Annotated in this window: 52 protein-coding genes, 3 tRNA genes, 1 pseudogene and 1 riboswitch (2 of these 57 only partly in view); of the genes and pseudogenes, 23 read left to right on the forward strand and 33 right to left on the reverse strand. The window is 35.9% G+C overall.

What is annotated here, in order from left to right:
* The 4 genes from nudK to IC610_RS05585 all read left to right on the forward strand — a co-directional run.
* On the forward strand, positions 1-66 hold the 3' portion of the coding sequence (gene nudK, locus IC610_RS05570) for a GDP-mannose pyrophosphatase NudK (RefSeq protein WP_191735584.1). It extends 516 nt beyond the left edge of the window; 66 of the gene's 582 nt are visible here — the last part of the coding sequence; the start codon falls outside the window, past its left edge; the stop codon is at positions 64-66.
* Positions 67-87: 21 nt separating this feature from the next.
* Positions 88-657 carry a hypothetical protein gene (locus IC610_RS05575; protein ID WP_191735585.1) on the forward strand — a complete coding sequence of 190 codons (570 nt, stop codon included), beginning with the start codon at positions 88-90 and terminating at the stop codon, positions 655-657.
* A gap of 412 nt (positions 658-1,069) precedes the next feature.
* Complete coding sequence (locus IC610_RS05580) at positions 1,070-1,450, forward strand: VOC family protein (RefSeq protein ID WP_191735586.1); 381 nt, start codon at positions 1,070-1,072, stop codon at positions 1,448-1,450.
* Between the two features lie 208 nt (positions 1,451-1,658).
* Entirely contained in the window at positions 1,659-2,042 is a 384-nt protein-coding gene (locus IC610_RS05585) for a hypothetical protein (protein ID WP_191735587.1), read from the forward strand.
* A gap of 8 nt (positions 2,043-2,050) precedes the next feature.
* Here IC610_RS05585 and IC610_RS05590 read toward each other — a convergent pair.
* Positions 2,051-2,243: pseudogene (locus IC610_RS05590) on the reverse strand (Lrp/AsnC ligand binding domain-containing protein); the annotation flags it as partial.
* A 62-nt stretch (positions 2,244-2,305) separates the two neighbouring features.
* Here IC610_RS05590 and IC610_RS05595 point away from each other — a divergent pair.
* Positions 2,306-2,857, forward strand: a complete 552-nt coding sequence (locus IC610_RS05595; RefSeq protein WP_191735588.1) for a suppressor of fused domain protein — start codon at positions 2,306-2,308, stop codon at positions 2,855-2,857.
* A 52-nt stretch (positions 2,858-2,909) separates the two neighbouring features.
* Here IC610_RS05595 and IC610_RS05600 read toward each other — a convergent pair whose 3' ends face one another.
* On the reverse strand, positions 2,910-3,371 hold the full coding sequence (locus tag IC610_RS05600) for an Lrp/AsnC family transcriptional regulator (RefSeq protein ID WP_059123591.1): 462 nt from the start codon (positions 3,369-3,371) through the stop codon (positions 2,910-2,912).
* Positions 3,372-3,523: 152 nt separating this feature from the next.
* Positions 3,524-3,708, forward strand: a riboswitch (cobalamin riboswitch).
* Between the two features lie 364 nt (positions 3,709-4,072).
* On the opposite strand from IC610_RS05600, the gene metE reads away from it, so the two are divergent.
* Positions 4,073-6,397 carry a 5-methyltetrahydropteroyltriglutamate--homocysteine S-methyltransferase gene (metE, locus tag IC610_RS05605; RefSeq protein ID WP_191735589.1) on the forward strand — a complete coding sequence of 775 codons (2,325 nt, stop codon included), beginning with the start codon at positions 4,073-4,075 and terminating at the stop codon, positions 6,395-6,397.
* A gap of 124 nt (positions 6,398-6,521) precedes the next feature.
* On the opposite strand, the gene IC610_RS05610 is transcribed toward metE, so the two are convergent.
* From IC610_RS05610 to IC610_RS05635, 6 genes are all read right to left on the reverse strand, one after another.
* Entirely contained in the window at positions 6,522-7,013 is a 492-nt protein-coding gene (locus IC610_RS05610; RefSeq protein ID WP_191735590.1) for a hypothetical protein, read from the reverse strand.
* Positions 7,014-7,448: 435 nt separating this feature from the next.
* Positions 7,449-7,739 carry a hypothetical protein gene (locus tag IC610_RS05615; protein WP_191735591.1) on the reverse strand — a complete coding sequence of 97 codons (291 nt, stop codon included), beginning with the start codon at positions 7,737-7,739 and terminating at the stop codon, positions 7,449-7,451.
* A 688-nt stretch (positions 7,740-8,427) separates the two neighbouring features.
* Positions 8,428-9,429, reverse strand: a complete 1,002-nt coding sequence (locus IC610_RS05620; RefSeq protein ID WP_191735592.1) for an NADP-dependent oxidoreductase — start codon at positions 9,427-9,429, stop codon at positions 8,428-8,430.
* Positions 9,416-10,204, reverse strand: a complete 789-nt coding sequence (locus tag IC610_RS05625) for an SDR family oxidoreductase (protein WP_191735593.1) — start codon at positions 10,202-10,204, stop codon at positions 9,416-9,418. Before IC610_RS05625 ends, IC610_RS05620 begins: the two co-directional genes overlap by 14 nt.
* Before the next feature lie 136 nt (positions 10,205-10,340).
* Positions 10,341-11,045 carry an SDR family oxidoreductase gene (locus IC610_RS05630; protein ID WP_191735594.1) on the reverse strand — a complete coding sequence of 235 codons (705 nt, stop codon included), beginning with the start codon at positions 11,043-11,045 and terminating at the stop codon, positions 10,341-10,343.
* A gap of 123 nt (positions 11,046-11,168) precedes the next feature.
* A complete protein-coding gene (locus IC610_RS05635) occupies positions 11,169-12,260 on the reverse strand; it encodes an alkene reductase (protein WP_191735595.1) in 1,092 nt (363 codons plus the stop codon).
* 108 nt (positions 12,261-12,368) lie between these two features.
* Here IC610_RS05635 and IC610_RS05640 point away from each other — a divergent pair, with 108 nt between their 5' ends.
* From IC610_RS05640 to IC610_RS05650, 3 genes are all read left to right on the forward strand, one after another.
* Positions 12,369-12,785: a winged helix-turn-helix transcriptional regulator gene (locus IC610_RS05640; protein ID WP_191735596.1), complete on the forward strand. Its 417-nt coding sequence runs from the start codon at positions 12,369-12,371 to the stop codon at positions 12,783-12,785.
* Between the two features lie 35 nt (positions 12,786-12,820).
* The gene (locus tag IC610_RS05645; protein ID WP_191735597.1) at positions 12,821-13,243 is read left to right on the forward strand and encodes a hypothetical protein; all 423 of its coding nucleotides are present in this window, start codon (positions 12,821-12,823) and stop codon (positions 13,241-13,243) included.
* A gap of 282 nt (positions 13,244-13,525) precedes the next feature.
* Positions 13,526-13,972: a KTSC domain-containing protein gene (locus IC610_RS05650; protein WP_047444253.1), complete on the forward strand. Its 447-nt coding sequence runs from the start codon at positions 13,526-13,528 to the stop codon at positions 13,970-13,972.
* A gap of 328 nt (positions 13,973-14,300) precedes the next feature.
* Here the strand turns inward: IC610_RS05650 and IC610_RS05655 are convergent, their stop codons facing one another.
* The 4 genes from IC610_RS05655 to IC610_RS05670 form a co-directional block, all read right to left on the reverse strand.
* Positions 14,301-17,489: an efflux RND transporter permease subunit gene (locus tag IC610_RS05655; RefSeq protein ID WP_191735598.1), complete on the reverse strand. Its 3,189-nt coding sequence runs from the start codon at positions 17,487-17,489 to the stop codon at positions 14,301-14,303.
* A 7-nt stretch (positions 17,490-17,496) separates the two neighbouring features.
* Complete coding sequence (locus IC610_RS05660) at positions 17,497-18,558, reverse strand: efflux RND transporter periplasmic adaptor subunit (RefSeq protein WP_191735599.1); 1,062 nt, start codon at positions 18,556-18,558, stop codon at positions 17,497-17,499.
* 68 nt (positions 18,559-18,626) lie between these two features.
* Positions 18,627-19,979, reverse strand: coding sequence for a TolC family protein (locus IC610_RS05665; protein ID WP_191735600.1), 1,353 nt, complete (start codon positions 19,977-19,979; stop codon positions 18,627-18,629).
* 92 nt (positions 19,980-20,071) lie between these two features.
* The gene (locus IC610_RS05670; RefSeq protein WP_056080802.1) at positions 20,072-20,665 is read right to left on the reverse strand and encodes a TetR/AcrR family transcriptional regulator; all 594 of its coding nucleotides are present in this window, start codon (positions 20,663-20,665) and stop codon (positions 20,072-20,074) included.
* 168 nt (positions 20,666-20,833) lie between these two features.
* On the opposite strand from IC610_RS05670, the gene IC610_RS05675 reads away from it, so the two are divergent.
* The 3 genes from IC610_RS05675 to IC610_RS05685 are packed head-to-tail and all read left to right on the forward strand — an operon-like array spanning position 20,834 to position 25,816.
* Positions 20,834-21,886, forward strand: coding sequence for a tetratricopeptide repeat protein (locus IC610_RS05675; RefSeq protein ID WP_191735601.1), 1,053 nt, complete (start codon positions 20,834-20,836; stop codon positions 21,884-21,886).
* Positions 21,887-21,896: 10 nt separating this feature from the next.
* Entirely contained in the window at positions 21,897-22,934 is a 1,038-nt protein-coding gene (locus IC610_RS05680) for a DUF7948 domain-containing protein (protein ID WP_191735602.1), read from the forward strand.
* Between the two features lie 50 nt (positions 22,935-22,984).
* On the forward strand, positions 22,985-25,816 hold the full coding sequence (locus tag IC610_RS05685; RefSeq protein WP_191735603.1) for a T9SS type B sorting domain-containing protein: 2,832 nt from the start codon (positions 22,985-22,987) through the stop codon (positions 25,814-25,816).
* A gap of 68 nt (positions 25,817-25,884) precedes the next feature.
* Here the strand turns inward: IC610_RS05685 and IC610_RS05690 are convergent, their stop codons facing one another.
* The 9 genes from IC610_RS05690 to recQ form a co-directional block, all read right to left on the reverse strand.
* Positions 25,885-26,709 carry a CvfB family protein gene (locus IC610_RS05690; protein WP_191735604.1) on the reverse strand — a complete coding sequence of 275 codons (825 nt, stop codon included), beginning with the start codon at positions 26,707-26,709 and terminating at the stop codon, positions 25,885-25,887.
* Positions 26,710-26,849: 140 nt separating this feature from the next.
* Entirely contained in the window at positions 26,850-27,332 is a 483-nt protein-coding gene (locus IC610_RS05695; RefSeq protein WP_191735605.1) for a hypothetical protein, read from the reverse strand.
* Between the two features lie 97 nt (positions 27,333-27,429).
* Positions 27,430-28,833, reverse strand: coding sequence for a dihydrolipoyl dehydrogenase (lpdA, locus tag IC610_RS05700; RefSeq protein WP_191735606.1), 1,404 nt, complete (start codon positions 28,831-28,833; stop codon positions 27,430-27,432).
* 193 nt (positions 28,834-29,026) lie between these two features.
* The gene (locus tag IC610_RS05705; protein ID WP_191735607.1) at positions 29,027-29,383 is read right to left on the reverse strand and encodes a hypothetical protein; all 357 of its coding nucleotides are present in this window, start codon (positions 29,381-29,383) and stop codon (positions 29,027-29,029) included.
* Between the two features lie 56 nt (positions 29,384-29,439).
* Complete coding sequence (locus IC610_RS05710; RefSeq protein ID WP_191735608.1) at positions 29,440-29,898, reverse strand: hypothetical protein; 459 nt, start codon at positions 29,896-29,898, stop codon at positions 29,440-29,442.
* A gap of 4 nt (positions 29,899-29,902) precedes the next feature.
* Positions 29,903-30,991 carry a glycosyltransferase gene (locus IC610_RS05715; RefSeq protein WP_191735609.1) on the reverse strand — a complete coding sequence of 363 codons (1,089 nt, stop codon included), beginning with the start codon at positions 30,989-30,991 and terminating at the stop codon, positions 29,903-29,905.
* A gap of 78 nt (positions 30,992-31,069) precedes the next feature.
* On the reverse strand, positions 31,070-31,384 hold the full coding sequence (locus IC610_RS05720) for a hypothetical protein (RefSeq protein WP_191735610.1): 315 nt from the start codon (positions 31,382-31,384) through the stop codon (positions 31,070-31,072).
* Positions 31,381-31,629: a hypothetical protein gene (locus tag IC610_RS05725; RefSeq protein ID WP_191735611.1), complete on the reverse strand. Its 249-nt coding sequence runs from the start codon at positions 31,627-31,629 to the stop codon at positions 31,381-31,383. The genes IC610_RS05720 and IC610_RS05725 overlap by 4 nt, the downstream gene beginning before the upstream one ends.
* An 18-nt stretch (positions 31,630-31,647) precedes the next feature.
* Positions 31,648-33,852 carry a DNA helicase RecQ gene (gene recQ / locus IC610_RS05730; RefSeq protein ID WP_191735612.1) on the reverse strand — a complete coding sequence of 735 codons (2,205 nt, stop codon included), beginning with the start codon at positions 33,850-33,852 and terminating at the stop codon, positions 31,648-31,650.
* Positions 33,853-33,997: 145 nt separating this feature from the next.
* On the opposite strand from recQ, the gene IC610_RS05735 reads away from it, so the two are divergent.
* The 4 genes from IC610_RS05735 to IC610_RS05750 all read left to right on the forward strand — a co-directional run bounded on the left by IC610_RS05735 (position 33,998) and on the right by IC610_RS05750 (position 39,772).
* Positions 33,998-34,957 carry a KpsF/GutQ family sugar-phosphate isomerase gene (locus IC610_RS05735; RefSeq protein ID WP_191735613.1) on the forward strand — a complete coding sequence of 320 codons (960 nt, stop codon included), beginning with the start codon at positions 33,998-34,000 and terminating at the stop codon, positions 34,955-34,957.
* 160 nt (positions 34,958-35,117) lie between these two features.
* Entirely contained in the window at positions 35,118-35,942 is an 825-nt protein-coding gene (tatC, locus tag IC610_RS05740; protein ID WP_191735614.1) for a twin-arginine translocase subunit TatC, read from the forward strand.
* 142 nt (positions 35,943-36,084) lie between these two features.
* Positions 36,085-37,716: a M1 family metallopeptidase gene (locus IC610_RS05745; protein WP_191735615.1), complete on the forward strand. Its 1,632-nt coding sequence runs from the start codon at positions 36,085-36,087 to the stop codon at positions 37,714-37,716.
* 199 nt (positions 37,717-37,915) lie between these two features.
* Positions 37,916-39,772: a M61 family metallopeptidase gene (locus tag IC610_RS05750; RefSeq protein WP_191735616.1), complete on the forward strand. Its 1,857-nt coding sequence runs from the start codon at positions 37,916-37,918 to the stop codon at positions 39,770-39,772.
* Positions 39,773-39,894: 122 nt separating this feature from the next.
* Here the strand turns inward: IC610_RS05750 and IC610_RS05755 are convergent, their stop codons facing one another.
* From IC610_RS05755 to IC610_RS05765, 3 genes are read right to left on the reverse strand one after another with little or no spacing between them, the layout of a single operon-like run.
* Positions 39,895-40,797: a GLPGLI family protein gene (locus IC610_RS05755; protein ID WP_191735617.1), complete on the reverse strand. Its 903-nt coding sequence runs from the start codon at positions 40,795-40,797 to the stop codon at positions 39,895-39,897.
* Between the two features lie 12 nt (positions 40,798-40,809).
* Positions 40,810-42,777 carry a M56 family metallopeptidase gene (locus IC610_RS05760; RefSeq protein WP_191735618.1) on the reverse strand — a complete coding sequence of 656 codons (1,968 nt, stop codon included), beginning with the start codon at positions 42,775-42,777 and terminating at the stop codon, positions 40,810-40,812.
* Between the two features lies 1 nt (position 42,778).
* Positions 42,779-43,144: a BlaI/MecI/CopY family transcriptional regulator gene (locus tag IC610_RS05765; protein WP_191735619.1), complete on the reverse strand. Its 366-nt coding sequence runs from the start codon at positions 43,142-43,144 to the stop codon at positions 42,779-42,781.
* 309 nt (positions 43,145-43,453) lie between these two features.
* Here IC610_RS05765 and IC610_RS05770 point away from each other — a divergent pair, with 309 nt between their 5' ends.
* On the forward strand, positions 43,454-44,023 hold the full coding sequence (locus tag IC610_RS05770) for a hypothetical protein (protein ID WP_056080856.1): 570 nt from the start codon (positions 43,454-43,456) through the stop codon (positions 44,021-44,023).
* A 64-nt stretch (positions 44,024-44,087) separates the two neighbouring features.
* Here the strand turns inward: IC610_RS05770 and IC610_RS05775 are convergent, their stop codons facing one another.
* The 5 genes from IC610_RS05775 to IC610_RS05795 all read right to left on the reverse strand — a co-directional run bounded on the left by IC610_RS05775 (position 44,088) and on the right by IC610_RS05795 (position 45,574).
* On the reverse strand, positions 44,088-44,450 hold the full coding sequence (locus IC610_RS05775) for a DUF2200 domain-containing protein (protein ID WP_056080859.1): 363 nt from the start codon (positions 44,448-44,450) through the stop codon (positions 44,088-44,090).
* Between the two features lie 210 nt (positions 44,451-44,660).
* Positions 44,661-45,059, reverse strand: coding sequence for a hypothetical protein (locus IC610_RS05780; RefSeq protein WP_191735620.1), 399 nt, complete (start codon positions 45,057-45,059; stop codon positions 44,661-44,663).
* A 204-nt stretch (positions 45,060-45,263) separates the two neighbouring features.
* Positions 45,264-45,336: transfer RNA gene (locus IC610_RS05785), tRNA-Met, on the reverse strand.
* 47 nt (positions 45,337-45,383) lie between these two features.
* A tRNA-Met gene (locus tag IC610_RS05790) sits at positions 45,384-45,456 on the reverse strand.
* A 45-nt stretch (positions 45,457-45,501) separates the two neighbouring features.
* Positions 45,502-45,574: transfer RNA gene (locus tag IC610_RS05795), tRNA-Met, on the reverse strand.
* Positions 45,575-45,675: 101 nt separating this feature from the next.
* On the opposite strand from IC610_RS05795, the gene IC610_RS05800 reads away from it, so the two are divergent.
* From IC610_RS05800 to IC610_RS05825, 6 genes are all read left to right on the forward strand, one after another.
* Positions 45,676-46,287, forward strand: coding sequence for an L-threonylcarbamoyladenylate synthase (locus tag IC610_RS05800; RefSeq protein ID WP_056080866.1), 612 nt, complete (start codon positions 45,676-45,678; stop codon positions 46,285-46,287).
* 84 nt (positions 46,288-46,371) lie between these two features.
* A complete protein-coding gene (yaaA, locus tag IC610_RS05805; RefSeq protein ID WP_191735621.1) occupies positions 46,372-47,130 on the forward strand; it encodes a peroxide stress protein YaaA in 759 nt (252 codons plus the stop codon).
* Positions 47,131-47,134: 4 nt separating this feature from the next.
* Entirely contained in the window at positions 47,135-48,973 is a 1,839-nt protein-coding gene (locus tag IC610_RS05810) for an RHS repeat domain-containing protein (protein ID WP_191735622.1), read from the forward strand.
* A 5-nt stretch (positions 48,974-48,978) separates the two neighbouring features.
* Positions 48,979-49,932, forward strand: a complete 954-nt coding sequence (locus IC610_RS05815; protein WP_191735623.1) for a N5-glutamine methyltransferase family protein — start codon at positions 48,979-48,981, stop codon at positions 49,930-49,932.
* Positions 49,933-49,942: 10 nt separating this feature from the next.
* On the forward strand, positions 49,943-50,500 hold the full coding sequence (locus tag IC610_RS05820; protein ID WP_191735624.1) for a GNAT family N-acetyltransferase: 558 nt from the start codon (positions 49,943-49,945) through the stop codon (positions 50,498-50,500).
* Positions 50,501-51,204: 704 nt separating this feature from the next.
* Complete coding sequence (locus IC610_RS05825) at positions 51,205-53,703, forward strand: pectate lyase family protein (RefSeq protein WP_191735625.1); 2,499 nt, start codon at positions 51,205-51,207, stop codon at positions 53,701-53,703.
* A 73-nt stretch (positions 53,704-53,776) separates the two neighbouring features.
* Here IC610_RS05825 and IC610_RS05830 read toward each other — a convergent pair whose 3' ends face one another.
* The 4 genes from IC610_RS05830 to IC610_RS05845 all read right to left on the reverse strand — a co-directional run.
* Complete coding sequence (locus IC610_RS05830) at positions 53,777-54,439, reverse strand: rhomboid family intramembrane serine protease (RefSeq protein ID WP_191735626.1); 663 nt, start codon at positions 54,437-54,439, stop codon at positions 53,777-53,779.
* A gap of 84 nt (positions 54,440-54,523) precedes the next feature.
* A complete protein-coding gene (locus IC610_RS05835) occupies positions 54,524-57,103 on the reverse strand; it encodes a DNA gyrase/topoisomerase IV subunit A (protein ID WP_191735627.1) in 2,580 nt (859 codons plus the stop codon).
* Positions 57,093-57,572 (reverse strand): hypothetical protein, encoded by a 480-nt coding sequence (locus IC610_RS05840; RefSeq protein ID WP_191735628.1) that lies wholly within the window; start codon positions 57,570-57,572, stop codon positions 57,093-57,095. Before IC610_RS05840 ends, IC610_RS05835 begins: the two co-directional genes overlap by 11 nt.
* Before the next feature lie 26 nt (positions 57,573-57,598).
* Positions 57,599-57,671, reverse strand: partial view of a DNA topoisomerase IV subunit B gene (locus IC610_RS05845; RefSeq protein WP_056080892.1) — the final stretch only. The gene runs 1,826 nt beyond the window's last position; 73 of the gene's 1,899 nt are visible here — the last part of the coding sequence; its start codon lies off the right edge, out of view; its stop codon occupies positions 57,599-57,601.

A 57,671-nucleotide genomic window follows, 5' to 3' on the forward strand; every position in this document is an offset into this window, starting at 1 on the left:
GGTGAAATAAAAGATGCGAAAACCATTATGCTGCTTCAGCATGTCAGGCTTAAAAATTTAGTGTAGATTTATTTTAAAATTAAAATTATGAAATTGCAATTTTCATTAATACTTTGTCTTTTATTTTCTGCCGTTGCATTTGGTCAGAAGAAAGAAGCATTGAGTTCAAAGGATCAACATGCTGTAGAGCATTTTAAAACTGAATACAAAAAGAAAAATTATAAAAAATTCGAAGGAAAGATAGTCCCAACTGCCAACCAGATTCTTTTTGATGATAAGTTAGTTCTTATTGACAAATCTGATAAAATGACCGCTTCAATACTGCTACAAGGCTTGATCTACCCGCAATTACTTACAGATTATCAGATGCAGAAATTTCTGGATGAAACTACAGACAGAACTCAAAAAAGATTTTTAAAACTTCAGAAAGATCCCAAAGCTTCATTTGACGTGAATAATATTTTGGCGAAAATTACTGAGCTTCCTTTTTTAAATGTAAATGAAAAGGTAAGAAGATTTAGATTGAACACGAAAAACAAAAATCTTCCAAATTCAATTAATTATTTTATTGAGCTTACAAATTCTAAAGCTGTTAAAAATATGAGTGTTGAGGAGTTTGTGAAAGATGCAAAGCTGACGTATCTGGATCAGGAATAGAAAGATATTGTAACGATAAAGTCAATGAATTATTTGGAAAAGAAAGGTCAGAGAAGAACTCTTTCTATCTTTGCTGCGATCTTATTGGTGAATTTGAGTACTATTTATTTATATCATTCTCCCCGACCGGAAATTGATAATCAAAAATTAGTTTCACAAATCATCCGCTTGTTCCTGACCGCAGGACTTCTGTATTTAGTTTATATTGGTAAAAACTGGGCGAGGATTCTGTCAATAATCTTATTTGCGCTAGCTGTTATTTTGGCACTTTCCTTCATATTTTCATCAAATTTCACTCCTGTCCAGGAAATTCCGTTTTACGTAATGATTTTTATATACTCAAATGCAATTTATCATTTTGGGTTTTCCGAAAATTTTAAAGCATTTATCGGGTATCAAAAAAGAGTTAAAAATGAAAATAAATAGTATCGACCATCTTGTTTTAACCGTCGCTGATATTGATAAAACAATAGAATTTTACACGGACATTTTAGGTTTCGAAGTTGTAACATTTGGAGACAACAGAAAAGCTCTGACTTTCGGAAATCAAAAAATTAATCTTCATCAAAAAGGAAAAGAATTTGAACCGAAAGCTGAACATCCAACTTCTGGCTCAGCAGATTTATGTTTCATTGCAGAAACAAATATTAAGGAAATTGTAGAAGAACTAAAATTAAAAAACGTTGAAATCATCGAGGGAATTGTGGAAAGAACCGGGGCTTTGGGAAAAATCAAGTCGGTATATTTCAGAGATCCCGATTTCAATTTGATTGAGGTGAGTAATTATTTTTGAAATGAATTATCAATGCTTAATTCTGAATTAAAATTCTATTTTTGTAAAAAAAATACCATTGAAAGCGATTAATATTATTACAATATTGACTCTACTATTTTATTGTCATCCACAAAATGAAAACAATAAAATAGTCAATCTCGATTCCGATCAAATAAAACTTAGTGATACAATAAATAATCAAAAGCAAAAAAATCAATCGTATCAAATGAGAGAAAGTGAACTAATTGAAAATGTAAAATTAGCAATAAATCCTAAATTCCAGGATTGGGTACTTTTTAAAAACGGAACATACATTATTTTTGATGATATAAGTAAAGTAAAAAATACAAATGATGAAGCAATCGCCATAATGAAAGAATTTGGACCCGTATTCGCTGGCGGACCTGCAGGAGATTTTAATACGATTCATTTAACAAAAACTGAGGGCTGGATTGTTGCTGGACACGGGTATGGAATGTACACATTTGTTTCTCCTGATGAATTAGAAAACAAATCTCCAAATGACCTTGAAGTTGGATTATTTGGGAGATCAAAAAGAGATCTGGATGGTAAAAAACCGGAAATAATTTATGTAAATAAAAGTAAATAGTTCTTCTTCTAAATACTCAATCCATACGTATTCTTCACCTCTGCCATTACAAAAGTGCTGTGTGTGCTTCCGATAGAATTTTACTGATCCCAGTTTATTGAAAACAAAATCCTGATAATGCTTCATATCCCGCACCTGAACTTTCAGCAGGCAATCAAAATCACCTGAGATGTTGTAGCATTCGGCGACTTCATCAATTTTATATCTTGAATTGAGCGGTAAATGTTTAATTTTATTATTTTTACGGAAAGGATTCAAATCAAATGACTCCAATAGAAAAATATCTTGAACATTTGGACAACATATTCCAGCAAGAACCTGAATTTTATAATAATGAAAGTTTAACTGAAGGAATTAAAGGTGTAACATCAATTGTTTACAAAAATATTCCGGACGAAGGCTTCATAACAGCCATAACTTATGGCCTTTCATTGGTTACCCATCCTGATTGGAAATCTGGCAGACCTGAATTGTGCATCTCCGTGGAATCTGAAAATCTTGATTGGGGAATTGTTGCAGGTTTTATAGCCAATCAGCTGAGAGGACAATGTCCTTTTAGTTATGGAGAAGTAATTGATTTTGGAGAGCAAATAAGCGAAGATTCTGAAATGGATGCATTTTTAATATTTGCACCGAGCACTTTATCAAAAGAAGATTATTCGGATGTTGATATTGGGGCAGATTACAAAATTAATATTGCTGGACTTTATCCCATTTATTCATCAGAAATTGCTGTTTACAATGAAATAGGGCTTGAAGAATTTTGGTTTCATCCAGATTTTGACAATTATAGCATTACGAGAAAAAAAATATAAGGTTGAATAAATTAGTAATTCTTCCACATTTCTTCATAATCCTATCACTTTCCTAAATACTCAATCCATGCGTATTCTTCACCTCCGCCATCACAAAAGTGCTGTGCGTGCTTCCGATAGAATCTACTGATCCCAGTTTATTGAAAACAAAATCCTGATAATGTTTCATGTCCCGCACCTGAACTTTCAGCAGGAAATCAAAATCACCTGAGATGTTGTAGCATTCGGCGACTTCATCAATCTTTAAAATATCTTCCACAAACTGATTTCCTACCGAACGGTCATGAATTTTCAGTTTGATCTGACAGAAAACGGTAAAACCGCGGTTCAATTTTTCAGCTTCCAGAACAGCTGCGTAATGTTTGATAAATCCGTCTTGTTCGAGTCTTTTTACTCTCTCGAAAACTGGCGATGTCGACAGATTTACTTCGGCTGCAAGTTCTTTGACGGTCAGTTTTGCGTTTTTTTGAAGGATTCTCAGGAGCTGAATATCCTTTTCGTCTAATCTTTCCACGGAATAATATTCTTTTTAAAACTATAATTTTCAAATGTAAAGAATATTAATCTAATTTAAATAACTTAAACCAAACAATATCCTTTATTTTTTAATTTAAACCAATAAATCCACTTAAATAGTATCTTTACCAAAGAAATTGTTCTTTCACATACTTCATCAAACGGAAAGGTTTTATGTAAAATTAATTAAAAGGGAATCGTGTGAAAATCACGAGCTGTCGCGCAACTGTAAGTAATATCCCAAAAGTTTCTGTCTACGAATATCCACTGTGAAAACGGGAAGGATGACAGAAACTGTTACAAGTCAGGAGACCTGCCTTTACCGAATGATCAGTGCTCTCGCGGTTGGAGTTTTTGGATTGATAGATGATATTGAATATATTGAGTTTAAATTTAAACGCAAAGAGTTTTTATTGTAAACGTATAATTTTAGGGAGTAGAAAGTTGCAACATTGTCGCAGATGAAGCGCATTTATAAACACAAGCTTCATCAAATCATTTTATTGATTCGATCTTTGCTTACTTAAATATTTTAAGTTTAAGTTAAAACTTTGCCTTTAAAAAGCATCAGATTAAAAAACCAATTAAAGAAATCTCCTCTATTCAAAGTATCTAAATTCTCAAAACTCCTACTAACAAAGCATTTCGAAGCATCTGAAGAACTTTTAAAATCATTAATTATTAAAAGTTTAAAAGAAAATGCAAACACACATTCTTGGCTATCCGCGTATTGGTAGCAACAGAGAACTCAAAAAAGCCTGCGAGCAGTATTGGTCGGGCAAAATTGTTTTAGACGAATTACTGGAAGCCGGAAAAACCATTACTCAAAACAACTGGAAATTACTGCAGGATGCAGAAATAGACTGGATTCCCTGCAACGATTTTTCTTATTACGATCAGGTTTTGGACATGACTCTGACGGTGGGAGCGATTCCGGAGCGTTATCAGGAAATTGCTTTCAAAAAATCTGAAACTGATCTGTATTTTGCGATGGCAAGAGGCTTTCAGAAAGAAGGTTTGGATATTACGGCAATGGAAATGACCAAATGGTTTGACACCAATTACCACTACATCGTTCCCGAGTTTCAGAAAAATCAGGAGTTCAAATTATTCTCCAACAAAATCATTCAGGAATTCATCAGTGCCAAACAGGCTAGAATCAATGCGAAACCCGTAATCATCGGTTTACTGACTTATTTATTATTGGGTAAAGAAAAAGAGGAAGGTTTTGATAAATTAGATTTAGCACAGAATTTATTGCCGGTTTATATCCAGATTTTAAAAGAACTTGAAAATCACGGTTCGGAATATATTCAGTTTGATGAGCCGTTTTTAGCTTTAGATTTAAATGAAAAAGCCAAGGAAACCTATCAGATCATCTATGCTGAAATCAGAAAACAGTTCCCAAATCTGAAATTCATCGTGGCAACTTATTTTGAAGGTTTAAAAGACAATCTATCATTAGCGACTTCCCTGCCGATCGATGTTCTGCATATTGATTTGGTCCGTTCGCCTGAACAGTTGGATGAAGTTTTAAATTCAATTCCAAATACTTTAAGTCTTTCGCTGGGAATCGTTGACGGTAGAAATATCTGGAAAAATGATTTCACACAGTCTTTACATTTCATTAAAAAAGCAGTTGAGAAAATAGGCTCGGACAGAATTTTTATTGCACCTTCCTGCTCATTGCTCCACGCTCCTTTTGATTTGGATTCAGAGAAAAATGAAGATATTCTTTCTCCTGAGATTAAACAGTGGATGGCATTCGCAAAACAGAAAGTTTATGAAATTGTAAACTTGAAAAAATTAGCATCAGAAAATCCGGATTACAATACTTTACAGGAATTAGCCGAAAATAAAAAAGCACTTGAAAACCGTAAAACATCTTCATTAATTCATAATCAGGACGTGAAAAACCGCGTAGATGTGACGACAGAGGAAGATGCACAAAGAAATTCTCCCTTCAATGTAAGAAAAGAAAATCAGCAGAAAGTATTGAAGCTTCCATTATTTCCAACGACGACTATTGGTTCTTTTCCGCAGACAAAAGAAGTGAGAACCTGGCGTTCAAAATTTAAAAAAGGAGAATTAAATGCCGAACAGTACGATACTTTGCTGAAACAGGAAACCGAAAGAACCATCCGTTGGCAGGAAGAAATAGGGATCGATGTGTTGGTTCACGGTGAGTTTGAGCGAAATGATATGGTGGAATATTTCGGAGAACAGCTGGCCGGATTTGCCTTTACCCAATACGGCTGGGTTCAGAGTTACGGAAGCCGCTGCGTGAAACCACCGGTGATTTTCGGAGATGTTCACAGACCAAATCCGATGACGGTTTATTGGTCGGAATATGCTCAGTCCTTAACTCAAAAATGGGTAAAAGGAATGTTGACGGGACCAGTAACGATTCTTCAATGGTCATTTGTACGTGACGACCAGTCGCGTTCGGTAACCTGTAAACAGATTGCTTTGGCGATTCGTGATGAAGTGAATGATCTGGAAAAAGCAGGAATCAGAATTATTCAGATTGATGAACCTGCGATTCGCGAAGGTCTTCCGTTGAGAACGTCAGATTGGCAGAATTATCTGAAATGGGCGGTTGAAGCTTTCAGAATTTCGGCAAGCGGTGTGGAAGATGCCACGCAGATTCATACGCACATGTGTTATTCAGAATTCAATGATATCATCCAGAATATTGCTGACATGGATGCCGATGTCATTACAATTGAATGCTCCAGAAGTCAGATGGAACTGCTGAATGCTTTTGCAGATTTCAAATATCCGAATGAGATTGGACCGGGAGTTTACGATATTCACTCGCCGAGAGTTCCGTCAAAAGAGGAAATGATGGAATTGCTGAAAAAAGCACAAGCTGTGATTCCTGCACAGCAACTTTGGGTAAATCCTGACTGTGGTTTGAAAACCCGTCATTGGGATGAAACGGAAAAGGCGCTGATTGCGATGGTGGAGGCTTCAAGGGAAGCATCTGAAGCTTTTGGAAAAGAAAGAAATTTAGTTCAGTAAATTATTAAGGCGGGAGTTTTGAAGCTTCTGCCTTCAATTTTAAAATCTAATATAATTGTAAGCTTCAAGTTTTGTTACGAGATTTGTAATATCTACAATAAAATCCTGAACGCTGTGGTGTTGACTACTTCAAGTTTTTATCATATATCTTTTCTTCAATTATTTCTGATTTTTTGCCATCTATTTCATAAACCCTTTCTCTCGAAAGTTTTCCGTCTACATTAAAAAGAATTTCTTTACCAAACAATAATGACGAGCTAATAGTACTATCTATATCGCTATCTTTATCAAAACGTAAAGATGAAATTTTGGAATTTTTACCTGTAGAATATTTTGAAATATACGTTCCATAGAAATAGTTGTTATCAGAGCTATCTATTTTTATGATAAAATCCACTCCTTTATTAAAAACATATAAAGTATCAATTAATTGGTTATTTTTAAACTTTCCGTAGAACAATAAACTTCCTTCTTCATCAAATCTTTTAAATTCAATAACTCCTTTGTTGTAACTTTTAATAAATTTAATTTTTCCATTATCAAAAGAAATCTTTTCTTCTCTCTTGCAGGATGAGAATAAAAAAATTACTATGAGATAAATTATTACTTTTTTCATGATCTTTTTAACATTTGATTTAACAAAGAATCTCCTCTACTTTTAGCATCCATATTATATCTGATACTATCTGCAGCATTACGGCTTTTTACAGAATCTAATTGTTGTTTTGATAAATTATCAATAAATCTTGTTTCAGTCGTAGCTCCCGTACCAACACCTTTTCCTTCTGGATTATAAAGTAATTAGAATCTTGCTCCATAATCGTACATCCCCGAGTCCACCTGAGCTTTTTACCATTGTATTTGAATGGTAACTTTCACTGGTTGACCAGTAATTATAACCTGTATGCTTTAACCCAAAGGGATAGTAGTTATTTTCCTCGAGAATCGCTACACTGTTCCTGTTTTGAGAGTAACTTAATTTACATTTCCCAAATGGTCTGTTTAATTGTAAATATATGTATTATTTTCAAAATCATAATGTCCTTCGGCTTTAGGTGCAATTTGGAAGAATGATGTATTTACCTCCAGTGTCAATAACTTCGTATTGAAAAGCGTCAATACATTCGGTTGTAGTCGATGCTTCAACATTCATTTTTCCACTTCCATACGTATAAATCTTTCTCAGCTTTGTTCCGTCTGCCTTATACAAATAATTTGTTTTCACATTTGTGTTACCACCAGGATATCTTGGTGTAAAGGTTTTGTTAAACTCTAAATATTTCGGAAGATTCAGAAAATTATAATCGATCCTTGTAATTCCCTTGTCATTTTGTGATGTCATGTTACCGTTTTCATCATAATCAATGGTAATTCCGGAAACATCAGGTTAACCTCTGTAATCAGTGGAAGTATCTGTGACAGACAAAAGCCTGTTACTATTGTTATTATTATGATATACGAAGTCAAGTACGTCAGTACGGTTTGCAAAGGCGTTTCTGCTTTCGATAAGTGCCGACCGTTTCAGATCTGTAATATTTCTATTTAGGTCATACTCCACTTTTTCAAAATATTCCTTGCCTGAAGGATTATTTTCTCTCTGATAAAAACCAGCTTTTAATGCATTGTTGGCCTATTGTAATAGTCATCTGAGATAACAGTTCCTGAATAGCGGATCTAATGTCTTTCTGCACGAAAACTTGCTGTAGAGAAACACTGAACATCGCATAAAAGGAGGGGGCTGCGGTATCTTTTTTTTCATCTTCGTATATTTTAATAGCGCAGCGAACTTTGAAAAAATTTAATTCTAAAAACAACCGTATAAATATGATAATTCATTTGAAAAAAAAAGTTGTATGTAGAGAATAATGTATTTAAGGGTTCTGAAAATATATCTCAGAATATTTAACTACTAAAAAGGAAAAAAGGAAAGGTCGTAATAATGTGGTAGAGAAATAACAGAAGAAAAACAAAGGAAGTGTTGCAGATCAATTAACATAAGTTCAATATTGTCCTTTTTAATCTATAAAAGATTATTTCATCTTAATCACCACTTTTCCTTTTGCACGGCCACTTTCAACATATTTTACTGCTTCATTGGTATTTTCAAATGGAAAAACTTTGTCGATGACAGGTTTTATTTTTCCCGCTTCTATCAGTTTTGTAATCTCTGCCAACTGTTTTCCATCAGCTTTCATAAAGAGAAAAGAATAGTTGACATTTTTTTTCTCTGCAATTTTTCTGATTTTACTACTCATCAGTTTTATTGCAAATTTTACGTACCATGGAAGATTAAATTCTTTTGCAAACATAGGCGTTGGCGGACCGGAAATGGAAATTATTTTACCGCCGGGTTTTACAACATGAAAAGATTTCTCAAGCGTTTTGGGATCCTGACTGTTCAAGACCATATCGTAACCGCTCAACAGATCTTCGAAATTCTGTTTTTTATAATCAATCAGAACATCGGCACCAAGATCTTTTAAAAACTCAAAACTTTTTTCACTGGCTGTGGTTGCTACCGTCGCACCTAAATGTTTAGCCAACTGAATAGCGAAGGTTCCCACTCCACCGGATCCGGCCTGTATAAAAACTTTCTGACCTTTCTGAATATTGGCTCTGTCAACCAAAGCCTGCCAAGCCGTCAACCCAACCAAAGGAATGGAAGCCGCTTCCTCCATCGTCAGGTTTTTTGGTTTTAAGGCAACATCTTTTTCATCGATCGAAATAAATTCCGCAAAAGTTCCGATGTGAAAATCTGCAGGTCTGGCGTAAATCTCATCACCCACATTAAAGCTTTTCACTTTTGAGCCGACTTGTATGATGACGCCTGCAACATCGTGACCGAGGATCAACGGTAATTTGTACGGCACAATTAATTTGAACTCACCACTTTTCAATTTTGAGTCTAAAAGATTGACACTGGCAGCGTGAATCTCCACCAGAACTTCATTTTCTTTCAATACCGGTTCGGGAACATCTACCAATTGCAGGTCACTGTCTTTTTTGTAACGGCTGATACTAAATGCTTTCATGTTTTGAGTTTTGTTTTAAAATTTGTTCCTGATTTTTTGGATTGACCAACCCGAACGTTAATTTAGGGAAAAATCTGTTCAGATAATAGACTAACTTCGCGTCACCAATTCTGATGGTAAACTGATCTTTTTTTAATCCATTGATCAAACCTTTTACCAATTCTTCAGTTGTGATTTTTTTATCTGTTCTGGCAGCAGTCATTTCTGTATCAACCACCGGAGGAAGCAATTCAAATATTTTTACTTTGCTGTTGCTTATTCGCAGATGTTCTCTGAGTGATTTTGTGTAAAACGCCAAAGCCGTTTTGGATGCTGAATAGGTTGCTTCAACCAATGACGGAACATAACTTAGAATGGAAGTCGTGTTAATAATCGCTGCTTCTTTTCTGGACTGAAGCATGTTCAGGAAAATATTATTTAAACGGATGACACCCAAATAATTGATTTCCATTTCGTAAGCAGCGTTTTCCAGATGCTTTTCGTTGGGAACACTTAAATTGATCGGAGGAGAGCCCACACCAGCATTGTTATACAGAATATCAATACCGCCAAGCTGAGAAACTTTATCAAAAAGTTCCTGCGCGTCTTCTGCCACCGAAACATCACTTTTGATCACCGTAAGATTGGGATACTGTCTTTTAGCCAAATCTAATCTCTGCTGATTCCGGCCTGTGATGATGACTTTAGCTCCTATTTCTGAAAACTGCTTTGCTGCTTCCAGACCAATGCCGGAAGCTCCGCCAGTAATTAAAATTGTTTTTCCTTTTAATTCCATGATTGAATATTTTTGAAGTTCACGTAATCCGTCAGTAAATTTAAATTGTATCTAAAAATTTCATCAAAATTAATTTCCCCATCCCTAAAGGGTGTAATTTCGATGAAATTTTCAAAAGAGAATTTTTCTCAGTAGATTAAGCTAATTCTTTTGCGAAAAACTGTTTGGTATCACCTACCGGAACATCAAACTGATTTTTTTCCAGTGCCAAAAAGAACTCATCGGCAACTTCCGAGGCCGGAATTCCGTTGGCTCCACCGATTTCTGCTGAAAATTCTGTATTGACTAATGGTGGATAGACCTCGTAAATCTGAATATTTTCACGGTCTTCATAAGTCTGTCTCAGAGCCTGGGTGTATCTGTGCAGAGCTGCTTTCGTCGCGCCGTAAGTCGGCAACATTTTATGGCTTCCAAAAACTGCAATCGAAGAAATATTGACTACCGCTGAATCTGTTTTCTGAAGCAGATGAGGAAGTAAAAGTTCTGTAAAATGAATGACGCTGAAATAATTGGTGTTCATTTCGATCGCTGCTTTTTCGTGAGCATTTTGGGTTTCGTTCAGCAAATAGGTAAACGCTGCTCCTGCATTATTGATAATGATATTGACATCGGGATGATTGTTTTTTAAATCTTCTGCAATGCGTAATCTGTCTGCCTCAATTGAAAGATCGCCCTGAATAGCTACCGCATTATCCAATTGTTGTAACGCATTCTGAAGGCGTTCTTCATTTCTTCCGTTGATAATTATTCTGTTGCCTTCTGCATTCAGTTTTTTTGCGATGGCTAAACCGATTCCGGCACTTCCGCCGCTGATGAATACTGTATTTCCTGTTGTTTTCATTTTTTTGTTTTGTTTAAATGTTTTGTATTGTGGTTATGGGAAGGTTTGCGACAGGGATTGCAGCGGCATCCTTTTGTGAAACAAAAGATACAGCGGAAAGCCCGGCCGTTCGCCCAAATTATTTTAACTGTTCAGAGTTGGATAATCGGTGTAGCCTTTTTCACCCGGCGTGTAAAAAGTCGCCTGATCCGGTTGATTGAGAGGCGCATCGGTCTTGAAACACTCTACCAGATCGGGATTGGCTATAAATGGAGTTCCGAAAGATACCAAATCTGCATCGCCATCCTGTAACACTTTTGTTGCCGATTCTTTGTTGAAGGCTCTATTAATTATAATGGTTCCGTTGTAGACTTTACGGAAATGTTTTGCGACTTCCTGAATAGCATTTGAATTTTCTGAAACGTCTGTAAAAGGCTCTATCAAGTGTAAATATGCCAAATCGTAATCGTTAAGACGGTTGACGATGTAATTGTAAAGTTCAATGGTTTCGTCATCGACTAAGATTCCCATAATTCCGTTAAGCGAAGGATTTAAACGTAGTCCAACCTTTTTTAGATCTGCAACTTCTTTGATGGCATCAATAATTTCGAAAAGAATTCTCGCTCTGTTTTCTACCGAACCACCATATTCATCGGTGCGGAGATTGGAATTTTTGCTGAAAAACTGCTGTAGAAGATAACCATTCGCCCCGTGAAGCTCTACTCCATCAAAACCGGCTTCAAGAGCATTGAGTGCAGCCTGTTTGAAATCATTCACGGTCTGTTTGATATCTGCCGTAGTCATCGGTTGAGGCTCTTCGCTCGTCTGAAAACCTGTAGCCGTAAAAATCTGTTGCTGAGGATTGACGTCTGACGGAGCCAAAGGCTTTTTACCATTGTGCAAATCGGGATGAGAGTATGCTCCTGTGTGCCAAAGCTGTGCGAAAATTTTCCCTCCTTCCTGATGAACAGCTTCTGTGGTCAATTTCCAGCCTTGGATATGTGCTGAACTGTATATTGCGGGAACATTAATGACACCAACCGCTTCCGGACTGATAAACGTGCCTTCTGTAATAATCAAACCGGCGGAAGCTCTCTGTTGGTAGTACTTTGCTGTAAGTTCGGTCGCTTTATTTTCTGGATTATCTGAACGGCTTCTGGTCATTGGAGCCATCACGATACGGTTTTTCAGATCTAAGTTTTTACTCTTGTAAGCATCAAAAAGAATGTTTTCCATTGTATTTTAAATTTAATTCGGTAAATTTGCTTGCGTTTTGCAATTACAAATCTATAAAATTACTTTCAAAACGCAAGTGTTTTTATTTAATTATTTAAAAATAATTTTATGCCGAGTTCAAAAAAGAGATCAGATTGCCCCATCAGCAGCTCATTAGACGTGTGGGGAGACAAATGGTCATTGCTCATTGTAAGAGATCTGATGTTCAAAAAACAGAGTACTTACGGAGAATTTCTAAAATCTGACGAGAAAATTGCAACCAATATTCTGGCTTCACGTCTTTTAATGCTTGAGGAAAACGGAATCATCAGCAAGCAGGATCATCCTGACAGTAAAGCGAAAGTTTTATATAAGCTCACAGAAAAAGGCATCCATCTGCTTCCGTTGCTGATAGAAATTAATCTGTGGGCGGAAAAATATTCTGAAATTCCTGAAAGCCAGAAGATGATTCTGAATGCGGTGAAGAAGGATAAAGTGGGTTTTATTGAGGAGAAGATTGGGGAGTTGAAGAGGGAGGTTTTGTGAATTAATTGAGTATTGTTAACTGTAAATCACAATAAATGATTGATATAAACCATCCTGATTCTGAATTTATTTTTAAAGCGTCAGCGTTTACAGATAGAATTAGAAATTTTTGTAGAAATTACATCGTAGAAACATTTGACGATCGACAACTCACTTTTCAGGAAATGGAACTTGAAGGCTTGTTATTGATAGAATTTTCAGAAATACATTTTAAAGAAAATTTTACGGTTATTAGTGAGTTAGTAAGTGATTTAACTAATGAAATCCATAAACTGAAAGCAATTAATATTAGCTATGAAAGTGGAAATTGTACAGTTTGTAATACAAAACTTAAAACTTTTGATACTTTAATTATGGAAAAGGGTTTGAGATTCATGACAATATGTGAAAAATGTCCTGAGGAAATTTATAAAATTATCAACATGATTGATTGGGCGACTGGAGCTGCATTTATTTAACGGAGTAAATTATAAGCTCATACATATTATTCAAATTAATCATTAAAAGAAGAGTTCTGCATATTACCAATAGAATTTTATGAGCTCAAATTTTTGTGACTAAAAATTAGTGATAGTAATCTTATAAAACTGCAACCAGTTCTGAGTTTTCTTTAATTCAAGATCTTGCTATAACTAAATAATTTAAAATTAATTTTCACTCAAATAAATTAATAATCAAAAACTTACGGTTTTTAAAATTAAAAAGCCTAATTTTGCACCCCGAAATAAGGATTGTACGTTATGAAAAAAATAGGTGATTACAGAAAACTTCTTGAGGTAGACAATACTGCTACTTTGAAAGATTTAAAAACAGTTTACAGAAATGTGATGAAAGATACGCATCCTGATAAATTTGTGAATAATGAAGAAGGGAAACTGGAAGCGGAAGAAAAAAGCAAATCTGTGATTGAAGCCTATCACTTTTTGGTAAGCATCAACCCTGAAACCCAGGAAAAATATAAAGAAGAATACACGGAAACGATTACTACTTCTATCATCACTGATTTTTATCTGGAAAAATCAATTTTGAAAGTTCAGCATTTGAACGGTAAAATGTTTGAATACATCGGAGTTCCAAGAAATACCTACATCAAAATGGTGAACGCTGATTCACCAAGCCGTTTTGCAAGAAGACATATCTATGGAAATTTTATCTACAGAAAGTCTGGTGAAGTGATGGCGGATTAATCTTTTGATTTAAAAATATACACTAAGCTTTCGGTTGATTCCGGAAGCTTTTTTTTATAAACGTTTGTAGTTTTCAGTTATTGTAAGACGTCAAGATTTCACAAAAACCTTCACATTTTCTTTGTCTTCCCGTAAGGATCTAAACAAAGTTTATCTAAGATGCTGTGGTGAAAGATTCGAGCCGGGATCCCTGCGGGATGACAAACGTGCAGGTAAGATTCTTATTAGATTTTATTAATTTTCTGCTGCTTCACAGAGAAAAATTTAGACAAAAAAAAAGCCGCATCAAAAAATTGATGCGGCTTTCAGGTTAATTAAGGTTGTTATATTAATCTACGTGTTTTGGCGTGTAGCCATCTTCACTCAGTTCTTTTTCTTCGTAGTCCGCTTTCATTTCAGCATCATAATCTACCGGTTCACCTTTACCCATTCTTCTCAGTAATGAATCGAAAAGTGAATAAACTACCGGTACGATAATCAGTGTCAGAAATAATGACGAGGTCAAACCACCGATGATTACCCAAGCCAAACCGTTGTTCATCTCGGCTCCTGCTCCTTTTGCAATCGCAATCGGGATCATACCGAAGATCATCGCAATCGTTGTCATTAAGATCGGACGAAGACGGGCGTGGTTAGCCTGAATCAAAGCGTCGTGCGTGTTTGCTCCTGCTGCTTTTCTCATATTGGCGAAATCGACAATCATAATCGCGTTTTTCGCTACCAAACCAATCAACATGATCATCCCCAGCATCGTAAAGATGTTTAATGAATTTCCGGTGATGGCCAAAATAACCATAACCCCGATCAATGCCAATGGAATTGAGAACAATACCACAAACGGATAAACGAACGAGTCATACAGTGAAACCATTACCAGATAAACCAATACAATAGCCGCCAGTAAGGCAATTCCTAAAGTACCGAAACCTTCAGTTTGGTTTTCCATATCACCACTCCAGATGTATGTTACACCAGCTGGTTTTGTTTTTTCGTTATCCATAAACTGAGCAGACCATTCGTTGGCAACATCACCTACAGGACGACCTACAACTTTAGATTTTACCTTTACGGAAGGCGCTTTATCTCTACGCTCCAGCAAACTTGGTCCTGAACCCATTTTCACATCTGCAAACTGACTCAGTCTGATCTGTTCTCCCGCAGGGTTTGTGAACATTAAGTTTCTTACGTCATCAATCGACTGTCTGTTGGCATCACCAAAACGGATATTGATATCATATTCATATTCTCCGGCTCTGAATTTTCCGTCTGTATTTCCACTGAATGCAGTCTGCATCGTTTGTCCTACACTTGAAAGATTTAAACCTAAAGAAGCCATTTTATCTCTGTCGATATTCACCTGAACTTCCGGGTTACCAGAGTCGGTTGATAATTCAGCATCTACAGATCCCGGAACTTTTTTAAGTAAAGCTAAAATTCTGTTCGCTTCCTTATTTGCCGTTGCGTTATCCTGAGCTGTTACCACCATCTCGATTGGTGCATTGTCTGCTCCCATTAATCCGATTGGTGCTGTTTTAAATTCAACTCCGGTGAATTTTTCTTCTAAAGCTCTTTTGATTTTTGCTGATTTAATATCTGTGCTTTCGTCACGCTCAGCTTTATCCACCAAAATTACCTGAATTTCCGACTGATACAGAGTTGCCTGTGCACCACCGAAACCTGATGACTGCTGACCTACTGTGGTAATCATGTCTACAACATCTTTATCATTTCTAAGGTATTTTTCAACCTCTAAAGTCAACTGGTTGGTTTTTTCTACAGAAGCATCTTTTGGTAATTCCATCTGAACAAGGAACTGACCTCTGTCCATTTTAGGAAAGAATTCACCTCCGATAAATCCGAATATCACCAACATAAATGATGAAATCAAAATAATAAAGGTTACTACAACCACCATTATTCTTCTTAATCCCGTTTTCAGCGCCCATTCCAAGATTCCTGAAATCCAGTGCGTGAATTTGTCCAGTTGCTTTTCAAACCAAAGAATAAATTTCTCGAAAGGATTTTTTCCTGTAAGATGTACCAGTTTCCCGAATCTTGAAGATAACCAAGGGATAATGGTAAATGAAGCCAATAATGAGAACATGGTCGCAATAACTACTGTTACACAGAACTGCGCAAGGATATCAGAAACCAATCCTGAACTCATCGCAATCGGTAAGAATACCACCACAATTACCATCGTAATCGCTGTTACTGTAAACCCGATTTCTGAAGCTCCATCGTAAGCTGCACGAATTCTGCTTTTTCCCATCTCCATGTGACGGTAAACGTTCTCCAGTACTACAATCGCATCATCCACAAGAATACCTACTACCAGTGAAAGTCCCAGTAAACTCATTAAGTTTAAGGTGTATCCCATCAGATACATTCCAATTACCGTTGCAATCAACGATACCGGAATGGAAACCATTACGATAAATGCGTTTCTGATGTTGTGAAGGAATAATAACATTACCACTGCCACCAAGATAATTGCCAGGAACAAATCGAAAATTACGTGATCTGCAGCTTCCAAAGTAAAATCTGTAGAGTCATCTACAATACTCACTTTTACATCCTGAGCTTTATAGTTGGTCTGAACCTGAGCAATAGTTGACTGTACCAATTCTGAAACCGCCACTGCATTCGCATCAGACTGTTTCTTCACCTGCATCAAAATCGTAGGATTCTGGTTGAATCTCGCTACTTTCTCAATATCTTTCTGAGTATCAAATACGGTTGCGATATCAGATAAACGAACCTGTGCTCCGTCTTTATTGGAAACAACCAAGTTGTTCATTTCAGCGATATCTCTGTATTTCCCTGAAAGTCTGATGGTAGATCTAGAAGTTCTTGTCTTCAAAGCTCCTGTAGGGAAATCTAAGTTAGAAGAAAGAATTGCCTGCTGAATATCTGCGATCGAAAGACCGTAACCCTGCATTTTCTTTTCATCTAAACTTACCTGAATTTCTCTTTCCTGTCCACCTACAAGGTCAACCTGAGCTACACCGTTTACACGGGAAAAGATAGGCTCAATTTTTTTATCTAAAAGATCGTAAAGCTCTTTGTTATTCAGTTTATTACTGGTAATACTCAACGTCATGATCGGTAAATCATCAAGTGAGAATTTTTGTAATGACGGCGGATCTGCATCCTCCGGTAGGTCTGCCAAAATAGCATTTACCTTTCTCTGAGCATCGTTCAACGCATAGTTTACGTCAGCTCCCGTGTTCAGCTGAACCATAATCACCGATAAACTTTCGTATGAAGATGATTCTACCTTTTTTACGTTTTCCAAAGAACCTACGGCATCTTCAATCTTACGCGTCACTGAAGTTTCCACCTCAGAAGGCGAAGCTCCCGGATATACCGTAGAAATCGTTACCATGTTGGTTTCAAATTTCGGAATCAATTCGTACCCCATCATGGAGTAGCTTAACAAACCTCCCAGCGTAAGAATCGTAAACAATACGATAACGAGGGATGGTCTTTTAATGGATATTTCTGCTAACTTCATTCTTCTGTTACTTTACGATATTGATTTTTGAACCGTTATCAAGGTTGATCTGTCCGCTGGTAATTACCTGCTCGCCACCATTAAGTCCGCTGATGATCTGTACTTTATCACCATACACTTTACCTGTTTTCACAGTGATCATTTTAGCAGTTCCATTCTGAACGATAAAGATCTGTCCTGAACTCACACCATTTGCAAAAGCTTCTGCAGGAATTGTAAGCATATTTTGGGTTTCGGCACCGTTGTTTGTTTTAAACAGAGCTGTTCCATACATACCTGCTTTCAGATTTCCTCTGTTTGGAACTTCAATTTCTACAGGGAAATTAAGAGAAGCATCACTTTTTGGAGCGATAAATGTAATTCTTCCGCTGAAAGTTTCGTCAGGTAAAACATTTACATTAATAGAAACTTCCTGACCCAGCTGAATTCTTCCAATCTGGCTTTCATCCACCAAAACTGAAAGTTTTAATGAATTGATATTTACAATTTCAAATAAAGCAGTTCCAGGTGCAACAACAGCTCCCGGCTCTACCATTTTTTTGTTGATAGTACCGCTGATCCCTGCTCTGATGCTTGTATCATTCACTCTCACGCTTTGAGCTCTTACTGCAGCCTGCATGTTTTTCAACTGTAATCTTGAATTATCCAGCTGCTGTTTGGTAACACCTCCTGTTTTGAAAGCATTTTCATAACGCTGATTGTCTGCAATAGCATTCTGTAAGTTGTTCTGAGCCTGAGTAACGTCTACTTCAATAGCATCTCTTTTAATCGTTGCCAAAACCTGTCCCGCTCCTACTCTGGAACCTTCTTTTACGAAAACGCTTACCACTCTTCCTGAAATATCTGCAGACTGATTCATCTCCTGTTTCGGGATGAAAGTTCCGTTGGCAGAATAATCTGTATCAATGTTTGACCTTGTAGCTGTAATGACATTGACGTTGATTTTGTCAACCTGTTTTGCCACTTCTTTTACTTCAGTTTCCTGTTTCTTTTTGTTGTCGGCAATTTTCCAGGCAGCTAAGCCTACAAGTACAGCAGCGACGATGATATATATTAAAGTTTTTTTCATTTTAGTAATGATTATTTTTTAATGTAAATGGAATCTTTTTTTTTGATAAAAGACTTCACAATAGTTTATTAGGGGTTTTGTAAAGTATTAAGTTCTCCTTTGGCTTTGATTAATTTGATTTCTGCCTGTTTGTAATCCAGTAAAGCGTTTGCATAGTTTTGTTTTGCCTGAGTTAATGCATTTTCAGTGTCCAAAACTTCTGTAAGTGTTGCCAAACCGTATTGGTAATTGGCCTGCGTGTCTTTCTGAACTTTCTCGGCAAGACCAACGTTATTCCGCATACTCTCAATGTTGATCAGTGAATTTTCCATATTGGTAATTGCATTTTTATAATCAAGACTTAATGAAAGCTGGGTATTTTCAATATCCAGATCTAAATCGTCGATATCGATCTGCGCCTGAGCAATTTTAGATTTAGTAGCACCACCAGTGAAAATCGGGATGTTGATATTTAAACCAATCGCTGAGAAATCACTCCAGAGTACACCATTCTGCAAACCGTTGGTTAAAGGAAACTTCGCTCCTGTCGCACCCCAACCGTAGTTGGCAACAAGATTAACCGTTGGATACAGATAAGCTTCTGTTGCTTTTTTATTAAAAACCAAAAGTTCTCTGTTTTTCTGAAGCACTTTTACTTCAGAACGGCTGTTTAAATCTACATTTGAAGCAAGAAGTTCCGGTCTTGGATCAATTGATTTTTCTTCAAGGGTAATTTCTGTTTCAATTGGAATTCCCATGTAGAATTTCAATGAATTTTTAGAAAGCTCAACACTATTGATTAAAGTCTGTTTGTTGGAACCGATATTGGTCAGCTGAACATTGGTTCTGTCTAAATCTATCTGTTTTGCCAAACCGTTATCTACCAAACTTTTGATAACGTTTCTTACTTTTTCGGTATTTGCGTAGCTTTGGTTTACTGTTTCAAGATTTTCTTCCTGCACAAAAACCTGATAGTAAGCTGTTGCAACATTTTCAATCAACTGCTCGTTGGTTAACTGAGCATTAAGAATATAAAATTCTCTTGTTGACTTCGCAGCTTTCAAACCTGTGAAAACTCTCTGGTCAAAAATAGCCTGCTGAACCTGTGCAGTTGAAGTGGTCTGCCAAGGCTGTCCCAGTTTTGCTATGATTCGCTCTCCACCAAATTCAAGCAATGATTCCTGAATAACAGGATTGTAGGTAAGACCTGACGTAATGCTGATCTGCGGTAACGCTCCGGCTCTCGCCTCGGCTATCTTATATTCAGCTTTTTTGATCTGCAAAGCTGCTTTTTTGGCTTCTGCTTTATTTTGCAAAGCCTGCTTAATGGCTTCCTGCAAAGATACCTGTTGCTGTGCAAAGGCAGATGTAGAGCCGAAAATCATAAATGCTGCAGCTATCCCAATTTTTAGCTTTTTTGCAGTTATAAGTTTTCTATTCATAATTTATTACTTCGTTTATTTTTTGTTTTCTTTGTTAAAATCTTTATTCCTAAAGGACGGGTGAAATTTTAAAATACTTTAATCTTTTTTAATTATTTCTTAAATAGGATATTCAGAATGATGTCTTTCCGGTCCGCAATCAAAAGATCGAATTCTTTTTCGTCGAGCATCATATTTTCCAGAAACAACGGGCGCACCGCACTTGGAAATATGAGAAGTGAAATCATATTGAGTACAAACTGTACCGGTGCCATTTTTTCAATATTTCCCAATTCCATTTCTGCTTCAATTTCGCTGTACATCTTTTTTAAATCTTTCTCTTCTACATCTCTTTTATGACAGCTTCCTTTGTTAATTTGAGAAACGATATAGGTTTCCAGATAAGGATATTTCAGGCTTGTCTGAAGGCTTCCGTCGATGAAATTGGCAATCTTCTCTTTGAAGGGAAGGTCTGAATTCATAATTAACTCAGATTTTTCTTTTTCAACTTTATGCGCTTCATCAAAAATAATCTGGATCAGATTATCTCTCGATCTGAAATAGTAGTTGATTAAGGTTCTGTTGACACCCGCCTCATCCGCAATCTCCTGTGTAGTTGCGTTAAATTTCCCCTGCACGAAGAATAAATTCTTAGCAGTATCCTTGATTAATTCCTGGGTTTGGTCTTTCTTTTCTTGTTTTGACATTTTTGTTAAACAATTTTGTGCAAATATATATCAATCATTTGTTTTGACAAAATTGTTAAACAAAATGATTAATATGATAATAATCATTTAACGCAGCAGAATCACGTATTAATGATTTATTAATTTCTTTATAGCCTTTGTTTAATTATATTTGCGAAAAACTATTTTATGATGAAGAAAATATTGTTTTTGCTGTTCTTTTGCATATCCATTTTACATTATTCACAGATAGACTCTAAACTTTTATATGGCGATTGGATTGTTACAAACAAAGAAATGAGTGATGGCAGTAGATATTTTTCACAAATGCCTACATCGAATCCTCATACAATTTATTATTTTAAAAAAGCAGGGTATTTTACTAAAGAATTTATCACTGATCCTGAATCGTTTATTAATTTTTCTTTAAAAATAAAGGACAGCGTAATCATTTCAGATAATATTAAACATTACAAAATTGAGAAACTTACCCAAAATGAGCTTATCCTGCTCGATGTGAATGATAGAAAATTGGAAAAGACTTACGGAAGATATTATCTAACTAGATACGAAACTGCAAGAAAAAATGATTTAGAAAAATTTGCCGATCAGGATATTTTAAGTTCTACACCTGCCTTATCTCCATATCCTAAATATGGAATATTCGCAGATGAATTCAAAAATGATAACGATCAACCATTTAAAACCAAAGGTTATTTGATTTTTGATCTTGAAAAGCAGTACATACAGACTATTTTAACAGATATTACTGATATTTCTACAGTATCACAAAATAAACTGAAAGAGATTTTCAGATACTCCTACAAAAAATGGAATTTTTCTAAAGTAAATCATTTAAAACACATCAGAATGCCATTTGTCGCAATAGGTTACAAAATTCAAATTCAGAATAATACACATTCGAATATTTCTGTTGGATACAACATTTCAGAATATGATCAGATTACCCTTCCGATGGACACAAACAAAATTTCTGATGCAGAAAGATACAATAGTCTTGCATTAAAGTGTTTTGAAAATAAGGACTATAGTTGTTCAGTTGAAAATTTTAAAAAATCTTTCCTTCAAAACAAATATAACCTTGATGCCCATTATAATTACGCAGCTATCAATCTTGCACTAGGAAAAAAAGACCTCGCCTGCCAAAAATGGAAAGAACTCATAGGATATGGGCAAAAAGAAGCAGAAAAGGAATTTCTAAAAAATGATTGTAAAAACTAAAAACAATAAGATGAAAAAAATTTTATACCTCTTAGCCCTGCTAAACATTACTTTTTTGTTTGCGCAGAAAAATTTTCAAAATAATTCTGAATATCATTTTTATGAAAATAAAGGTCAGATTGTTGATCAGGACGGAAAACCGAATAATGCTGTAAAATATTTATTTCATTCGAATGGATTGAATGTTCAGCTGCGAAAAGGAGGTTTTTCGTATGATGTTTACGAGGTAAAAAAGACACCAAACCCTCATTTTCGAAAAGCACAAAAAAATGATCTTCCGCAGAAGCCTGATTTTAATCTTGATGAATTTAACTATGAAAATCTCTATCACAGGATCGATATTGAGCTTATCGATTCAAATCCAGACGCAAAAATTGTAGCAGAAAACAAATCAAAAGACTACGATAATTATTTTAATATCAGCCACAATCCTAAAGGTGTGACCAATGTTCACAAATATCAGAAGGTAATCTATAAAAATATTTACAGAAATGTAGATTTGGTATTCTTTAAACCTAAAGACACGTTGAAACCTATTGAATACAACTTTATCATTCATCCCGGAGGAAAAGTGTCTGACATCAGGATGAAATTTAATGGTGCTCAAACAAAGATTTTAGACAATAAATTAGACATGGATCTGCGTTTTGGAAAGATGCAGGAAAATATTCCACAAAGCTGGATTGCAGGAAACAAAAGAGAAAATATTAATGTTTCATTTAAAGATTTAGGTGATCAGACTTTTGGTTTTCATTCACCTGTGAATACATCAGAAAAAACAATTATTATCGACCCTGTTCCGACAAGAATTTGGGGAAGCTATATTGCAGGTTCTGGTGAAGAATATGCAAAAGCAAAAACTGACTCGCAGAATACCCTCTACCTTTTTGGAGGAACCACAAGCAATACAAACTTTGCTACCTCCGGAACTCATCAGCAAAATGTAGTAGGAAGCTTTGACGCATTTGTAATGAAAGTAACTCCAAACGGTCAAAAAATTTGGGGTACATATTATGGATTCAATCAGGATGATTTTTTAGTGATGTAGATTTTGACGAAAACTTTAATCTTTTTGCCGGAGGAACAGTTCAAAGAGGTATGAATAATGATGATATCGTTATCGCTAAATTTAATAATAATGGTGGATTTATATTTGACAAAGAGTTTGCATCTACAAGAAATGAAGCCCTATACAGTCTTTCTTATAATCAAAACCATGTTTATTTTACTGGAAGTTCTTTTAGTTCTGATTTTCCAACTATAAATGCAATGCAACCAACAAAAGCGACGCCAGTAGGATTGACAGATGGAATTATTGGTTCGATCAATGCAACAGGTGGAACTGTTGACTGGGCAACTTATTTTGGGCAAGTAGATGGTGCCACAGGTTTCTATCAAATTATGTCTTCTTCTGATGCTCTCGAAATGATCGGAGCTACTCAGTCTTCAACTATACCCATGATAAATGCTTTTCAACCGATAAAAGCCGGAATCGTAGATGGTATCTATTTAAGATTTTCAAAAAGTGGAAATAATATTATCAGATCTAGTTATTTTGGAAATGTAGGCCAGGATATTATAAGAAAAGGTGCTATCGTTAATAACATCCTTATTCTTCCAGGAAAATATTCCACTCCTGCATTTCCGTTAGGACAGGCTGGAGTCTGGAGAGTAAACTTATCTGATGATACTATTGTAAAAAATTACTTCCCCTTACAGGATGATTATCAATTGACAGGACATCCGGACACACTCGGAAATGTGTTTTTTACAGGTATGGGATCAACCTCTCAACCTGACATTTCCACTCCTGGTGCTTATTTAGGGCTGCCATATGCATTTAATGATATTTTTTTAGTAAAATATAATCAGAATGATATTAAAGAATGGGGAACTTATTACACCGGAAATGGTTCTACTCAACTAGCAGACATGACGAAAGACAGCAATAATGCTATTTACCTGACAGGAATGTCCAGTGGAAATACGACAGGTATTGCGACTCCAGGTACTTTTCAGCAACAGAGTGGAGGATCTGGAAGTAATGACTTTTTCGTTGCTAAATTTCAAGACTGCACTTCAACTGGAATTGTATCTTCAAATTCCCCAATCTGCACTAACTCGACTCTAAACCTTACAGCCTCCGGCGGTACCACCTACAGTTGGACAGGTCCAAATGGATTTACCTCAAACTTACAAAACCCTACAATACCAAATGCGTCCTCTGCAAACGCAGGAGTTTACACTTGTGCAATTTCAGGTTCGGGATCTTGTGACGGTAGTTTCACAGTCAACGTCGTTATTGGAGACAATCTTGCTCCCGTTCCTAATCAGGCAACATTACCTACGGTGACAGGAGATTGCAACATGACGATTTCCAGTTTCCCGACAGCTACAGACAACTGCGCAGGAACAATTACAGCAACCACAACAGATCCTTTGTCTTATTATACGCCGGGAACTTACACTATTCACTGGTCATACAACGACGGAAACGGGAATATTTCCACTCAAAATCAAAATGTAACTGTCAGTTTGCCCACAGCTCCAACCACTTCAAGTAACCAGCAGATTTTTTGTGCAAGCGAACAGCCAACTTTGTCAGACGTGCAAATCAGCGGACAAAATGTTGTCTGGACAGATGTAACAGGAACTGTAATTTTCGCAAACGATCCACCTCTCGTCAATGGAGAAACCTATTATGCGTACTCTACTGTTAACGGTTGCCAAAGTAACACAATTTCGATTCAGGTTACCGTAAACAACACACCTCTTCCTACTGCAAATACAAATCAGGATTTCTGTGCTTCCGCAAATCCAACACTGGCAAATCTTATCGTCAACGGAACAGCTTTAATTTTTTATGATGCTGCAGGAAACGTTTTACCTCTTACTACTCCACTCATCAATGGTCAGATTTATTATGTAACTCAGACGCTCAATGCCTGTAAATCAGATAAGCTTGCGATTACAGTTACGCTCTCTCAGAATAATGTTCCTGCAACCAATTACAGAGAGACCTTATGCAACGTTACGACTGCGATGATGATGACGGTCAATCTCAATTCGTACCAATCTAATATGATTGCGAATCCTGCGAACTACATCTTTACCTACTATGATCAGGCCGGAAACATAATCAATAACGCAACCAGCTATATTTTAAACTTAGGTTCAAATCTAATCAACGTTAAAGTAGCAACAGCCGATGGTTGTTTTAAAAATGTAATTCTTGAATTGGTTTTAAATCCTAAACCTTCCGTCACGCTTCCCGAAGATTTTCATTTCTGCGAGGGAAAATCTGTCGTACTTGACGCAGGAAGTGGTTTTGTAACCTACCTGTGGAATACCGGAGCAACTACTCAAACCATTACTGTTTCTACTGCGGGAACTTACTCTGTGAAAGTAACCAACAGTTTTGGATGTGAAAATACCGACAGCATTGTGTTGAGTTATTCCACTCTTGCACAGATTACAGCTGTAAATATTACAGGCAATACTGCGGCGGTGATAGTTTCTCCGTCAGGAATTTATGAATATTCTCTAGACAATGCTTCATGGCAGGATTCCAATATTTTCACACAACTGGAAATGGGTGAATATACAGTATATGTAAGAACGAAAGACGGCTGTTTTATCGGACAGAAACCTTTTTCCATTTTTAATATTCCGAATGCGATCAGCCCCAATGGCGATAATGTGAATGACAGTTGGAAAATTGCAGGACTTCAAAATTATAAAGGCTCAGAAGTAAGCGTTTACGACAGAAAAGGAGCCCTGGTTTTCAGACAGATTGTCAATAAAACACCTTTGGAGTGGAATGGAAAGATCAATGGAGCACCGGTTCCTACAGGAAATTACTGGTACACAATTAAAGTTTCAGACGGCAGAAATTACAGCGGATGGCTTTTGATTAAAAACAGAAATTAATTTTAAATTCAAAACAAAACGGGCGGTTTCTTAAATGAAACCGCCCGTTTTTATTTTATAAATATTATTTAAACCAACCTTATTTTATCTTCCATAATATCCACGATTTTATCTTTATACAAACCGCCAAGCGCTTTTTTAAAGTTCTTTTTGCTCATCTGTAATTCGTCTTTAATTTCTTCAGGTGTGGACTTGTCTGAAAGGTGAAGCAGACCGAAATTTTCTTCAAGCTTATCTAAAATTTTCTGCTTAAACTCATCAATATTTTCAAAACCCTGAGGTTGCAGTGAAATATCGATTTTCCCGTCTTCCCGGATTTCTTTAATGAAACCGCTCTCCTCAGATAAAGGATATAATTTTTTGAAAACATCAGAGGCATAAATCAGCCCGATATATTTTTTATTGATGACAACGTTCCAGCCAAGTTCGCTTTCATTCATCATAATTAAATCTACCTTATCTCCTTTTTGAAAAGGCAAATTTTCATACTGAGGATTTCTTTTAAATTTTGTGGTTCCGGTAATTAAATCCAGATCTTCATCTACATAAAGATTCACAAGATATCTCTTTCCTTCAAGAATTTTAGTTTTCTGCTGCTTGTAGGGAATGAAAAGATCTTTGATGATTCCCCAATCCATAAATGCACCTGTCGGAAGACTTTCAACACAACTCATCACGGCAAATTCGCCCACTTCAGCCAATGGAATTTCTGTTGTTGCTTTCAGTTTGTTATCATCCTGAAAAACAAAAACCTCAATTTCGTCGCCCACTTCTTTTTCTTCTCGGATAAAAACTTTAGACAGGAAAGCGGTTTTCCCGGATTCTGATTCAAGCATCCATCCTGAAGTATTTTTTTCTGAAATTTTTAAAGTCTGGGTTTTTCCGAGTTGCATTTAAGATAAATTTAGTTGGCAAAGGTAAGGAAAATAAGTTGGAGATTTTTTGGGTTGGAGGGTTGGAGGATTTAGAGTTGGAGCGTCTGAGGGTTGGAGAGTTGGAGAGTTGGGGGGTATATGGTAAATTGATTTTAAATTTAATCCTTATAATTTTTTAAATGATTAATCAAATTTTTAGATTCTTTTAAATAATCTGTTTTTTCATCATCAAATTTCCCGACGCTTTTAATTAGTTGATCTTTCATATAATAATATCTTGATTCAGACAATAGTTGAGGTTGTTTCAAATAACCATTTTCATCAAGTGTCTGATATTTTTTTGAATGAACAAAGACCAACTTCCCGTTTTCCGAGAAAAAATATTCTGTAATGATGTTCCAGGCTGACAAACCTACAAAATGTTCCATTTTTCTTAGTTTTCCGTTTTTGTAGAATCCTTTTAACTCAATTCCGTTATCTGTAACTTCAGATTGATCCATAAAATAGGAATACGGGACCGTTTTAATTTTAAAATCTTTGGTTTGATTAATTTGCTGAACTATCTTTTGTACAGGCTCAATATTCTGCCCGAAGAGCAATCCTGAAAAAATAACCATCGAAAGAAGTATTAGCTTTTTCATCATCAAATATTTGCAACAAATTACAAAAAAAAGAGAAGCTGAAACTTCCCTTTTTATATTTGCGCCAACTTGGCTCTTTTTACTTTTACCTTGAATCTTACATGTGCAAAGCTCTCTTCCCTGTAGCATCCAAAGCAGCTTCTTTCACCGCTTCAGCGTACGTTGGGTGCGCGTGAGAACTTCTTGCGATATCTTCAGCACTTGCACGGAATTCCATAGCGATAACACCTTCAGCAACCAAATCGGCAGCTCTTGCACCAATCATGTGGAAACCTAAAACTTCGTCTGTTTTTTCGTCAGCAATGATTTTCACCAAACCGTCGATATCACCACTTGCACGGCTTCTTCCCAAAGCTCTCATTGGGAAAGTTCCGATTTTGTACGCAACACCTTCCTCTTTCAGTTGTTCTTCAGTTTTACCAACTCCGGCAACTTCAGGCCATGTGTAAACCACTCCTGGAATTAAATTATAATTGATGTGAGGTTTTTGTCCCGCCAAAGTTTCAGCAACAAAAACGCCCTCTTCTTCAGCTTTGTGAGCTAACATCGCCCCTTTGATAACGTCACCAATCGCATAAATATTTGCAACGTTGGTCTGTAAATGGTCGTTTGTTTTTACTCTTCCTCTTTCGTCCAATTCAACACCCGCTTTCTCCAAACCAAGTCCGTCTGTGTAAGGTCTTCTTCCTACAGAAACCAGACAGTAGTCTCCTTCAACTGTAACTTCCTCTCCTTTTTTATCTTTTGCAGTGATCTTTACAGAATCTCCGTTTCTATCAACCGCAGAAACCGCTGTAGAAAGCATGAATTTCATTCCCTGCTTTTTCAGAACTTTAGTCAATTCCTTGCTTAAAGCTCCATCCATTGTAGGAATGATTTTGTCCATAAATTCAACCACCGTTACCTGAGCTCCAAGTCTCAAATACACTGAGCCTAATTCAAGACCGATAACTCCGCCACCGATAACAACCAAATGCTTAGGAATTTCTTTTAAATTTAAAGCTTCAGTAGAAGTGATCACTCTTTCTTTATCTAAAGTGATGAAAGGCAAAGATGAAGGTTTAGAACCGGTTGCAATAATGGTATATTTAGAATCGATCGTTTCTGTAGAACCGTCGTTTTTCGTCACTTTAATCTGAGTTGCAGATTCAAAACTTCCAAGACCTTCGAAAACAGTGATTTTGTTTTTGTCCATCAGGAAGTTAATTCCTTTTGTAGTCTGCTCTACCACTTCATTTTTTCTCGCAATCATTCTTGCGATGTCAGCCTGTGGCTCATTAATGATAATTCCGTGGCTTTCGAAATTGTGTTTTGCATTTTCGAAATGCTCAGAGCTGTCTAAAAGCGCTTTTGAAGGGATACATCCAACGTTAAGACAGGTTCCGCCTAAAGTTGAATACTTTTCAATAATTGCTACTTTGAAACCTAATTGTGCAGCGCGGATTGCAGCTACATAACCTCCGGGACCAGAACCTATTACGGTAACATCGAATTGACTCATTATATATTTTAATTTATTTATTATCTGATGATTAATTCGTACAAATTTACTGATTAATTCAGAAGGAACAAAGTGAGTTTTGTCAAGTTTTTTTTTGTAAATATGAAGGATGTTGGATGATGGGTGCGGGATGTTTAAATGATTGAGAATATTTTTGTTTTAAATATTCCTACATTCAATTTTTGTCTTCCAGCTATTTTTCTAATTCCAGATTCAATTTTCCTTCTCCAAAAACTTCTTTATTTCCAAAAAAATCGCCTCCGCAAATGTACCATGGAAGATTTTCTAAATATTCTACAGCGTTTTCAGGTTTCATTTCTGCAACTTTTTTTTTTGCAATTATTCCTTTAAACCATCTGTTTAAATTTGAAGAATTTTCTGATTCAACAGCATATTTAAGCCAGATTCTCTGGCAAAGTCTGCACTGAATAATGCTTACTTCTGCATTCCTGTCATCAGTCAAATCTTTTCCTACGATTGAAGTTCTGTATTCGGATTCAATTAAATCGTGTTTTTCGCAGGCACAACCTAATTTTGGGAGTTTTTTCATGAATGAAATAATGATTTTAAATTTTAGAATTTCAAATGTAAGAAAATCAAAGAGATTTAATTTACTATGAAACCTTTAAAATAACTTTTACAATCAGCGTTGTAAGCTCTTACTTCTTCTCTAAAATCACTCTTCCATTCAAAATTGTCATCCCCTAAAAAGGTGTATGAGATATAAAAACTGTAACCAGATAATAAAAGCAAAGAAAGCTGTATCAATAAATACGTTTTTACAATGAATTTTTTATTTTTTATTAATCTTAACAGATAAAAATCAATGATTAAAAGTAGGAAGGTAATTACTAAACCATTTAACAAAATTCCCGAAATATAAAAAACTTCAGCCAATGAACTTGCCAAAGAATTACTTTTATATATAAATGGGAATGCATAATATTTGGGGAAAATGTCACCTGTGCAACTGCATTCAAAAACATAATTAAACCAAGTGAATTTAAGAAGAAAGAAGCCTAATGAAAATATATAAAAAGAAATAACTTTTAGAAAAATCTTCACAAGCCTATTTTTTATGCATCAAATCCAACAGAACCTTTTCATAATTATCCAAAATAATTTCTTTCGAAAACCGTGATTTTATAGAATTTTTAATAGCTTCATGATCATAAGAACGATGTAAAATCTGCATAATTTTTTGTGAAAAATCTTCGTGATTTTCAATATCAGAAACCTCACCGTTGGTTTCGTGCTGAATGATTTCGTTGATTCCACCAGGACAGTTATTGGCTAAAGAATATGTTCCGCAGGCTCCTGCTTCAAGTAATACATTGGGAAAACCTTCATATCTTGAGGATAGAATAAACAAATCTGCATATTTCAAAAACTCATACGGATTCTCCTGTCTGCCATGAAAAACGATATTTTTTAAGCCTAAAAATTCTTTCATCTGATGCAGAATTTCACGGTCTTTTCCGTCTCCTAAAATGTGCAGTAGAATTTTTTCGTTTTTTAATCTTGAAAAAACTTTCAGTAAATTATCAAAACCCTTTCTCGCAGAAAGATTCCCAATCGCAACAACGTTTTTATAGTTGTATTTATAACATTCAGGCTTACGCGAGATGGCTAATTTTCCGTCTATAAAATCAAAATCAACAGGATTATTGATCTTAACAATTTTTGACCGGTTTACTTTAAAATTTCTGACCAGATCGTGCATCATATCATCACTCTGTGCGATAATCTGCTGATAATTATTGTAAAAGTGGTAGAAAAATTTAATTTCCTTTTTAGTAACATGTTGCGAAACAACATTGGTTTCTCTCGCAATAAATTTTGTTTTGGGGAAAAGTTTGATAAACATCGACAGATACGCATTTACCTCTCCATATCCCGAAAAAACAATATCCGGCTTCCGGCGGTAAATCTCTTTTAGAATCGGCTTAAGAGAATGGCGGATTCTCTCAGTGTTGATATCAATAATTTCAACGTCTTTTTTTAAAATATTCAGATAACCACCCTCTTTGCGCAACAGCAAAATCTTCGGTTCAAAACGATCTCTTGAGAGATGATTTGCAATGGTGGTAACGATTCTTTCTGCACCTCCGGTCTCTAAATCCGGCAGAATAAATATGACAGAAATTTTCTTGTTCATTATACAGTTGGTTGAAAAACCTTCCGGTTTAAAAATGTTTTCTCTTAAGTAGAATTATTTTAGTCTGTAATATTTAAATTACATCAATTCAGGAAATTCATGAGAATGATTGTTCAGAATATGATTAATTAAAAACTGATCATCTTTCTGATCGAAAAATATGTACCACGATGTCCTGGTATTTGCTTTATAAACTATAAATTTCTTACCAAATTTTAGGAATGGTATCGGTGAATCTCTGCTGATTGGTTTGTGAATATTATAGTCTACAAAATCATAAATTTTCTCAGCGTACAACTGGCAATCAAGTTCAAAACCAAAATATTCTTTCACGTATAAAACTCTTATCAGCTCCTCAATCGACTGATGAAATTCCCGCGAATAAATAATCATTTTCCCCAAGACAATTTAGAAATAAATTCCCTGGTTTTTTCTCGGGATTCCCCCGAATTTAGACCCCTAGAAAATCTTTCATCGAAATCATCTTTCGCCAAATATTCAGTTTGGGATTCTGAAAGTGTATCTGCAGTAGCCCTTTTTTCTTTCAGCTCAAGCAATTCTGCAATTACCTCGAGATCATCAAGCTTATTTATCCAATGAATTAAGTCTGTTTTTGATTGTACAATGGGATTTTCCATTCTAATTTTATTTAAAAATCAATTGGCAACATCGCTTATAAATTTAATTCTCAGCATTCTTACTTCTTCGTCAGAAAGTTCATCACCAAATTCGTCCAGCAAAACTTTCATGCTGTCACTTTCAGATTCATTCATAAATTCCATGAACTCATCCACCATATCTTCATCGAAATTTTCTTCGATGTAGTAGTCAATATTTAATTTTGTTCCCTGATAGACAATACGCTCCATCTCTTTCAAAAGATCATTCATCGAAAGATTTTTAGCTCTTGCAATATCTTCAAGATCTATTTTTTTATCAGTATTCTGAATGATGAAAACTTTATGGCTGGATTTGTTGGCCACATTTTTCAAAACCATATCCTGAGTGCGTTCTATATTATTGTCCTCAACATATTTTGAAATGAAATCAGCGAATTCCTTACCGTATTTTTTTGCTTTACCTTCACCAACTCCGTAGATTTTTGCGATTTCATCTAAAGTGATCGGATACTGCACCGTCATATCTTCAAGACTCGGATCCATAAAGACTGTGTAAGGCGGAATACCATGTTTCTTGGCAACTTTTTTCCGGAGTTCCTTTAAAAGCACAAACAGGTTTTGATCTAAACCTCCACCAGCCTGCTGCTGCACCTGATCACTTTCTGCCTTGGTTTGAGAAAGATCAAATTCACGGTCTTCAGCAATCATAAATGAACCGTCAAACTCGCCTTTAAGAATCTTTTTTCCTTTTTCTGCTATTTTTAAAACGCCGTAAGTTTCAATATCTTTCTGAAGGAAATTCTGTACTGTTGCCTGTCTTAAAATGGTTTTCCAGTAATTTTCTTTTTCATCCTTGCCAAATCCAAAATGAGGTGTCTGCTCAAGTTTATACGATTTTGTAACCGCATTTTCTTTTCCTACAATAGTTGAGATCAAATCCTTAGATTTAAATTTTTCTCCCGTATCATTGATCAGATGCATGACTTTTTTAAAATCTTCTGTTGCATCTTTCAGTTTTGGAGGATTTGATGCGTTGTCACACATTTTCGCTCCGTCTCCTTTTGCAGGATCAAAACTTTCGCCGAAATAATACAGAATATATTGCCTTCTGCTCATCGAAGTTTCTGCATATCCAACCACTTCATTCAGCAACTGCAGACCGATTTCTCTCTCGGAAACAGCTTTTTGTGCTAAAAATTTCTCAAGTTTTTCAATATCTTTCGGATCATAGAATGCCAGGCAGTGACCTTCACCACCGTCTCTTCCTGCCCTTCCGGTTTCCTGATAATAACTTTCAAGAGATTTTGGGAAGTCGTAATGAATCACAAAACGTACATCCGGCTTATCGATCCCCATCCCAAAAGCAATTGTGGCAACGATTACATCCGCTTCCTCCATCAGAAATTTATCCTGATTGGCAACCCTGATTTTCTGGTCAAGTCCTGCATGATAAGGAAGTGCGTTGATACCGTTAACCTGTAGAAGCTGGGCAAATTCTTCTACTTTTCTCCGACTCAGACAGTAAACAATTCCTGATTTTCCTTTGTGCTGATTGATAAATTTAACAATTTCTTTATCAACATTCACTTTCGGCCGTACTTCGTAATAAAGATTGGGTCTGTTGAAGCTTTCCTTATAAACGATAGCCGACGTCATTCCCAAAGTCTTCTGAATGTCATCCTGCACTTTTGGAGTAGCGGTGGCCGTTAAAGCAATTACCGGAACATCAGCAATCTTATCAATTATTGTTTTTAAATTTCTGTATTCAGGTCTGAAATCGTGACCCCATTCTGATATACAGTGCGCTTCATCAATGGCAACAAAAGAAATTTTCACTTCCTTGAAAAAGTCAAGATAATCTTCTTTAATCAATGATTCCGGCGCCACATAAAGAAGCTTTGTTTTTCCGGCTTTAATATCGTCAAAAACCTTTTTGGTCTGAGTTTTGTTAAGTGATGAATTCAAAACGTGGGCAACTCCTTCATCTGATGAGAGTCCGTTCACGGCATCCACCTGATTTTTCATCAGGGCGATAAGCGGTGAAACAACAATGGCAGTACCTTCAGAAATAAGGGCAGGAAGCTGATAGCAAAGTGATTTACCTCCACCCGTAGGCATAAGGACAAAAACATCCTTTCCATTCAGTAAATCTTCTATGATTTGCTCCTGCTGACCTTTGAAGGTAGAAAACCCAAAGTATTTTTTTAATTCGCCCGATATATTGGCTTTTTTTGCGCTCATCTAATTTTGTATTGCTAAATTTGCATCCATCCCAAAGTTATAAAAATTCTGCTTAAAATAAAAGCGAACGAATTTATAAAAATAAAATTTATAGTAAATATAAATAGATTCAGCATCTATTTTCCACATGTAATATACGACAAAAATGTATACAAACGACATTATTTCGAACGCAAAAAAAACCCTTGAAATAGAAATTTCCGAACTTGAAAAACTCAGAGACAGAATTGATGAAGATTTTGAAAAAGCTGTAAAAGTAATTCATGCTGCGACCGGAAAACTCATTGTTGTCGGTATCGGAAAATCTGCTCATGTTGCCAATAAAATGGTGGCCACATTGAATTCTACCGGAACGCCTTCTCAGTTTCTGCATGCATCGGAAGCTATTCATGGCGATTTGGGTGTGATTCAGAAGCAGGATGTTGTTTTATGCATCTCAAATTCAGGTAATTCTCCTGAGATTGTGAGTTTGGTTCCTTATCTGAAAGACTATTCTTCTTCTTTAATAGGAATGACAGGAAATAAAAACAGTAAGCTTGCTGAATTTTCAGATCTGATATTAGACACGCACGTTGATGTTGAAGCCTGCCCTATCAAACTGGCGCCGACAAGTTCTACCACCGTGCAAATGGCGTTAGGTGATGCTTTGGCCGTGAGTTTAATGGAACTGAATAACTTTAAGGCCAATGATTTTGCCAAATTCCATCCTGGTGGAAGTTTAGGTAAAAATTTGATTTCAAAAGTTGATGACTTTGTTTCCTCTCAAAAACCTCAGGTGTCTGAAAACGACAGTCTGAAAGACGTAATTATTTCAATAAGCAGCTCAAGACATGGAATCACAGTCGTAACAGATAAGGAAAACATCATCGGTGTGATTACAGATGGCGATCTGCGTCGAATGTTGATGAATGAAATCAATATTTCTGAAGTTTCAGCCAAAGACATCATGTCTCTCAATCCTAAAAAAGTGGAAAGAAATTCGCTGGCAAAAGATGCGATGAAAATTCTGAAAGATAACAATATCGGTCAGTTGGTGGTTACCGAAAACGGAAAGTATTTCGGGATTATAGATTTACATAAATTATTGGACGAGGGCATTAATTAGGTTGAGGCTAAGATTGAAGTTAAGACTGAAAATAGGTAAAACAAATTTTATATCATCAATATGAGATTTTGAATCTTAAATTTTAAATCTTGAATTTCAAATTATACTGCACTGAACACCCGCTTTTTTTCCTAAATTTGAAAAACTTAAAAAAATATTTGTGAGCGAAGGTAAAGACATGTCATTTTGGGGACATATTGGCGAACTGAGAGGGCATCTCATCCGATCAATCATAGCGATTATTATCGCAGCATTTGTAATAGGTTATAACATTGAATGGGTGATGGATCATGTTTTTTTTGGTCCTACCAGAAATGATTTTCCAACCTTCAGAGCGGCCAACTATTTTTCCCGAATGGTTTTGGGTGAAGACAGTATACATCTGCCAAAAGACTTTCCTGTGCGTGTACAGAGGCTCTATCAGCAATTTAATGTGATGATTGCAGTTTCGATGTTTGGAGGAGTAGTAATTGCATTTCCTTATATTGTCTGGGAACTCTGGAGATTTATTGGCCCGGCTTTACATCCCAATGAAAGAAAAAACTCAATCTTCATCATCAACGCAGTTTGGATGCTGTTTTTGTCTGGGGTTCTTTGTGGTTACTATTTAATTTTACCTTTCGCCGTTAACTTTGGAGTGATTTTCAAAATTTCAAACATTATCATTCCGCTTTACGATTTGAGTGATTATACAACTTTATTTCTGCAGGTTGTTTTGGGAATGGGTGTTGTATTTTTATTCCCGATATTAATCTACTTCTTAACTTCTATAGGAATTTTAACACCAATGTTTATGCGGACTTACCGTCGTCACGCCATCGTATTGATCATGGTAGTTGCCGCAATTATTACGCCTGCAGATGTTCTGAGTATGATGATGGCAGCTCTTCCATTGCTTGCATTGTACGAATTCAGTATTATTGCATCAGGGTATACTTATAAAAAAGTTCAGAAAGCAAACGCTGGTCTTAACAAAGAAAGCTAAGCTAAGTTTAGATTTAATATAGAGCAGTTTTAAGAAATTAAAGCTGCTTTTTTATTTTAATTCTGTTCCAAACTGTTACATCTGAAATATTTTTACGACTTACCAAAAATTAATTTCTATTTTTGAAATACAAACGAAAACTATGAAAAAAATCACTTTCTCGCTGCTTTTTGCTTCATCACTGGCTTACGGGCAGTTTTTTGAGCGTGGCAAAACCTTTACAAAACAGGATACGCTTAAAGGTTCAGATACCAAATTCAGAGATTTCTGGGATGTAAAAAGGTACGATCTTTCAGTTGAGCCAGATTTTGCTTCAAAAAGTATTAAAGGAAATAATAAAATCAGTTTTGAGATCACAAAAGACATTTCGAACCCTGTTTTTCAGATCGATTTGCAGAAACCGATGAAAGCCGATAAAATTGAATGCAGTTTTCCCACCGTAGCTGGTTTTAAACAGGACGGTGATTTCATCTTTATTTCTGCCAAAAAGAATTTTAAAAAAGGAGAAAAATTTACTATTGACGTAACCTATTCCGGAAAACCGACGATTGCAAAACGTGCTCCCTGGGACGGCGGCTGGGTTTTCACAGAAGATGAGAAAGGAAATCCGTGGATGAGCGTTGCTGATGAAGGAATTGGTGCTTCGGTCTGGCTTCCGACGAAAGATATCTGGAGCGATGAGCCTGATCAGGGAATTACAATGAAAATTATCACTCCGAAAGATCTTGTGGGTATCGGAAACGGAAGACTGATCAGCAAAAAAGAGGAAGGTAACAAAACAGCTTATACTTGGGAGGTGAAAAATCCTATCAACGCTTATTCCATTATTCCTAACATTGGTAAATATGTCAATTTTAAAGATACTTACAACGGTGAAAAAGGAAAACTCGATTTGGATTATTGGGTTATTGATTACAATTTAGAAAAAGCCAAAAAGCAGTTCGCTCAGGTAAAGCCGATGCTTGCAGCTTTTGAATATTGGTTCGGACCCTATCCTTTTTATGAAGATTCTTACAAATTGGTAGATTCACCATATCTCGGCATGGAACATCAGAGCAATATTGCCTACGGCAACCAGTATATGAACGGCTATCTTGGCAGTGATTACTCCGGAACAGGTGTTGGTTTGAACTGGGATTATATCATCGTTCACGAAAGTGGTCACGAATGGTTTGCCAACAATATTACTGCGAAAGATCAGGCAGATATGTGGGTTCATGAAGGTTTTACAATGTATTCTGAAGTGCTTTTCACCGAAAAATATATGGATAAAAAGTCGGCAGATATTTATGCACAGGGAGTTCAGAACAGCATCAGCAATGACGTTCCGATTATCGGAAAATATGGTGTGAGAAACGAAGGCAGCGGAGATATGTACCCAAAAGGAGCTAGTATGCTTCACACGATCCGTCAGGTGATTGATAATGATGAGAAATTCAGACAGATTCTGAGAGGTTTAAATAAAGATTTTTACCACCAGACAGTTACCACAGAGCAAATTGAAAAATACATTTCAGATAAATCGGGAATTGATTTTTCATCAGTTTTCAATCAGTATTTAAGAACAACGGATGTTCCTGTTCTGGAATATTCTCAAAAAGGAAATGAACTGAAATTTAAATACAGCAAAGTTGTTAAAAATTTTAAACTTCCTCTGAAAGTGAATGATGAATGGATAAAACCTACGGAAGAATGGCAGACTGTGAAGTTGAAAAATGGGAATTCTGTTGAATTTAATAAGAATAATTATATTTATTTCAGAGATACGAATTAGGTTGAGGCTAGGTTAAGGTTAAGGTTAAGGTTAAGGTTAAGGCTAATTTTATGTCTGATATTGAGGTTAACTGAAATATAGTATCTGATAAATTATAAAACAAAACCGGTCATTTGGTTTTGTTTTTTTTATTTTATTTAACATTTCTCTCTGTAACAAAGCGCATTTTAAAGCAACTATTTAAACAAAATAAATCAGCATGAAAAAAATTGCAGTCAGCCTAGGACTTTTATCCGCAATAGGATTTAACGCACAGTCTGTAAAGACGCAGATAGACCTTGTCAATGTAAAAGACGACAAAGTAAATGTAAGCCTCGAATTTCCTAAAATGAAATCAGGCGACGTGAAATTCCATTTTCCTAAAACCGTTCCCGGAACGTATTCTACAGATGATTACGGAAGATTTATAGAAGGCATAAAATTCCTCGACAACAAAGGAAAAGAACTGAAGTTCACAAAGGTGAATGATAATTCCTATACTTTAAAGAATGCACAGAATTTAACCAAAGTTACCTACCTTGTCAACGACAGCTTCGATGATGAAATGGACAGCAGTAAGCACAAAGCGGTTTTTTCACCATCAGGAACAGACATTGAAGAAGGCAAAGTTTATCTTGTCAACACCCACGGTTTCGTTGGTTACATCGAAAATATGCAGGATGTACCTTATCAGTTAATCGTAAAAAAACCAAAAGATTTCTACGGAACGACAGCATTGGTAGATCAGGATAAATCTGAAGATACAGACACTTTTACTTTAGCAAATTACGCTAAACTCACCGACTCTCCGCTGATGTACACCAAACCTGATTACGTTACCTTCAATGCAGGAGGAATGGAACTGGTTTTGGGGGTTTATTCTCCGACAGGAAAGTATAAAGCTGCAGATTTTAAAGAAAATTTAGGGAAAATGGTGATTGCTCAGAAGAAATTTTTGGGTGATATGAATACCAATAAAAAGTATGCAATCATGCTGTATCTTGCAGGTGCAGACGGCCCGCAGATCAAAGGTTTCGGAGCGTTGGAACATCACGAATCCACGAGCGTCGTTTTACCTGAAATGATGCCGAAGGAAGCGATTGACCAGACGATTACTGATGTTGTTTCACACGAATTTTTCCATACGGTAAACCCTTTGAAAGTGCATTCTGAAGAAATTCACTATTTCGATTATGCAGACCCGAAAATGTCTCAGCATTTGTGGATGTATGAAGGAGGAACGGAGTATTTTGCAAACCTTTTCCAGATTCAGGAAGGTCTGATTACCAGAGACGAATTTCTGAAAAGAATGAACGATAAAATTACCAATTCAAAGAATTACAACGACACGATGCCGTTTACAGTGATGAGCAAAAACATCCTGAAGGACGAGTACAAAGATCAGTACAGAAACGTTTATGAAAAAGGAGCTTTGCTCGCCATGTGTCTTGATATTGAGTTGAGAAAACTTTCCAACGGCGAAATGGGTTACCGGGATATGATCAGAAAACTGTCTCAGAGATTTGGTGAAAACAAACCGTTTAAAGATGACAAACTTATTGACGAGCTTGTAGAAGTGACAGGATATCCGCAAGTGAGAGATTTCTACAACAAATACATTGCCGGAGGCGAACCGACACCTTACGAAAAATACCTCAGTCAGGTAGGTGTGGAACTGAAAAAGCAGGATACGCCACCCATTTTCTGGTTCGTAAAAGATCCGAATCAGACGGGCTACAACGACAAAAACAATACATTTATTTTTGACGAAAGCTCTGCCCTTTCTCCTTTTGCAAAATCTGTCGGATTTAAAATCACCGATGAAGTGGTTGCCTTGGATGGGAAAACCATCAACATTCAGAATATCCAGGAGTTTATTAACTATGCGAAAAGCGTAAAAGACGGACAGAATGTGACGCTTACCGTGTTGAGAAACAAAGACGGTAAATCTGAAAAAATAGATTTAAAAGGAAAAGCCATTCTCGATAAAATGACAATTGAATCCTTAGGATTTAAAGCAAATCCTACAGCTGCTGAGAAAAAACTTCAGGATCAGTGGATCACCGGAAAAAAATAAAGATAAAATTTACACAAAAATTCCGTAGTTTAAATTAAACTGCGGAATTTTTTTTGAAGATAAGATTGCATTATAACTCTCGAACTCTAATACTCTCAAACCCTAAAAACCCTCCAACTCGTTTACTTCTGCAAATCAGGTTCTATGGGATTGTTATTTTTCTTAAAACCTTCTTTGGCTTTCTTCTCCATTTCCCGGAAAACCTGATTGGGATCTGAAATTTCTCTGCCATCGGACGTTTTTGTTTTAAAAATAACACGGTTGGTGTCTGTATTTTTCAGCATCATTTCGCGCATATTCTTGGTAGGATCGTTCACGTAGGCTTTCCAGACTTTTTTGAACTGATCTTCTGTGATTTCAATCTCTTTACCACCCATTCCAAAAACACGGACTTCAGATGGAAGGTTAAGTTCAGTTTCCTGCGCGGCCGCCGTTATCTTTTTATTTCCAGCCAAAGTCATTGCGTGCGTTCCTGTAGAATCCTCAATCTTCACAATCAGCCCCGGCAAACCATAAAATTTATACGGTCCGTCCTGAAAAGGTAGTTCGGTCGTAAACCAGGCTGTCCAATCTCTTCCACCGAAGCTCGTTGTTGCTTTTTGGGTATTGTATTCCCCGATTTTCTGCTTTTCATTGCTTATTTTCCATTCCGGTTTGCTGTCTTCCAGAATTTTGTACTGGTCGCTGGAGATTTTACGGAAAAGATAAGTCTTGAAATCCGGATAATCTTTCGTCACTTTAAATGTAATCTGTCCCGGATTTTCAGTCTTTTTAATATTGATACTGCCAGAATTCATCTGAATCTGCTTTTCAATGTCAGCTCTCTGAGTAGAATCTGCCACAAAAGTCGCATGGCTGTAATAGGAAGACCCTTTTGAATCTATATCCAGAACCATCATTTCAGTTTTCACATCAGCTTTGTCATTGATATCGGAGATAAATTTATAATCGTAGAAAAACCGATTGGTTTGAGCCTGAGCAGATAAGATGGTCAGAATAAAACCCGAAGTAAGAAGTTTTTTCATTCTAAAAATAAATTATTTCGTTTCAATACGTACTTCGCCAGAACTTTTTCCGTCAGTGTTATTTTTCTTAACAGTTACGCTTTTAATCTTATTAGAATCCAGCTTTTTAAAGTCTGCTTCTGTTACCTCCTTACCATTGATGAAATAGGTTACATTTTCATTATCAGACAGAATTAAGCTATTTCCTTTCGAAATATTTACGCCCACATTCGGAACTCTCATTGCTGTAATTCTTCCGTTTACCGGAGGAAAAGGCGCTGATATACTTTTCACAGACCTGATCACCATTGGATTCTTACCAGCCAGCATTCTTCTTTCTGCTTCAATTTTTGCACGTTCGCCTTCAAGTTTGGCTCTTTTTGCGTTCAGTTTTGCGGCTTCTTTCTCAAGTTTCGCTCTTCGTTTTGCGTTTTCGGGACTTTCTTTTTTGTCGAAAAACACATCTTTGCCTGGTGACCAACTCACATCTGTACTACCGTTATCAGTCTTGTTAATTTTCAAAATAGCTCCTTCAGGAAACTTAATTACATCGCCCTTTGAGCCGTCTAAAACGTCAATTCCGTTAATGTATAGTTTATTAGCTTTTTCTAAATTCCCTCTAATCTGTGGATTATTTAAGCTTTCTTTCAATTTTCTAAATTTTTCCTCACTGAAACCAAGTCTTTCTCTGACTTCATTAGAATCAAACAACTTTTCAAAATCAATATTTTCAACTTTTCTGATATTATTTAATTTGTAAAAAACGGAATTTCCATCGGGCATAACACTTTGAAATTCTATATCTTTCGTAAATGGAGCACCATCTTTACCAATTATAATCTGGTTTGCAATCCTGTCCATCTCACCAGAAAGTTGCTTCAATTCCTTCGCTTTCAACTCAAAATCATAACTTTTCTCACCTTTTTCTTTGGCAATTTTTTGGAGCTCGGCAGCTTTTTCTTTTGATTTTTCGCTTAATGTTTTCAGTTTTCCAGATTGAAGTTTTAGCTTTTCACTGGCTTTAAAAATTTTTTCTTCCTGTAACTTTACCAGTCTTTCGGTTTCGTTTTTAGGAGATATTGTATCCTTTTTTATTTCAGCCACTGCTTTTTCAATTTCAATATTGGTCTTTTTTATTTCTGTATTTTTTGCATTAACTAAATAAGCAAAAGCAACGGTAAATACGATGGGTAAAGCTAAAATTCTTCTTGTATAACCGAATTTTGTATTGGGTTTTTGTAACATCTGTAATCTTTTTTTAAGGTTTGAATTTAGAAACGGACTCGCCGCCGGAAGTGCCGTTCCCGAAAAATGACTGGTCAGAAGCATCTGCGCAAATGCTTTGGTGTCTTTTTTCTCAACAGCCTTGTTGTCGGCAAGATATTCGTGTATAAGACTGATTTCTTTTTTAATTAAATAGAAAAACGGATTGAACCAGAAAACTGCTGTGATCACTTCAGCAAAGATCTTGTCGATGCTGTGTTTCTGCTCAATGTGCACCATTTCGTGCTTCAGGATCTGTCTCCCGACATCAGAATCCAGGGTGATGGAATCTTTCCAGAACAGGTTTCTGAAATAGGAAAAAGGTGCGTCTGTAAGGTTCGTCTGATAAAAGTTGATGCCTTTGATCTGTTCTTTTCTGAAACTGTTTTTTAATTTCTCAATTTTATAAATTCCTGTAAGAATTTTAGCTACAAAAATGAGAGAAACCAATCCCAGAGCCGAAAAAATAATTCTAAAATAAATGTGGTCATTATTAATGTTTTTTGGGTTTTTAAAACTCTGCACCTGCTCAAAAAGAAGGTAAATCCGGTCGCTCACTTCGATGGTAAAATCCTCAACTTTTAATAGTGGTAAAAATATAGAAACCAGCATTGTAGCCAAAAGGTAAAACCTGTTGTAGTGATGAAAGGTCTTGTCTTTTAAAGACAACTGATAGTAAAGAAACATTACACCGGAACATGTAAAAAGTTTCAGAATATAGATGAAGAGATTTTCCATATCAGCTTTTGTTTTTCAGTTCGTTAAGGAGCATTTCAAGGTCTTCCACGCTCATTTCGCTTTCTTCTACAAGGAAGGAAACGGCACTTTTGTAGGAACCTTTAAAGTAATTTTTTACCAGACTCTTCATTGTCTTTCCGGAATACTGGTCTTTTGAAATCAAAGCAAAATACTCATGCTGTCTGCCAATCACTTTATAATCAACAAAATCTTTGTCTTTCAATACCTTTAAGATAGTGGAAACGGTATTCGTATGAGGCTTGGGCTCGGGGAAAAGATCGAGTATATCTTTCAGGAAACCCTTTTCGAGTTTCCAGAGATATTGCATAATCTGCTCTTCTGCTTTGGTAAGGTTCTGTATTTTCATTGTAAATGATCAGTTTAGTATCACTAATAAATTAGTTATACAAATGTAGAAATAAAAACACTGCGTACAACTATTTTTATAGTGATAAGGATTGGAATTTATTTAAATAATTGATTTTCAGCTAAATAATTTTGACATTTAACACAAATTAATAATCAGGCAAACTGATAAATATTCAGTTATAATAATCAACTCATCACAAATTCTTAAAACCTGTTAAAATTTATTAAATAAAATGATGAGGAAATGAGAAAAAATAAGAAAAAATATTTATTTTAGTGGTCTCAAAAAATTTATAAAAATCTACATATGAAAAGATATACTCTACTGGCTGTAATTTTAATGTGTACATCATCTTTCACATTTGCGCAGTCATCGGTATTTGGATCGATTACTGAGGCAAAATCCAAGATTGAATCTACAGTGCCTGTTGTAATTGAATATTTAAAGAAAACAAGCGAAAAAGAGGGCGACCAGACCATTCTTACCAACGGAACAGAAGCATTAAGAAAAGAATACAACGAAGTTTCTCAGGAATTTGATTTATACAAAGGAAATCTTGCAAGCTGCATCGTCAATAAAAAGAAGAAAGTTGCAACAAAATGCCTGAATTATCACACACAATACTTTAGAAGTACATTAACAAAGTATGACAATTTTGTTTCATATCTTACAAAGAAAAACGGATTTTTGGGAGTTGATGATGAAGATGTAAAGATGGATCTGAAACCTACAGAAATTGCTACAACCATTGATAAAGATTTCACTTCTGCTGCAGGTGCAACTGCAAATATGAAAGGGGTTGAAAAAACAAGATATTTCGAAAATCTGAAAGCAGATGATCTAAAATTGAAACCTTTTAACTCTCTAGTAAACTAAACTGAATCAAAACGAATCCGCTTTTTCTGAAAGCGGATTTTTTTTGTCTTAATATTTAGACTGATTACTGTCTGAGAATTTTCTCCATCTTTTTCCCTTTGGCAAGTTCGTCGATTAATTTATCAAGATATCTTGCTTTTTTTGTCAGCGGATTTTCAATTTCTTCAATTTTGTAGCCACAGATAGTTCCGGTAATTAATTCCGCATCCGGGTTTAAAGTTGCTTTATCAAAGAAAGTTTCAAAAGTGACTTTTTCATCTATCATTTCCTGCAGTTTTGTCCCGTTAAATCCTGTCAGCCATTCGATTACCTGATGCAGTTCTTCTTTTGTTCTGCCCTTAGATTCAACTTTCGTGACGTAATGTGGATAAACAGATGCAAAGATCAGCTTGGCTATCTTTTCGTTATGCTTTTCAGTTTCTTTCATATTGCAATTAAGTTTTAACAAAAATAAATAATTTGTGATTTTGAAAAAATTGAATGAACTTACTTAACAGAACATAAATGTTTAACCAGACAAAGTATTAATATAAAATTGAAAATTTTTCTAAAACTTTTATACCTCTCTGTTTTAAAACAAAAAAATGAGAACCAAAACTGATTCTCATTGTGTAATGTTTATGGCTTGCTAAGCTGATTAGCTCACGATATATTCAGTGATTACAGGCTGATCTTTTTCATTATCCCATTTCATTTTCCAGTCTTCTTTTACATCCATATCGATGTTTGCCTGCTTCATAGGAGCTACGTATCTTACATTAAAAGCAATATCAAACTCGTCTTCTGAAGTTTCTGTTACTTTAATATCTGAGACATGGTGTGTGGTATTTCCAAGCATATTATTTTTTGATTCCGTGAACCAGTTGTTGAATCCTTCGTGACCCGTGAATTCGTCGTTTCCGGGGAATTTCATTTTTACATCTTCAGAAAGATACTGTGTAAAATAACTGTTCTCATCAAGCTGATCAAAACGGGTGAACCACGTTTTCATGAACGCTTCAATTTTTTCTGTTTTAGTCTGTTGTGAATTTTCCATAAGTTCTGAATTTGAATATGATTAAGTTGATTTTATTAAATATTTTATATTAAAGCTAAAAATCTTGGAGATTAAATTGAAATTGAGTCCCATTTTTCGTTCTCAAATTTAAAGCTAAAATCAGTATTTATAAAATTTTGTGCTGAATAATTTTAAATTAAATAAAAAAGGAGAACTACTTTCGTAATTCTCCTTAAAATCTAGTAGCGGGAACCGGACTCGAACCGATGACCTTCGGGTTATGAGCCCGACGAGCTACCTACTGCTCCATCCCGCGGTGTTTCTTTTAGAACGTACCGACTGCGACGTTCATCTTAAATTTAGTAGCGGGAACCGGACTCGAACCGATGACCTTCGGGTTATGAGCCCGACGAGCTACCTACTGCTCCATCCCGCGGTGTTTCTTTTAAATCGTACCGACTGTAACGATTGTATAAATTAGTAGCGGGAACCGGACTCGAACCGATGACCTTCGGGTTATGAGCCCGACGAGCTACCTACTGCTCCATCCCGCGATATTGGATTGCAAATATACAACAATATTTTAAAAATCCTAATATTTCTTTTAAATAAAGGATTTCGCAGGAAATTATTTTAATATTACTATCTTTGTTCTATGGCTAAAATACTCAGAATCTACCCCGATAATCCTCAGGAAAACCTTATCAGTGAGGTCATTAAAACCCTGAATAATGGAGGACTCATCATTTATCCGTCCGACACAATCTATGCTTTGGGATGCAATATTTTTGACATCAAAGCCATGGAAAAACTTGCTCAGCTCAAAAAACAGAAGCTCGACAAAGCAAAATTTTCGATTATCTGTAACGATCTGAGTCATCTTTCAGATTTTACAAGACCAATCGACACTTCGGTTTTCAGGTTTCTGAAAAGCCATCTTCCGGGACCCTTTACATTTATTCTGGAAGCCAACAAAAGCCTTCCTTTAGCTTATAAAAACCACAAAACAATTGGAATCAGGGTTCCTGATCACCCAATTCCACAATTGATTGTTGAGAAACTTGGTCACCCGATTGCCTCAACTTCCATTCACGACGACGATGAAATCATTGAATATTCTACCGATCCTGAACTGATTGCCGAGAAATATGATCATCTGGTTGACATCGTAATCGATTCCGGATATGGTGATAATGTAGCATCCACGATTGTTGATCTCACATCCGGGGAACCGGAAATCATCCGTCAGGGAAAAGGAATTATCTAAATTCAATGTTCAAAATTATGGATTTAATATGCTCCGAAGCATCATTAAATCTTAAATTTTAAACCTTAAATCTTAAATCTGTTCATGAAACTTATTACTTCGCCAGCCAAATTGATGAATGTAGAAAATACGACCGGTCTTTTGAGGTCTTCTACACCGAAATTCATTGATGACGCTGCACACATTCACAAATATTTAAAAGAAAAAACACCGAAATACCTTTCAGACCTGATGGAAATTTCGCCAAAACTGGCAGATGAAAACTGGGAAAGAAATCAAAAGTGGAATGCCAAACCGACAGCAAAAAATTCTGCTCCGGCAATGTTTGCGTTTACGGGCGAAGTTTACAGAGGTTTAGATGCGAAAACTTTAGATAAAAAAGCGGTGGATTATCTTCAGAAAAACTACAGAATTCTTTCGGGAATGTACGGCTTGCTCAAACCGTCTGATAAGGTGATGCTCTACCGTCTGGAAATGGGCCGTCCTTTTGAATTTGAAGACTATAAAAATCTTTATTCGTTCTGGACAGAAAAAGTGACTGAACAGCTAAATTCTGAGTTGAAAAAGAATGAAATCGTCCTGAATCTTGCCAGCAATGAATACTTCAAAGTAATTGATAAAAAAAAACTCAATCATCAGGTGATCGATTTTGATTTTCACGAATTAAAAGACGGCAAACCAAAAACCATCGTTGTTTATACGAAACACGCCAGAGGATTGGTGGTAAGATTTTGCGCTGAAACCAATGCAAAAACTCTGAATGATGTAAAAGCTTTCAACTACGAAGGCTACAGGATTGATGAGGAAAAATCTACGGATACTAATCTGGTTTTTGTGAGGTAAAATCATGAAAATGCTGAATGCACTGGCACAATTCGCACTAAAACTTGTTTTCACAACGAGTTTCATGGTTTGCTGTTCACAGGAAAGCAAAATCCTTTCTACCAACGGATTTCTAGACAATCAAACTTATAACAGTGCTTACGAAGACACAATAAAATATACTTCAAAAAATATATTCTCTGTAACTGAATATAAAAAACCCCAGAATAAAGACAGCATTTCTGCAAGATTCAATGGATTGCCTTATACGAAGCAGACATATACAGAATATTTACAGGATGGAAGGAAAAAGTACAGGCAATACAGATCTTCTGAAACATTTATAGTTGAGAAATTTCATTATGATAAAAATGAGTTGATTCTAAAAGAAACTGTTGAAAGTAAATATGGAAATTCTTACAAATGGCTTTTCTATAATCCTGACGGACTTTTAGATGAAGAAATTTATTATAAATCTGATCAGAGAAAGAATAATATCTTTGAAGGCTACACCAAATATCACTATTCTTCAGATGAGAAAAAAACCACTGTTAAAATATTGGATTACGGTTATGACTCTTTAGCCAACGAAGAAAAGTACGAATTTGAATTCCCGAAACTTACTAAAACAACTCCTCTTTACCAATCTAAAGTTCACGAATACCGTCTGTTCAACGGAAAATATCAACCAACTAAAATAAAAGATTACATTGTAGAAAATCGTGACGTAACTTTTGAATATGATGAAAATGGACGTTTGACATCAGAAATTTGGTATCAGAATCACAACATTCTTGAAAATAAAACCGAATTTTCTTATTCAGACAATAATAAGAAACAAACCGAACAGCAATATCATCTCTCAGGAACTGAAAAATCCACAAAAATAACCCGAAAATATGATGAGCACAAAAATTTGGTTTTTGAGCAAAGTACAGAATATACAGGGCATCCACTGAGCGAAAATACATTTGAATACGTATACGATAAACAGGGAAACTGGATCTCAAAAAAACATTTCAGAAAAGATGTGGATTCAGGAATTAATGCAGAAAAAGAGCTTGTAGATTACGAATATCGTGAGATAAAATACTACAGTTCTGCCATTGCTCAAAGAAATTTTAAGTTACCGGAACTCCCTGAAATAGCAAATTCGATACGAAACAATATTCCCAGAATTGCAATTCAAAAGAAAAAGAAGATCGAAGATTTTGATACCGCAGTAAAAAACGGCGATTTTGAAGGCCAGATTAATCTGAAAAAAGCAAAAACTATTGAAGATTTTACTCCGGAATTCTGGAATTTAAAAGTCAAAGAATCTGGTAATTTGGATGACGAACCCGCCGATGAAGTTGTATGCGTTTACGAAACTCCCGTTGAAGGCGATTTGGGATTCGAACAGGCACTTGCAATCTTTAAAAAAGAAGGTGAAGACTGGACTTTGTGGCATCAATCTGTAAAACCGATACTATCTACAGCCCACGGCGGAATGATGGGAAATCCGTTTGAGGGAATCAGTATTAAAAATAAAACTATTGTCATCAACCATTTTGGTGGAAGCAGGCAGAAATGGAGCTACACACATCGGTACAGATTTCAAAATCAAAATTGGTACCTCATTGGTGCAAGCGTAAATTCCGGGTCGCCTTGCGATTACTTTGACTCATTAGATTACAATTTATCAACAGGAATTGCTGTATTTGAGCACAGCTCGGAAGACTGCAGTGACAATGTAGACAGAGCAAAAACAAGCCACTGGAAGGAAACAGTCAACAAAAAAATACAGTTGCCTCTGATGGATGAATTTTCTGTCGGTGAAAACAGGATTGAATTAAAAACAAGAAAAACAAAAATGTTTTATTAGAAAAAATGACATTTGCAGATTTAAAAACACATTTTATACAGCAACTTTCAGAGGTTTATTCAGATTCTGAAAGCAAATTTATTTTTCAGATTTTTGCTGAATCAATTTTTGAACTGAATGCAGTTAAGCAGCGACAGTTTTCTGATGAAAATGTTTCGGATGATATTCAGATTCAATTAGAAAGAATTATTTCAGAATTAAAAACCGGAAAACCTTATCTGCAGATTTTGGGTGAAACTGAATTTTACGGAATGAAATTTTTTGTGGATGAAAACGTTTTAATTCCAAGACCTGAAACTGAGGAATTGCTGGAAATAGCGATACACAAAATCCAAAGGCTTCGACAAGCTCAGCCTGACACGAAATCCCCTCAACCTTTAAACCCTAAAACCCTAGAACACTCCTACTCTCAAACCCCAGAACACTCTGACCCTCAAACCCTCAAACTCTCGAACCTTCAAACCCTCAAAATACTCGACATCGGAACCGGCAGCGGAATTATTCCTCTGGTTTTAAAAAAACATTTTCCCAACGCAGAAGTTTCTTCCATCGATTTTTCCGGGAAAGCTTTAGAGACAGCGAAGAGAAATGCTGATTTCCACAATTTGAATGTTAATTTTATTCATGCCGATTATTTGAATTTAGATTTAAATGAAAATTTTGATGTTATTATTTCAAATCCACCCTACATCGGAATGGATGAGGAGACTGAAATTTCGGATTCGGTAAAGGAATTTGAACCGAAAATGGCTTTGTTTTCTCCAACTTCAGATGCTTTGATTTTCTACCGGAAAATTGCTGAGGATTGTGAAAAATATTTAAATAAAAAGGGCTTGCTTTTTCTTGAAATCAATCAGAAATTGGGTCAGGAAACATTGGATTTGTATCAGAATTTATCTCATTCTGAGCTCCTCAAAGATTTAAGCGGAAACGACAGGTTTATTTTCGGAATCAAGTAAAACATAACTCATGGAGAATTTATTTCAATCTGAATTCCAATTAGAAACAAAACGGTTTCATTTAAAAGGTGTCACTCCTACAATGATTCATCAGATGTATTTACATTCTGAGAAAGACGCAATTGTCGGTTTTTTCGGCTTTGGAGAATCCGGATACGAAAGATATAAAAGTCTTCACGAAAACGGGATAGAAACGAAGGATCACTCTCTTTTTTTCTTTGTAATTGTCGATAAACACACGGATCTGGCCATCGGAAACTGCGGTTTTCACAGCTGGAATAAGGAGCACAAAAAAGCCGAAATATTTTATAATTTTTTCAATGACGAAGACAAAGGAAAAGGTTCAATGTCTGAAATTTTACCTTTAGTCTTGGATTTTGGTTTTAAAAATTTAGATTTAAACAGAATTCAGGGATTGGTGGCAGATTATAATATTCCTTCCATAAAGTTACTGTTTAAAAACGGTTTTGTAAAAGAAGGAATTCTGCGTGAAGATTATTTTGATAATGGGAAATTTGAAGATTCGGTTTGCTATTCGCTTCTGAAATCTGAATGGAAAAGTTTTTAAATTTAATTATTTGATATTCAATATATTAAAAAATTTATCTTTAAAAATTTCTTTTTAGCAAAGGCTGTTTGCACTCTATTTGTCCTGTTCTTTCTTTTAGAACTATACTTAATATTATTTTGGTTGCAGAAAATCATTAAATACAGGTTTTTATATTTAAATGATTCAATTCTTTTTCCAATATAAAATTGATTTGTTCTTTTTACTCGTATATTTCAATTCCAAAACTTCATTGCAGTTTCATTGTGACAACTGGTAATCATCATTTCCCACTTTTTATTAATGCTTAGAAAAGAAGCTATAATTATCTCAAGTCAGCGCATAACCATGATATTTATCATAAAATTTTCGACTCAGCCGAAATTGATAAATCCCTTAACATTTTACGTAATATTTAGTTAACATTCAATAATATTATTTAAAAATTATTATCAATAAAAAAGTATTTTTATTGAGAATAATAAAATTGTACGTAATCTAATTTATTCCATTAAAAACACTTTAAAAGAGATTAAATGAGTTTTTATATGATTAAAAGTCTGAATTGACAACAGTAAAACATTATAGAATTGATATTTAAAAATCATTTTTATTAAATTTTTACAATATATTAATTTTATATTATTTTAATATATATATTTAGTGCAATCGATTACAATACAGCAAATAAAAATTAATGTCAAACAAATTAAAACTTATTAATCATGAATAAACCGCTACTTTATTTATTATTATTTTTCGGTTTTGTAAACATCAGCGCACAAAACGTCACTATTACACAGGAAACCGGCTGGATGGAAACTGCCTATATAAAATGGACACCCGTAAGCGGTGTAGACAGCTACAAAGTTTACTACACAGGTGGAAGTTTCACCGATAAAATTATCGATACACAACTGATCCGAAATTATGGTTCCTACTACAGAGCCGATGCGCTGGGACTCAGCCCGGGAGTTTATACCTTAAAGGTTGTTCCGGTTACAGGAAACGTGGATGGTCCCGCAACAGTATCAGCCCCGATCACAGTTACCGCACACGACAGAACGGGATTTGCGCATAGCAACGGGAGAGTTCCCGGAGCATACAATCTTGACGGAACACTGAAAGCCAATGCCGTGGTTTTGTATGTAACTCAGGACACAAAAAACACAATTTCGTTAAATGTAACCGGCGCAAATGCCAATCCATGTGTGGGGTTGCAGTCAATTTTGGATGGTTTTAAAAAAGGTTTAGATACGCGGCCGCTGGCTATCAGACTTATCGGTAATGTTACCGATCCCAATTATTTGCTTAACGGTGATGCTGTGATAGAAAACAAAAAAATAGCAGCAAGTTCGATTACATTTGAAGGTGTGGGATCTGATGCTTTGGTTAATGGTTGGGGAATCAGAATAAAATCAGCGACCAATATTGAAGTCCGTAACTTAGGTTTTATGTTAACGGATGCTTCCGAAGGAGATAACTTAAGTCTTCAGCAGGACAATACTTACATTTGGGCTCATAACAATGACTTATTTTATGGTGGTCCGGGATCTGATGCTGATCAGGCAAAAGGTGACGGCGCTCTTGATTCTAAAAAATCATCGTATGTAACATTTTCCTACAATCACTTTTGGGATAATGGGAAAAGCTGTCTCTTAGGGCTAAGTGAAGGCACTACAACAGATCTTTATATCACTTATCATCACAACTGGTTTGATCATTCAGACTCAAGACATCCGAGAGTTCGATATTTTTCGGCACATATTTACAACAATTACTATGACGGTAATTCCAAATACGGTGCGGGATCAACTTTAGGTTCTTCTCTTTTCGTAGAAGGAAATTATTTCAGAAACTGTAAATATCCTATGTTGATTTCTAAACAGGGAACTGATATTGCTGGCGGTGCTCCGGGAACCTTTTCCAATGAAAACGGCGGGATGATCAAGGCTCACAACAATTTTATGACTGGTCAAACAGCTTTTGTTCCGTACAGTTCTTCTGCATCAGCTCAGTTTGATGCGTATGTAACAACGAACAGAAATGAAGTTGTGCCAAGCAGTATTACAGCAGTTCAGGGAAGTGCGACTTATAATAACTTTGACACAAACCCTGCTCTGTACATCAATTCTTTGGTGATTGATAATCCTGTAGCAGCGAGAGATAAAACTATGCAATATTCCGGAAGAGTTTCCGGTGGAGATATCAGCTGGACATTTAATAATTCGGTGGATGATACAAATTCGTCTGTAAATACGGGATTGATGGCTGTATTACAAAACTATACCTCTCAATTGGTTTCTGTACAGGGAATTGCTTCCACACCGGTAAGTTCACAGACCCTGTCGATTCCTTCAAACAATGATCAGACCGTGATAACATCAACTGCAATCACACCAATGATTTTCACTTGGGGCGGAACAGCTACTGATGTTACTGTAACAGGATTGCCAGCTTCAGGAATTACTTTTGTAAAAAACACAACCAACAAAACCGTTACCATTTCAGGAAATCCTACGGACGATGTAAGTTTTACCGTAAATACCGTTGGTGCTTCGGGAACATCAGTTTCAGGTACAGGAAGTATCAGTGTGATTCCTGCGGGAACACCTCAGGGAAATGAAATTCATAATTTCACGGCATCCGGAACAGGAAGTACATTCTACACATTCACTTCAGCGAACATGAACTCGACGGACGGATCTGCTTCATACGATGGATTAACGCTTACAAAACGATTAAAATTAGAATCAGCAACTTCGATAGCGTACAACACGCTTCAGACTTCTACGCTAACTTTAGTTCTTGACCCAACATTCAGTGGAACAGTAAAATTTGATAATGTAAACTATACGGCAACAGGTGGAATTATCACTATTCCTAACATTGCAGCGGGGTCTCATACCATCACGAAAGGAAGTGTTGCCAATCTTTTTTACATCAAAACAGTTTTTAATACTACCGGAACTTTAGCTGTACAGGAAAGTAAACTTAATAAACTGACTGTGTATCCAAACCCTGTCAGTTCTATTCTGACGATTTCCACTAGAAATAGTGATGTGATAGAAAGTGGTACAGTTACAAATTCTTTAGGTCAGACTTTGAAAACATTAGATAAAAACACTTCAAAAATCGACATGAGCGATCTGAGCAGTGGTGTTTACTTCTTACATATTAAGACCAGAGAAGGTGTTTTAAATCAGAAAATTATTAAAAAATAAGAAAACACATCTTATACAAAAAGCCATCTCTGTAATCAGGGATGGCTTTTTAAATGTTAAATTTCAAGATAATCTAACCGATTTTTTTTCTGACAAATATTTCGAATGCCAGATATAATAGTGGCAGCGACATAATAAATAAATATAAAGCATTATCCATCGCCAACTGCGGAAAAATTGCCACTGAATAAACAAGACCGAAAAAAGCTCCGCCTAAATGGGCAGCATGACCAATATTATCATTACTTCGGGGATTCAGCATACTGTAAACCGAATAGCCAAAATAAAGAAGCCCAAAAATATAACCCGGTAATGCAAAGTCCGACGGAAGAAAGATGATACCTATTCTTATAACGTTGGGGTCCAGCGAAACTCCGGCAAAGATAATTCCTGCAACACCTCCACTTGCTCCAATAGCTGAATACCAACCTTGATTTTTGTAGATAAGTAGTGAGAAAAGATTTCCAACCAAGATTGATCCAATGTAAATGAGAAGAAAACCAACGAGTCCGAAAGCTTCCAAAACATAAGGTCCGAACATGTAAAGAACGTACATATTCAAAGCAAGATGGATAAAATCTGCGTGCAGGAAGCCTGCCGAAAGCAATCTCACATATTCTTTGCTGTATTTAACTGCTCCCACATTGAACTTGAATTTTTCAAAGTTTGGAGATCCCGCCGGAGCTGCAAAGCTCGCAATACAGGTAATTGCTATGATTAAAATAATGATGTTCATTTTTGATCTTTCTATTTTTTTTCAAAATTTCGCTGTAGAACTTTGTCAAAGTTCATCTTTCTGAAAATAAAACTTTGACAAAGTTTAATTCTCTCCCTCCTGAAACAGATCACCGATCGTTCCGCCTTCATCATCCGAAGATGGTGTAAAATCTGGCTCTTCATAAACTTCAGGTTCCTCTTCTACAGGCTCAGGAATAGTGATATTGATTGTTTTCACTTTAAATTTAGTAAACTGATTTCCAATGGCTTTAATACCTTTCACCGAAATAAATTCGTCGATGTTTATTACTTCAGGGTCACGGTCTTTTCCTTTGTCTTTGGCAAAAATAATTTCCGCTGTTGCTCCGTTGCTCACGATGATGTTTTCGATAAACGACTTCGGATGTTCCGACGGCATAAAAGTCTGCACGTTGGTATTGTTTTCAAACAAAAATCTTTTAATGAAATACATATCCTTTTCGCCTTCGTAATAAATGCAGGTGACCGGCTGCTCGGGTTTCCATTTTTCTAAAATTAAATATTGATCATCAAAACGGTTTCCAAGGTCAAATGAAACTAATTTGGCTTCACCATTGGTATTGACAGTCAGAATTTTATCATCACCTTTAAAGTTTCCAAGGAAAGTTCCTCTCACATCGGCATTCAGTCTTCTCACGGTATCGTCGTACCAGATTTTCCTCGGAGCCAGTGTAGAAACACCCTCTTCCTTTAAATCAACTTTTTTTATGGAATATTTTGTAACCAGATTTCCTTTTGAATCTCTTCCTTTAATGGCAAGTTCAGAGAAATCGATATCCATTTTATTTTTTCTGATTCTTGGGTTTGGTTTGAGCAAAACACTTACCGTTTCTGCCTCACCGTTAGGATTTGCTGAAAAATAAAGGGTTTCCGAGAATTTTTTGTCTGACGCTAAAGGATAATCTGTGTTCCGCGTCACGCCGGTTACAGAAAAGCGCTTCATATAGTATGGACCTTCCCTGCCCTCACGGTAAATCATGTTGTAGACTGTGCGTTTGTCATTTTTCTTCCAGATAGCAACATGGAGAATATCTTTTCCGATAAAAGTTTTAGGCTCTACTTTCACAACTTTCATACTTCCGTCTTTTCTGAAAGTGATGATATCGTCAATATCTGAACAGTCGAATAAATACTGATCTTTTTTGAGTGAAGTTCCGATAAAACCTTCTTCAAAATTGGCGTAGAATTTCTCGTTCGCTACCGCAACTTTCGTGGCATCAATCGTGTCGAAAATTCTGAGTTCAGTTCTTCGTTCTCTGCCTTTTCCGTATTTTTTCTGAATATTTAAATAATAATCAATTGCATACTGCACCAAATTGGCAAGATTGAATCTTACCTGCTCAATTTTTCCTTCGAGTGCTGCAATATTTTCTTTAAATTTATCTAAATCGAATCTGGAAATTCTTTTAATTCTGATTTCCGTTAATCTTAAAATATCTTCCTGCGTCACAGCTCTTAAAAGGTGTGCTGTGTGAGGTTTTAAGCCATCATCGATTGTCTGGAGAACGTCTTCCCATGTTTCAACCTCTTCAATATCGTGGTAGATTCTGTTTTCAATAAAAATCCTTTCCAGTGAAGAAAAATGCCAGCTTTCCTGCAATTCGTGAAGTTCTATTTCAAGTTCTTTTTTCAGAAGAGAGACAGTGTGATCGGTATTCATTTTCAGAATTTCCCACACATTTAAAAACATCGGTTTATCACCTACAATCACGCAGGCATTCGGAGAAATCGTGACCTGACAGTCGGTGAATGCGTACAAAGCATCAATCGTTTTGTCGGGCGAAACATCATTGTGAAGATGAATTAAAATCTCAACTTTATCCGATGTATTGTCTTCAATTTTTTTGATCTTAATCTTTCCTCTTTCATTGGCTTTAAGGATAGAATCGATAAGATCTGATGTATTTTTTGAGAAAGGGATCTCAGTAATCACCAGAGTATTTTTATCGCTTTGGGAAATTTTGGCTCTGGCTCTTACTTTTCCACCTCTGTGACCGTCGTTGTATTCGGAAACATCAAGAAAACCGGCTGTAAGGAAATCCGGGAAAATCTCAAACTTTTTTCCCTTCAGATAAGCTACCGAAGCGTTGATTAATTCATTAAAGTTATGCGGAAGAATCTTGGTGGAAAGTCCAACCCCGATTCCTTCAACACCCTGAGCTAAAAGCAATGGAAACTTTACTGGTAAATCTACTGGTTCATTATTTCTTCCGTCATAAGATTTAGACCAAATGGTAGTTTTAGGATTAAAAACAACCTCCAGTGCAAACGGAGTTAGTCTTGCTTCAATATATCTTGCCGCTGCAGCAGAATCTCCAGTATAAATATTCCCCCAGTTTCCCTGTGTATCGATCAGCAATTCTCTCTGACCAATCCCCACCATCGCGTCGGTAATGGAAGCATCACCGTGTGGGTGATACTTCATCGTATTTCCAACAATGTTGGCTACTTTGTTGTATCTGCCATCTTCAAGTTCACGCATAGAATGCATGATTCTGCGCTGTACAGGTTTAAAACCATCAAAGACAGAGGGTATTGCTCTGTCTAGAATTACATAAGATGCATAATCGAGAAACCAGTCTTTGTAAAGGCCTGATACTTTTTTTAAACTTTCACTTTCGTGAGAGTGTTCTTCATTCATCATTTACTTTCTCCTTATTGTTTTTGATAACTTTATTGAGTGAAAATTTCAGATCATTTAATTCTTTCCATGTAAGGTAAGAAATTTCGTATTTTAATATGGTATTTCCGCTTTTGCTGTTGATCGTGATGTACAGTCTTTTAAAAAAAAGAAAAGTAAAAGTTTCAAACTTCACAAATTTATACTTTGGAAATTCATCGCTCAGCGGCGTGCTCATGAACGGTACAATATTCCTGTTTCTGAAATGCAATGCTTCACCATCGCTGTCATACTCAAAAATCTGTCTTCCGTTGAGATAAAAAATGATGATCAGCATGGCGGGTACAGCTATGAAAAGATATGCCTCCATACCGAGCAGCTGAAACCGCATTTCTTCGGCAAAGAAGGCCAAAATTCCCATCACCAGAAACATGATCAATGCGGTGTTTATAAAGTTGTAAAGCGGTGCTTTACGTTTATTACTGAGTCTCATTTTAATTTCAGAATTCGTGTTTAGTTTTATATAGCTTCAGAAATGATCTCTTTTTTATCTATTTCTGAATCGTCTTCTACAACAAGGTTTTCAAGTATA

Origin of the sequence: Chryseobacterium caseinilyticum (genome assembly GCF_014837145.1) — a bacterium.
Classification (GTDB): domain Bacteria; phylum Bacteroidota; class Bacteroidia; order Flavobacteriales; family Weeksellaceae; genus Chryseobacterium; species Chryseobacterium caseinilyticum.

Coding starts and splice junctions, on each gene's coding strand:
- IC610_RS05715 (WP_191735609.1), bottom strand. CDS start 30,991: ATGAACAAGAAAATTTCTGTCATATTTATTCTGCCGGATTTAGAGACC.
- IC610_RS05760 (WP_191735618.1), bottom strand. CDS start 42,777: ATGGAAAATCTCTTCATCTATATTCTGAAACTTTTTACATGTTCCGGT.
- IC610_RS05735 (WP_191735613.1), top strand. CDS start 33,998: ATGTATACAAACGACATTATTTCGAACGCAAAAAAAACCCTTGAAATA.
- IC610_RS05825 (WP_191735625.1), top strand. CDS start 51,205: ATGAATAAACCGCTACTTTATTTATTATTATTTTTCGGTTTTGTAAAC.
- IC610_RS05655 (WP_191735598.1), bottom strand. CDS start 17,489: ATGAAGTTAGCAGAAATATCCATTAAAAGACCATCCCTCGTTATCGTA.
- IC610_RS05705 (WP_191735607.1), bottom strand. CDS start 29,383: ATGAAAAAACTCCCAAAATTAGGTTGTGCCTGCGAAAAACACGATTTA.
- IC610_RS05725 (WP_191735611.1), bottom strand. CDS start 31,629: ATGGAAAATCCCATTGTACAATCAAAAACAGACTTAATTCATTGGATA.
- IC610_RS05720 (WP_191735610.1), bottom strand. CDS start 31,384: ATGATTATTTATTCGCGGGAATTTCATCAGTCGATTGAGGAGCTGATA.
- IC610_RS05615 (WP_191735591.1), bottom strand. CDS start 7,739: ATGACATCACAAAATGACAAGGGAATTACAAGGATCGATTATAATTTT.
- IC610_RS05690 (WP_191735604.1), bottom strand. CDS start 26,709: ATGCAACTCGGAAAAACCCAGACTTTAAAAATTTCAGAAAAAAATACT.
- IC610_RS05780 (WP_191735620.1), bottom strand. CDS start 45,059: ATGGAAAATTCACAACAGACTAAAACAGAAAAAATTGAAGCGTTCATG.
- IC610_RS05610 (WP_191735590.1), bottom strand. CDS start 7,013: ATGAAAAAAGTAATAATTTATCTCATAGTAATTTTTTTATTCTCATCC.
- IC610_RS05775 (WP_056080859.1), bottom strand. CDS start 44,450: ATGAAAGAAACTGAAAAGCATAACGAAAAGATAGCCAAGCTGATCTTT.
- IC610_RS05620 (WP_191735592.1), bottom strand. CDS start 9,429: ATGAAAGCATTTAGTATCAGCCGTTACAAAAAAGACAGTGACCTGCAA.
- IC610_RS05800 (WP_056080866.1), top strand. CDS start 45,676: ATGGCTAAAATACTCAGAATCTACCCCGATAATCCTCAGGAAAACCTT.
- IC610_RS05675 (WP_191735601.1), top strand. CDS start 20,834: ATGATGAAGAAAATATTGTTTTTGCTGTTCTTTTGCATATCCATTTTA.
- IC610_RS05755 (WP_191735617.1), bottom strand. CDS start 40,797: ATGAAAAAACTTCTTACTTCGGGTTTTATTCTGACCATCTTATCTGCT.
- IC610_RS05685 (WP_191735603.1), top strand. CDS start 22,985: ATGAATAATGATGATATCGTTATCGCTAAATTTAATAATAATGGTGGA.
- IC610_RS05680 (WP_191735602.1), top strand. CDS start 21,897: ATGAAAAAAATTTTATACCTCTTAGCCCTGCTAAACATTACTTTTTTG.
- IC610_RS05660 (WP_191735599.1), bottom strand. CDS start 18,558: ATGAAAAAAACTTTAATATATATCATCGTCGCTGCTGTACTTGTAGGC.
- IC610_RS05820 (WP_191735624.1), top strand. CDS start 49,943: ATGGAGAATTTATTTCAATCTGAATTCCAATTAGAAACAAAACGGTTT.
- IC610_RS05815 (WP_191735623.1), top strand. CDS start 48,979: ATGACATTTGCAGATTTAAAAACACATTTTATACAGCAACTTTCAGAG.
- IC610_RS05765 (WP_191735619.1), bottom strand. CDS start 43,144: ATGAAAATACAGAACCTTACCAAAGCAGAAGAGCAGATTATGCAATAT.
- IC610_RS05770 (WP_056080856.1), top strand. CDS start 43,454: ATGAAAAGATATACTCTACTGGCTGTAATTTTAATGTGTACATCATCT.
- yaaA (WP_191735621.1), top strand. CDS start 46,372: ATGAAACTTATTACTTCGCCAGCCAAATTGATGAATGTAGAAAATACG.
- IC610_RS05595 (WP_191735588.1), top strand. CDS start 2,306: ATGACTCCAATAGAAAAATATCTTGAACATTTGGACAACATATTCCAG.
- IC610_RS05630 (WP_191735594.1), bottom strand. CDS start 11,045: ATGAAAACAACAGGAAATACAGTATTCATCAGCGGCGGAAGTGCCGGA.
- IC610_RS05840 (WP_191735628.1), bottom strand. CDS start 57,572: ATGAGACTCAGTAATAAACGTAAAGCACCGCTTTACAACTTTATAAAC.
- recQ (WP_191735612.1), bottom strand. CDS start 33,852: ATGAGCGCAAAAAAAGCCAATATATCGGGCGAATTAAAAAAATACTTT.
- lpdA (WP_191735606.1), bottom strand. CDS start 28,833: ATGAGTCAATTCGATGTTACCGTAATAGGTTCTGGTCCCGGAGGTTAT.
- IC610_RS05750 (WP_191735616.1), top strand. CDS start 37,916: ATGAAAAAAATTGCAGTCAGCCTAGGACTTTTATCCGCAATAGGATTT.
- metE (WP_191735589.1), top strand. CDS start 4,073: ATGCAAACACACATTCTTGGCTATCCGCGTATTGGTAGCAACAGAGAA.
- IC610_RS05585 (WP_191735587.1), top strand. CDS start 1,659: ATGAGAGAAAGTGAACTAATTGAAAATGTAAAATTAGCAATAAATCCT.
- IC610_RS05645 (WP_191735597.1), top strand. CDS start 12,821: ATGATTGATATAAACCATCCTGATTCTGAATTTATTTTTAAAGCGTCA.
- IC610_RS05670 (WP_056080802.1), bottom strand. CDS start 20,665: ATGTCAAAACAAGAAAAGAAAGACCAAACCCAGGAATTAATCAAGGAT.
- IC610_RS05830 (WP_191735626.1), bottom strand. CDS start 54,439: ATGAACATCATTATTTTAATCATAGCAATTACCTGTATTGCGAGCTTT.
- IC610_RS05665 (WP_191735600.1), bottom strand. CDS start 19,979: ATGAATAGAAAACTTATAACTGCAAAAAAGCTAAAAATTGGGATAGCT.
- IC610_RS05810 (WP_191735622.1), top strand. CDS start 47,135: ATGAAAATGCTGAATGCACTGGCACAATTCGCACTAAAACTTGTTTTC.
- IC610_RS05640 (WP_191735596.1), top strand. CDS start 12,369: ATGCCGAGTTCAAAAAAGAGATCAGATTGCCCCATCAGCAGCTCATTA.
- IC610_RS05650 (WP_047444253.1), top strand. CDS start 13,526: ATGAAAAAAATAGGTGATTACAGAAAACTTCTTGAGGTAGACAATACT.
- IC610_RS05575 (WP_191735585.1), top strand. CDS start 88: ATGAAATTGCAATTTTCATTAATACTTTGTCTTTTATTTTCTGCCGTT.
- IC610_RS05695 (WP_191735605.1), bottom strand. CDS start 27,332: ATGAAAAAGCTAATACTTCTTTCGATGGTTATTTTTTCAGGATTGCTC.
- IC610_RS05635 (WP_191735595.1), bottom strand. CDS start 12,260: ATGGAAAACATTCTTTTTGATGCTTACAAGAGTAAAAACTTAGATCTG.
- IC610_RS05625 (WP_191735593.1), bottom strand. CDS start 10,204: ATGGAATTAAAAGGAAAAACAATTTTAATTACTGGCGGAGCTTCCGGC.
- IC610_RS05580 (WP_191735586.1), top strand. CDS start 1,070: ATGAAAATAAATAGTATCGACCATCTTGTTTTAACCGTCGCTGATATT.
- IC610_RS05745 (WP_191735615.1), top strand. CDS start 36,085: ATGAAAAAAATCACTTTCTCGCTGCTTTTTGCTTCATCACTGGCTTAC.
- IC610_RS05835 (WP_191735627.1), bottom strand. CDS start 57,103: ATGATGAATGAAGAACACTCTCACGAAAGTGAAAGTTTAAAAAAAGTA.